At 73.2% G+C, this 55,764-nt stretch carries 51 protein-coding genes and 1 tRNA gene; 31 read left to right on the top strand and 21 right to left on the bottom strand.

Features of this window, described 5'->3' with window-relative positions:
- Positions 1–333: 333 nt before the first annotated feature.
- Complete coding sequence (locus tag ACFC1T_RS13705; protein ID WP_375887667.1) at positions 334–711, bottom strand: nuclear transport factor 2 family protein; 378 nt, start codon at positions 709–711, stop codon at positions 334–336.
- Positions 712–889: 178 nt separating this feature from the next.
- On the opposite strand from ACFC1T_RS13705, the gene ACFC1T_RS13700 reads away from it, so the two are divergent.
- The gene (locus ACFC1T_RS13700; RefSeq protein WP_375887665.1) at positions 890–3,703 is read left to right on the top strand and encodes an AAA family ATPase; all 2,814 of its coding nucleotides are present in this window, start codon (positions 890–892) and stop codon (positions 3,701–3,703) included.
- 463 nt (positions 3,704–4,166) lie between these two features.
- Here the strand turns inward: ACFC1T_RS13700 and ACFC1T_RS13695 are convergent, their stop codons facing one another.
- Entirely contained in the window at positions 4,167–4,784 is a 618-nt protein-coding gene (locus ACFC1T_RS13695) for a HEPN domain-containing protein (protein ID WP_375887662.1), read from the bottom strand.
- Between the two features lie 9 nt (positions 4,785–4,793).
- Positions 4,794–6,005, bottom strand: coding sequence for a DUF262 domain-containing protein (locus tag ACFC1T_RS13690; protein ID WP_375887660.1), 1,212 nt, complete (start codon positions 6,003–6,005; stop codon positions 4,794–4,796).
- Between the two features lie 101 nt (positions 6,006–6,106).
- Between ACFC1T_RS13690 and ACFC1T_RS13685 the strand changes: the two genes are divergently transcribed.
- Together ACFC1T_RS13685 and xerC are read left to right on the top strand one after the other, a co-directional pair.
- Positions 6,107–6,745 (top strand): replication initiator, encoded by a 639-nt coding sequence (locus tag ACFC1T_RS13685; protein WP_375887657.1) that lies wholly within the window; start codon positions 6,107–6,109, stop codon positions 6,743–6,745.
- Between the two features lie 200 nt (positions 6,746–6,945).
- Positions 6,946–8,004 carry a tyrosine recombinase XerC gene (gene xerC, locus ACFC1T_RS13680; protein WP_375887707.1) on the top strand — a complete coding sequence of 353 codons (1,059 nt, stop codon included), beginning with the start codon at positions 6,946–6,948 and terminating at the stop codon, positions 8,002–8,004.
- 78 nt (positions 8,005–8,082) lie between these two features.
- On the opposite strand, the gene ACFC1T_RS13675 is transcribed toward xerC, so the two are convergent.
- The 3 genes from ACFC1T_RS13675 to ACFC1T_RS13665 form a co-directional block, all read right to left on the bottom strand.
- Positions 8,083–8,156 (bottom strand) — tRNA-Pro (locus ACFC1T_RS13675).
- 100 nt (positions 8,157–8,256) lie between these two features.
- On the bottom strand, positions 8,257–9,201 hold the full coding sequence (locus ACFC1T_RS13670; protein ID WP_375887655.1) for a metallophosphoesterase: 945 nt from the start codon (positions 9,199–9,201) through the stop codon (positions 8,257–8,259).
- Positions 9,202–9,225: 24 nt separating this feature from the next.
- On the bottom strand, positions 9,226–9,942 hold the full coding sequence (locus ACFC1T_RS13665; RefSeq protein ID WP_375887654.1) for a CGNR zinc finger domain-containing protein: 717 nt from the start codon (positions 9,940–9,942) through the stop codon (positions 9,226–9,228).
- Positions 9,943–10,096: 154 nt separating this feature from the next.
- Here ACFC1T_RS13665 and ACFC1T_RS13660 point away from each other — a divergent pair, with 154 nt between their 5' ends.
- Positions 10,097–10,549, top strand: a complete 453-nt coding sequence (locus ACFC1T_RS13660; protein WP_375887651.1) for a GatB/YqeY domain-containing protein — start codon at positions 10,097–10,099, stop codon at positions 10,547–10,549.
- 144 nt (positions 10,550–10,693) lie between these two features.
- Here ACFC1T_RS13660 and ACFC1T_RS13655 read toward each other — a convergent pair whose 3' ends face one another.
- Entirely contained in the window at positions 10,694–12,949 is a 2,256-nt protein-coding gene (locus tag ACFC1T_RS13655) for a transglycosylase domain-containing protein (protein WP_375887649.1), read from the bottom strand.
- A 504-nt stretch (positions 12,950–13,453) separates the two neighbouring features.
- On the opposite strand from ACFC1T_RS13655, the gene ACFC1T_RS13650 reads away from it, so the two are divergent.
- Positions 13,454–13,777, top strand: a complete 324-nt coding sequence (locus ACFC1T_RS13650) for a WhiB family transcriptional regulator (RefSeq protein WP_033333275.1) — start codon at positions 13,454–13,456, stop codon at positions 13,775–13,777.
- Between the two features lie 174 nt (positions 13,778–13,951).
- Here the strand turns inward: ACFC1T_RS13650 and ACFC1T_RS13645 are convergent, their stop codons facing one another.
- Positions 13,952–15,079 (bottom strand): ArsA family ATPase, encoded by a 1,128-nt coding sequence (locus tag ACFC1T_RS13645; RefSeq protein WP_375887704.1) that lies wholly within the window; start codon positions 15,077–15,079, stop codon positions 13,952–13,954.
- A gap of 113 nt (positions 15,080–15,192) precedes the next feature.
- Positions 15,193–16,266 carry an ArsA-related P-loop ATPase gene (locus ACFC1T_RS13640; protein ID WP_375887644.1) on the bottom strand — a complete coding sequence of 358 codons (1,074 nt, stop codon included), beginning with the start codon at positions 16,264–16,266 and terminating at the stop codon, positions 15,193–15,195.
- 349 nt (positions 16,267–16,615) lie between these two features.
- Between ACFC1T_RS13640 and ACFC1T_RS13635 the strand changes: the two genes are divergently transcribed.
- The 5 genes from ACFC1T_RS13635 (at position 16,616) to ACFC1T_RS13615 (ending at position 19,377) form a co-directional block, all read left to right on the top strand.
- Positions 16,616–16,774 carry a DUF4177 domain-containing protein gene (locus tag ACFC1T_RS13635; RefSeq protein ID WP_094743074.1) on the top strand — a complete coding sequence of 53 codons (159 nt, stop codon included), beginning with the start codon at positions 16,616–16,618 and terminating at the stop codon, positions 16,772–16,774.
- Positions 16,771–17,238 (top strand): RidA family protein, encoded by a 468-nt coding sequence (locus ACFC1T_RS13630; protein ID WP_375887641.1) that lies wholly within the window; start codon positions 16,771–16,773, stop codon positions 17,236–17,238. Before ACFC1T_RS13635 ends, ACFC1T_RS13630 begins: the two co-directional genes overlap by 4 nt.
- Positions 17,239–17,307: 69 nt before the next feature.
- Positions 17,308–18,177 (top strand): NUDIX hydrolase, encoded by an 870-nt coding sequence (locus ACFC1T_RS13625; protein ID WP_375887638.1) that lies wholly within the window; start codon positions 17,308–17,310, stop codon positions 18,175–18,177.
- Between the two features lie 143 nt (positions 18,178–18,320).
- Positions 18,321–18,494, top strand: a complete 174-nt coding sequence (locus tag ACFC1T_RS13620) for a hypothetical protein (RefSeq protein WP_375887636.1) — start codon at positions 18,321–18,323, stop codon at positions 18,492–18,494.
- A 49-nt stretch (positions 18,495–18,543) separates the two neighbouring features.
- On the top strand, positions 18,544–19,377 hold the full coding sequence (locus ACFC1T_RS13615; protein WP_375887634.1) for an MBL fold metallo-hydrolase: 834 nt from the start codon (positions 18,544–18,546) through the stop codon (positions 19,375–19,377).
- A gap of 80 nt (positions 19,378–19,457) precedes the next feature.
- On the opposite strand, the gene ACFC1T_RS13610 is transcribed toward ACFC1T_RS13615, so the two are convergent.
- Together ACFC1T_RS13610 and ACFC1T_RS13605 are read right to left on the bottom strand one after the other, a co-directional pair.
- On the bottom strand, positions 19,458–20,132 hold the full coding sequence (locus ACFC1T_RS13610; protein WP_030288117.1) for a Crp/Fnr family transcriptional regulator: 675 nt from the start codon (positions 20,130–20,132) through the stop codon (positions 19,458–19,460).
- A gap of 152 nt (positions 20,133–20,284) precedes the next feature.
- The gene (locus ACFC1T_RS13605) at positions 20,285–21,322 is read right to left on the bottom strand and encodes a DUF5937 family protein (protein ID WP_375887632.1); all 1,038 of its coding nucleotides are present in this window, start codon (positions 21,320–21,322) and stop codon (positions 20,285–20,287) included.
- Positions 21,323–21,434: 112 nt separating this feature from the next.
- Here ACFC1T_RS13605 and ACFC1T_RS13600 point away from each other — a divergent pair, with 112 nt between their 5' ends.
- Positions 21,435–22,253 (top strand): isocitrate lyase/phosphoenolpyruvate mutase family protein, encoded by an 819-nt coding sequence (locus ACFC1T_RS13600; protein WP_375887629.1) that lies wholly within the window; start codon positions 21,435–21,437, stop codon positions 22,251–22,253.
- A 69-nt stretch (positions 22,254–22,322) separates the two neighbouring features.
- Here the strand turns inward: ACFC1T_RS13600 and ACFC1T_RS13595 are convergent, their stop codons facing one another.
- Positions 22,323–22,949, bottom strand: coding sequence for an RraA family protein (locus tag ACFC1T_RS13595; protein WP_375887626.1), 627 nt, complete (start codon positions 22,947–22,949; stop codon positions 22,323–22,325).
- A gap of 210 nt (positions 22,950–23,159) precedes the next feature.
- Here ACFC1T_RS13595 and nth point away from each other — a divergent pair, with 210 nt between their 5' ends.
- The 4 genes from nth to ACFC1T_RS13575 all read left to right on the top strand — a co-directional run bounded on the left by nth (position 23,160) and on the right by ACFC1T_RS13575 (position 26,881).
- Positions 23,160–24,074 (top strand): endonuclease III, encoded by a 915-nt coding sequence (nth, locus tag ACFC1T_RS13590; protein WP_375887624.1) that lies wholly within the window; start codon positions 23,160–23,162, stop codon positions 24,072–24,074.
- A complete protein-coding gene (locus ACFC1T_RS13585; RefSeq protein ID WP_375887621.1) occupies positions 24,071–24,805 on the top strand; it encodes an NUDIX hydrolase in 735 nt (244 codons plus the stop codon). Before nth ends, ACFC1T_RS13585 begins: the two co-directional genes overlap by 4 nt.
- A gap of 46 nt (positions 24,806–24,851) precedes the next feature.
- Positions 24,852–26,036, top strand: coding sequence for a MarP family serine protease (locus tag ACFC1T_RS13580; RefSeq protein ID WP_375887619.1), 1,185 nt, complete (start codon positions 24,852–24,854; stop codon positions 26,034–26,036).
- Positions 26,037–26,179: 143 nt separating this feature from the next.
- Positions 26,180–26,881, top strand: a complete 702-nt coding sequence (locus ACFC1T_RS13575; RefSeq protein WP_375887618.1) for a metal-dependent hydrolase — start codon at positions 26,180–26,182, stop codon at positions 26,879–26,881.
- 80 nt (positions 26,882–26,961) lie between these two features.
- Here the strand turns inward: ACFC1T_RS13575 and ACFC1T_RS13570 are convergent, their stop codons facing one another.
- The 4 genes from ACFC1T_RS13570 to nhaA form a co-directional block, all read right to left on the bottom strand.
- On the bottom strand, positions 26,962–27,162 hold the full coding sequence (locus ACFC1T_RS13570; protein WP_375887616.1) for a hypothetical protein: 201 nt from the start codon (positions 27,160–27,162) through the stop codon (positions 26,962–26,964).
- A 152-nt stretch (positions 27,163–27,314) separates the two neighbouring features.
- Positions 27,315–28,358 (bottom strand): alpha/beta fold hydrolase, encoded by a 1,044-nt coding sequence (locus ACFC1T_RS13565; protein WP_375887614.1) that lies wholly within the window; start codon positions 28,356–28,358, stop codon positions 27,315–27,317.
- Positions 28,359–28,441: 83 nt separating this feature from the next.
- The gene (locus ACFC1T_RS13560) at positions 28,442–28,918 is read right to left on the bottom strand and encodes a phage holin family protein (protein WP_375887612.1); all 477 of its coding nucleotides are present in this window, start codon (positions 28,916–28,918) and stop codon (positions 28,442–28,444) included.
- Between the two features lie 282 nt (positions 28,919–29,200).
- On the bottom strand, positions 29,201–30,595 hold the full coding sequence (gene nhaA, locus ACFC1T_RS13555; RefSeq protein ID WP_375887609.1) for a Na+/H+ antiporter NhaA: 1,395 nt from the start codon (positions 30,593–30,595) through the stop codon (positions 29,201–29,203).
- 377 nt (positions 30,596–30,972) lie between these two features.
- Between nhaA and ACFC1T_RS13550 the strand changes: the two genes are divergently transcribed.
- Positions 30,973–32,415 (top strand): serine hydrolase domain-containing protein, encoded by a 1,443-nt coding sequence (locus ACFC1T_RS13550; RefSeq protein WP_375887606.1) that lies wholly within the window; start codon positions 30,973–30,975, stop codon positions 32,413–32,415.
- Between the two features lie 111 nt (positions 32,416–32,526).
- Here ACFC1T_RS13550 and acs read toward each other — a convergent pair whose 3' ends face one another.
- From acs to ACFC1T_RS13535, 3 genes are all read right to left on the bottom strand, one after another.
- The gene (acs, locus tag ACFC1T_RS13545) at positions 32,527–34,494 is read right to left on the bottom strand and encodes an acetate--CoA ligase (protein WP_375887603.1); all 1,968 of its coding nucleotides are present in this window, start codon (positions 34,492–34,494) and stop codon (positions 32,527–32,529) included.
- 471 nt (positions 34,495–34,965) lie between these two features.
- Positions 34,966–37,329 (bottom strand): SulP family inorganic anion transporter, encoded by a 2,364-nt coding sequence (locus ACFC1T_RS13540; protein WP_375887601.1) that lies wholly within the window; start codon positions 37,327–37,329, stop codon positions 34,966–34,968.
- Positions 37,330–37,855: 526 nt separating this feature from the next.
- Positions 37,856–38,863, bottom strand: coding sequence for an ATP-binding protein (locus ACFC1T_RS13535; protein ID WP_375887599.1), 1,008 nt, complete (start codon positions 38,861–38,863; stop codon positions 37,856–37,858).
- Between the two features lie 218 nt (positions 38,864–39,081).
- Between ACFC1T_RS13535 and ACFC1T_RS13530 the strand changes: the two genes are divergently transcribed.
- A complete protein-coding gene (locus tag ACFC1T_RS13530; RefSeq protein ID WP_375887596.1) occupies positions 39,082–39,972 on the top strand; it encodes an oxidoreductase in 891 nt (296 codons plus the stop codon).
- Between the two features lie 406 nt (positions 39,973–40,378).
- On the opposite strand, the gene ACFC1T_RS13525 is transcribed toward ACFC1T_RS13530, so the two are convergent.
- Complete coding sequence (locus ACFC1T_RS13525) at positions 40,379–41,176, bottom strand: HAD family hydrolase (RefSeq protein ID WP_375887701.1); 798 nt, start codon at positions 41,174–41,176, stop codon at positions 40,379–40,381.
- A gap of 874 nt (positions 41,177–42,050) precedes the next feature.
- Here ACFC1T_RS13525 and ssd point away from each other — a divergent pair.
- The 8 genes from ssd (at position 42,051) to ACFC1T_RS13485 (ending at position 48,089) form a co-directional block, all read left to right on the top strand.
- Entirely contained in the window at positions 42,051–43,175 is a 1,125-nt protein-coding gene (gene ssd / locus ACFC1T_RS13520) for a septum site-determining protein Ssd (protein WP_375887594.1), read from the top strand.
- Positions 43,175–44,512 (top strand): TadA family conjugal transfer-associated ATPase, encoded by a 1,338-nt coding sequence (locus tag ACFC1T_RS13515; protein ID WP_375887592.1) that lies wholly within the window; start codon positions 43,175–43,177, stop codon positions 44,510–44,512. Before ssd ends, ACFC1T_RS13515 begins: the two co-directional genes overlap by 1 nt.
- Positions 44,509–44,730, top strand: a complete 222-nt coding sequence (locus ACFC1T_RS13510; RefSeq protein WP_375887589.1) for a hypothetical protein — start codon at positions 44,509–44,511, stop codon at positions 44,728–44,730. The genes ACFC1T_RS13515 and ACFC1T_RS13510 overlap by 4 nt, the downstream gene beginning before the upstream one ends.
- A gap of 1 nt (position 44,731) precedes the next feature.
- Positions 44,732–45,754 (top strand): type II secretion system F family protein, encoded by a 1,023-nt coding sequence (locus ACFC1T_RS13505; protein ID WP_375887587.1) that lies wholly within the window; start codon positions 44,732–44,734, stop codon positions 45,752–45,754.
- A 251-nt stretch (positions 45,755–46,005) separates the two neighbouring features.
- Positions 46,006–46,575 (top strand): type II secretion system F family protein, encoded by a 570-nt coding sequence (locus tag ACFC1T_RS13500; protein WP_375887586.1) that lies wholly within the window; start codon positions 46,006–46,008, stop codon positions 46,573–46,575.
- 74 nt (positions 46,576–46,649) lie between these two features.
- On the top strand, positions 46,650–46,922 hold the full coding sequence (locus ACFC1T_RS13495; RefSeq protein WP_375887585.1) for a DUF4244 domain-containing protein: 273 nt from the start codon (positions 46,650–46,652) through the stop codon (positions 46,920–46,922).
- Positions 46,912–47,415 (top strand): TadE family type IV pilus minor pilin, encoded by a 504-nt coding sequence (locus ACFC1T_RS13490; protein ID WP_375887583.1) that lies wholly within the window; start codon positions 46,912–46,914, stop codon positions 47,413–47,415. The genes ACFC1T_RS13495 and ACFC1T_RS13490 overlap by 11 nt, the downstream gene beginning before the upstream one ends.
- 86 nt (positions 47,416–47,501) lie before the next feature.
- Complete coding sequence (locus tag ACFC1T_RS13485; protein WP_375887581.1) at positions 47,502–48,089, top strand: Rv3654c family TadE-like protein; 588 nt, start codon at positions 47,502–47,504, stop codon at positions 48,087–48,089.
- Here ACFC1T_RS13485 and ACFC1T_RS13480 read toward each other — a convergent pair.
- Positions 48,084–50,507 (bottom strand): DEAD/DEAH box helicase, encoded by a 2,424-nt coding sequence (locus ACFC1T_RS13480; protein ID WP_375887579.1) that lies wholly within the window; start codon positions 50,505–50,507, stop codon positions 48,084–48,086. The genes ACFC1T_RS13485 and ACFC1T_RS13480 overlap by 6 nt on opposite strands.
- 230 nt (positions 50,508–50,737) lie before the next feature.
- Between ACFC1T_RS13480 and bldG the strand changes: the two genes are divergently transcribed.
- The 6 genes from bldG (at position 50,738) to ACFC1T_RS13450 (ending at position 55,568) form a co-directional block, all read left to right on the top strand.
- A complete protein-coding gene (bldG, locus tag ACFC1T_RS13475) occupies positions 50,738–51,079 on the top strand; it encodes an anti-sigma factor antagonist BldG (protein WP_188305076.1) in 342 nt (113 codons plus the stop codon).
- Between the two features lie 156 nt (positions 51,080–51,235).
- Positions 51,236–51,655 (top strand): ATP-binding protein, encoded by a 420-nt coding sequence (locus ACFC1T_RS13470; RefSeq protein WP_375887576.1) that lies wholly within the window; start codon positions 51,236–51,238, stop codon positions 51,653–51,655.
- A 162-nt stretch (positions 51,656–51,817) separates the two neighbouring features.
- Positions 51,818–52,186, top strand: a complete 369-nt coding sequence (locus ACFC1T_RS13465; protein WP_375887574.1) for a cyclophilin-like fold protein — start codon at positions 51,818–51,820, stop codon at positions 52,184–52,186.
- Between the two features lie 165 nt (positions 52,187–52,351).
- Entirely contained in the window at positions 52,352–53,128 is a 777-nt protein-coding gene (locus tag ACFC1T_RS13460; protein ID WP_375887571.1) for a hypothetical protein, read from the top strand.
- A gap of 184 nt (positions 53,129–53,312) precedes the next feature.
- A complete protein-coding gene (locus ACFC1T_RS13455) occupies positions 53,313–54,845 on the top strand; it encodes a methyltransferase (protein WP_375887568.1) in 1,533 nt (510 codons plus the stop codon).
- A gap of 246 nt (positions 54,846–55,091) precedes the next feature.
- The gene (locus ACFC1T_RS13450; RefSeq protein ID WP_375887567.1) at positions 55,092–55,568 is read left to right on the top strand and encodes a DUF3592 domain-containing protein; all 477 of its coding nucleotides are present in this window, start codon (positions 55,092–55,094) and stop codon (positions 55,566–55,568) included.
- Positions 55,569–55,764 lie beyond the last annotated feature (196 nt).

Here is a 55,764-nt window from a genome sequence, read left to right as displayed (position 1 = left end):
CTGTGTTTTCCTCCCGCGGGGGGGGCGGCGGGGGGGGGGGCGGGGGGGGGGGTTTCCGGGGGGGGCCCCCCCGGGGCCCCCCCGCCCGGGGCCCCCCCCCCCGCGGGGGGGGGGCCGCCGCCGTGGGGTGCGGCGCCCCTGGAACCGGCCTGTCCAGTGTTCGGACGGGCGTCTGGCACGGACGTACGTATGGATTGGACGTCCGTTTGGCTCGCACGTCCGTCTTGCTGAGACATCCGCTTGGCTTGGACGATCGTCTTGCTCGTACGTCCGTCTTGCTCGTACGTCCGTCTTCCCGGTTACGTCCGCCTGGTTCGGACGTCCGTCCCGGACTCAGGCGCCCGGCACGCGGTCCAGGAACCCGTGCACGGTGCCGATCCGGCCTGCCGGCGTGGCCGCCAGCACGTCGAAGCCGATCACCACCGGTTCGGCGCCGGCCGGGCCGAGGTTCCAGGTGAACCGGGCGATGTCGTGGTGGGCGTCCACCGGGCCGAGGGTGAACTCCAGGCCCGGGAACTGGGCCTGGGCCGCGCCGATCAGCGCGTCGATCGCGTCCCGGCCGGCCACGGCGGCCAGCGGGTCGGTGTAGCGGCCGTCCTCGGCCCACACCTCGTCGATCAGCTTGCGGCGGGCGGCCGGGTCGGTCTCGTTCCAGACCGCCAGGTAGCGCTCGGCGAGCTGCTGGAGGGCGGCGGTGGTGATCTCGGTCATGGTTCGTCTCCCGTGTTCCGGTGGGCTGTTGGCGGGTCGTTCCCGCTGCTCACAAAGGTAGGGACGGGCCTCCGCGGGCGAATCGGTCACGGATAGGCATGGGGGTACGTAGGTATTCGCACCCGCCTACGTAGCCGTTGCGCCGGAGCGCCGGCGGCTGGCTCGGTAGGGTCGGGGCATGCTGTACGGGAGGGAACACGAACAGGTCGCGGTGGACGGCCTGTTGGCGCGGGCGCGGGACGGTGGCGCCGGGGCGCTGCTGCTCCGCGGCGAGGCGGGCATCGGCAAGACCGCCCTGCTGGACGACGCCGTGGCCCGGGCCGGGACGGCCTTCCGGGTGATCAGGGCGGCCGGCGTCGAGTACGAGGCGGAACTGCCCTTCGCCGGGCTGAGCCTGCTGCTGGCCCCCGGCCTGGACCGGCTGGACGTCCTGCCGGGGCCGCAACGGCGCGCCCTGGAGGCGGCGTTCGGGCTCGGCGAGGCGCCCGAGGATCCGGCAGCGGCACCATCTGCCGCACCCGCCTCCGCACCCGCCTCCGCACCCGCACCCGCCGACCGGCTGCTGGTCGGCCTCGCCACCCTCGGACTGCTCGCCGAACTCGCCGCCGACCAGCCGCTGCTGTGCGTGCTGGACGACGTCCAGTGGCTGGACCGGGCCTCCCTGGACGCCCTGCTGCTCGCCGCCCGTCGCCTCCAGGCCGAAGGGGTGGCCCTGCTGCTCGCCGCCCGCAGCGAGCCCGGCGCCTCCGTCGAGCGCCAACTCGGCCTGCCCGAGGTGCGGGTGACCGGCCTCGCCGAGGCCGATGCCACCCGGCTGCTGACCGAGCGGGCCGGCCCCGACCTGCCCGCCGCCGTCCGCGACCGCCTGCTCGCCGAAGCCGCCGGTAACCCGCTCGCCCTCACCGAACTCCCCGTCGCCACCGGCCCGCAGGCGCACACCGCGGGCGGGCTCCCGCTCACCAGCCGCCTGCTGATCGCCTTCCACGGCCAGGTCACCGGCCTGCCCCCGGCCACCCAGACCCTGCTGCTGGTCGCCGCCGCCGAGGAGAGCGGCGAGCTGGACGTCCTGCTGCCCGCCGCGGCCGCGCTCGGCGTCGGCGCCGAACACCTCGCCCCCGCCGAGGAATCCGGCCTGGTCACCGTCACCCCCGACCGCCGGATCGCCTTCCGCCACCCGCTGCTGCGCTCCGCGATCCTGCAACGCGCCCCGCACCACCAGCGGCTGACCGTCCACCGCGCCGTCGCCGGGGCGCTCCCGGACGGCGACCGCCGCACCTGGCACCTCGCCCTCGCCGCCACCGCCCCCGACGCAGCCCTCGCCGACGCGCTGGAACGCACCGCCGTCCGCACCGGCCGCCGCGGCGGGCACGGCGGCGCGGCCGCGTACGAACGCGCCGCCCGGCTCACCCCCGACCGCGACGAGGCCACCCGCCGACTCGTGCTGGCCGCCGAAGCCGCCACCGAGGAAGGCGAGTTGGCGCGCGCCGAGGCCCTCGCCGACGAGGCCGCCGCCCGCACCGACAGCGTCCTCGCGCACGCCCTGCTGGACCACGTCCGGGCCACCGCGCACTTCTGGCGCGGTTCCTACCCGACCGCGTACCGGCTGCTGCTGGACGCCGCCCTCGCGCTCGCCACCTCCTCCGACGCCCCCGACGTCGTCGAACCCGCCCACGCCGCCCGGATGCTGTTCCAGGCCTTCCACGCCGCCTGGTACGCGGGGGAGGAGCCGGTGGCCGAGGCGCTCGACCGGCTCGCCGCCCTCCCGCTCGCCGAAGACGACCCCGTCGCCCCGCTCGCCCGCTACCTCCCCGCCGCCGTCCTCCCGGCCCTCGGCCGACCCGCCGCCGCACCGGCACGCGCCGCCCTGCCCCCGGCCCGGGAAGCCGTCGAAGCCGCCCGCCGGGCCGGCGCCGAGAGCCCCGCCGACCTGGTCCAACTCTGCGGCGCCACCCTCGTCCTGGGCCGCGACGAGGAGACCGTCGACCTCGGCGGCGAACTCGTCGCCGAGGCCCGCGCCAAGGGCACCCTCGGCGTGATGCCCACCCTGCAGTTCTTCCTCGCCGAGGCCGAGCTCTTCCACGGCCGCCACGCCGACGCCGAACTCACCGCCACCGAGGCCCTCGACCTCGCCCGGGACACCGGCCAGCACCAGTGGGTCAGCCAACTCAGCGCCCTGCTCGCCTACCTGGCCGCCCTCGACGGCCGCACCGAACGCTGCACCGAACTGGCCACCACCGCGCTCGCCACCACCGGCCCGCAGACCGCCGCCTCCGCCGCCGGCCGCCCCTGGGCACACTGGGCCCTCGCCCTGCTCGACCTCGGCCAGGGCCGCGCCGCGGGCGCCGCCGACCGCCTCCACGCCCTCACCACCGGCCCGCACCGGCACCACGTCAGCGCCACCCGAGCCGTCCCGGACCTGGTCGAAGCCGCCGTCCGCCTCGGCACCCCGGACCGTGCCGCCGAGGCCTACGAACGCTTCGCCCGCTGGACCACCGCCGCCGACCGCCCCTGGGCCGAGGCACTACGCCTGCGCTGCCAGGCCCTGCTCGGCCCGGACGAACTCGCCGAACCCGCCTACCGCGCCGCCCTCGACCTCCACGCCACCACCCACCGCCCCTTCGAACAGGCCCGCACCGCCCTGCTCTACGGCGAATGGCTCCGCCGCACCCGCCGCCGCACCGACGCCCGCCCCCACCTCACGGCCGCCCTCGAAGTCTTCGACCGCCTCGCCGCCCACCCCTGGTCCACCCGCGCCCGCACCGAACTCTCCGCCACCGGCACCCCGGCCCCCACACCCCAGCCCTCCCAGGCCCTCCCGAACCCCCTGACCCCCCAGGAACTCCAGATCGCCCGCCTGGCCGCCCAGGGCCTCACCAACCGCGACATCGCCGCCCAACTCTTCCTCAGCCCCCGCACCGTCGCCCACCACCTCTACAAGGCCTACCCCAAACTCGGCATCACCTCCCGCACCGCCCTCCCCACCACGCTCTGACGCGGGGAGAGGCAGCAGCCATCGCGGACCGACCCGTACGGGCACCCGGCGGGCATGCAGAGCGGAGCCGCCCTGTCCGGGCCTCGGCACCCCGGCCGCACCCCGCCCCCGACGGGCCCCGGATGTACACGGGCAGCGGACGGGGTTCCGGAGCTCCTCCGGATACAACGTCAGAGGGCCCATCGGATCTCTCCGATGGGCCCTCTGTACTGGGTCGGGGTGGCGGGATCTGAACCCACGGCCTCTTCGTCCCGAAGCAACAAAGGCACTTCTCAGAGCTGAGGTCAGAGTGCTGTTGACCTGGGCACACCGTCTCTGAGCGTCCGTGGTCGTCCGCCGGCGTACGGGATCGTTGTAGCGCAGTTAGACACTCAGTCGCGGGGCTGGAGTCAGTTCTCGATCACCCCAGAACCTTGCGGTAGGTAACGCTGCTCCTTCTAGTGGCTATAGGTACGATCGGCAGTTACTTAAGATCCATCTGGGAGTCGATTTCTCGGAATCCCTGCAGGACCTCATTGACTGTTTTTAGCTCCTTCTGCGGGTCGATCTGCACTTGCATCTTGGCGCCCTTGTGAGCGGCATCTCCCCGTGTCGTTGCCCACGCCTCAGTGACTGCCAGCCAGTCCGGGTTAATCTCGTCATCAGAGAATCCGATGGGAAGAAGCATGCGAAGCAAGTTCTTTTCCTTTATCCCATGATTCTGATTTCTCACGTATCGATTAATATCATTCCGCGCCGCCTGGACCCTGGCTTTCAGGGTGGGGAACTTCTCTCGTTTGGTGGCGGCCTCATTGAGAGAGGCTGGTATCAAGGGCGCCAACTCCCTGTAGGCGACAGCGGCCAGCAGGGCCTGTGAGATCTTGCCCTGTTTTTCCCAGCGAGCGACCGCCCCATCTACAACCTCTATGACACGGTCTTCAATGAAGGACTCAAACTCTGCGTGGGCGAGCACCTTAAATGCGCGGGCTTGCTCATAGATAATCTCATCGTATAGGCCGATGGGATCGAAGCTCTTGGGTAGGAAGTACTCCGTGAGCTCGCCGATCCTCTTCTCAAGTTCCTGGAAACGCGAGGATGTCAATCTAGACCCCTATCGCACCAGGCGGTTTTCGCGCAGCTCGGGAGTGTCCAGTTTCATACCGATCGCTTCGCCGAGAGCCTCGCCCCAGAGAGAGAGTCGGCGATGGGTTGCAACGGGCGTCTTTGTTGTCGTCTGAATTGACTCAACAAACCGCTGGCTAGTGTCACAGAGGTTTCGAAAGGCCATCTCTACGGCCTTCTTGTCCGCCGCAGCCTTGGTTCGAACTGCCTCTTCGGAGAAGTAGTAGGTCATGGCGTCGAAGACGGCTCGATTGAAGCGCCCTTCATACTTGCCGGAAGCCCAGCGGTAGAAGGCGTTTTCCCCAAATACGTCGAATGTTGCCTCAATGGCACTGTTGCAGCTTTCGCCAACCTGTCGAATTCGAGACTCTTCGCTTTCCCAGGCTGAGTTTAGGAGGCTCACGGTGTCATCAAGGAATTTCTTGAGATTTCCAGAGTACTCATCGAGGGCGAACTCGAATCCGAAGTACCTGAGGAGGATTTCGACATCCCGCATGCGAAAGTCTGGCTTATCGATCCGCAGGGCAGCTCGGAGCCATTCGCTTTCAGAGGCCCAGTCGTCCAAAAAGTCGGTAAACGGGCCAGGGTGAAGTGCTTGGCGAAGCTCCTGGGGGGATAGCTTGACGCTCCCTGTGTTCAGGCGCAGGAAAACTAGATTGAGGAAGTCTTCGTTTGGCCATCGGCGAACAACGACAGTCCGAATCGTCTCATTCAGGAGAGCATTGAGATCATCGTCATATTTGCCATCATTCTCCATCTTTTTGAGGGTGGCTAGCCTCAGGTCCTCGCGCACTTCGAGTCCCGTGAGAGAGAAGCCCTTGAAGTCTTCCTCTTCTTCCGAGACTGCGAAAGAAGACCCGGCTGCAAACTGCCGGAGGGCAAGTAGGCGCTGCTTTCCATCGAGGACAATAAACTTCCCTCGACGATTCTTGTCTTCAGCAAGGACGATTTGTGGAATCGGGAGGCCGAGGATCAAGGACTCGATGAATCGACTCTTTCTCGGCTTATTCCATGCGTCCCGCCGCTGAAATCGAGGATTTAGCTGAATATTGCCTCGACGGAGCTGGCTGAGGATCGTCTCTGTGGTCCAGTCGGTATCAGTGACGACTGCGCGCGTTACCTCTTCTGAGGTAACTGCAGCTGCTGTGTCGTCCTCCTCGCCGTCTGCGTCGTCCCATTCTGCGTCGCTGTAGCTCTGCACTTCTCCTCCAAGCCTGCGCCGGCGGCAGGTAGCCCTAGTCCGCATTGTGACCATCAGTCTGGCAGATTTGCCCTTTGCGGGGGATGAGTATGCGGGTCCACATGCTCGCAGCGGTAGGACGGGGCGCCCTTGACACCGACCCCGCCGCCGAGCCCCTGCACGTGCTCCGCTTCGGGCCCCAACTCGACGCCCAAGGTGTGCTCGTCGGTTCCCCGCAGGCCGCCCGCTGCGTCCGGTACCTGACCAAGTACCTCACCAAGTCCGTCGCCGAGTGCCACACCCCGGCCGGCGAATCCGAGACCGACCACGTCGACCGCCTCGCCGCCGAGCTCCGCTACGAACCCTGCTCGCCGACCTGCGCCAACTGGCTCCTCTACGGCCTCCAGCCCCAAAACGCCCACCCCGGCCTACGCCCCGGCGCCTGCCGCTCCCGCGCCCACAAGCGCGAACACCTCGGCTACGGCGGCCGCCGCGTCCTGGTCTCCCGCAAGTGGTCCGTCAAGACCCTCACCGACCACCGCGCCGAACGCCGCACCTGGGTCCTGGAAGTCCTCGGCGACACCGCCAGCCGGGTCGAACCCAACCGCTACGTCTGGGAACCCGTCCGCCCCGGCGACCCCGACATGTCGCCCCTCGCCACCCGCCTCCTGCGCGCCGTCGCCGAACGGGTCCGCTGGCGCCAGGCCCTGGACGAAGCCCTAGCCCGATCGGAAGGAGTGCCATGTCTGACGACGACCTGATGACCGTCCGCGAGGTGATGGCCCGGCTGAAGCTCAGGCGCTCGGCGGTCTACGACCTGATCCGTTCCAAGCGGCTCGGCTCGATCACGATCGGGCGCGCCCGCCGCGGTAGGGGAGACGGGGGCCTCCACTGGGACGAGAAGCGCCAGCGCTGGATCGCCACTGCCGGCCTCGGCTTCGACCCGAGCGGCAAGCGCTTCATGAAGCGCGGCAGCGGCAAGACCAAGACCGAGGCGAAGAACAAGCTGAAGGAAGTCCTGCGGGATCACGAAGACGGCTTGGCAATCGCGCCCACCAACTACACCGTGGCGAACGCGGTGGACGACTGGCTGACGTACGGCCTGGCGGGCCGGGACGAAGAGACCGTGAAGACCCTGACCATTCTCAGCCGGACGCACGTGATCCCAAGTCTCGGCGCCCGTAAGCTGCGCGACCTGAGCGCGGAGGACGTCGACCGGTGGTTGGCCGACAAGTCCAAGTCCCTGAGCACGCGGACCTTGCAGGGCCTCCACTCCTGCCTGAACCGGGCAGTCAAGCGCGCCATGGCCCGGGACAAGGTCAAGCGCAACGTGGTCCAGCTGTGCTCCATCCCCACCGGTCAGCCCGGCCGGCCGTCGAAGGCGCTGACATTCGCTCAGGCCGAGGCGGTCCTCACGGCGGCCGAGAAGACCTCCATGTACGCCTACGTCGTGGTCTCCCTGCTCACGGGTGCTCGAACGGAGGAACTCCGGGCGCTGACCTGGGACCGCGTCTTCCTGAAGGGCCAGCCCGAGACGACTCCACCGGTCCCGCCGCACATCGCCGTATGGCGGTCGGTTCGGGCCGGCGGCGACACCAAGACCCGCAAGTCCCGAAGGACGCTCGCGCTCCCTGCCCGGTGTGTCGAAGCGCTCTGGGATCACTGGGTCGATCAGGGCTGGGATCGCCTCGCCGCTGGCGACAAGTGGGAGGAGAACAACCTGGTCTTCCACTCCGCGGTCGGCACCGAGCTGGACCCGTCCCACGTCCGCCGGGCTTTCCGCTCAGCTATCGCCAAGGCCGACGGCGTGAACGCCGCCGAGTGGACGCCGCGTGAGCTGCGCCACAGCTTCGTGTCCCTGCTCTCGGACAGCGGGGTGTCCCTGGAGGAGATCTCCCGATTGGTCGGGCACTCCAGTACGTCGGTCACGGAGGAGGTCTACCGGGAGCAGATCCGCCCGGTGATCCAGACCGGTGCGACGGTCATGGACGACATCTTCAAGCGAGGCGCTGAGGCTTAGTCACTCAGTTAGTAGCAGCAGAACGAGGAAGGGCCCTACCGGATTTCTCCGGCAGGGCCCTTACCTGCAACTACTGGGTCGGGGTGGCGGGATTTGAACCCACGGCCTCTTCGTCCCGAACGAAGCGCGCTACCAAGCTGCGCCACACCCCGGTCATTCTGTTTGTCGCTCCGTCTCCTTCGCGACGAGTAGAACTCTACCGGACGCTCGCCGAGACACGAAATCCGGTTTCGGGCGGGCGTCCGGTCGGGGTCAGCGGGGGGCCGGGGTGAGGGTGAGGAGGGTGGCTTCCGGGGGGCAGGCGAAGCGGATCGGGGTGTAGCGGTTGGTGCCGCAGCCGGCGGAGACGTGGAGGTAGGAGCGGTGGCCGCCGGCCTTGTGGGTGGAGAGGCCCTTGACCCGGCGGGTGTCGAGGTCGCAGTTGGTGACCAGGGCGCCGTAGAAGGGGATGCAGAGCTGGCCGCCGTGGGTGTGGCCGGCCAGGATCAGCGGGTAGCGGTCGGCGGTGAAGGCGTCGAGGACGCGCAGGTAGGGGGCGTGCACGACGGCGAGGGAGAGGTCGGCGTCGGCGGAGGGGCCGCCGGCGACGGCGGCGTAGCGGTCGCGGCGGATGTGCGGGTCGTCGAGGCCGGTGAACTCGAGGTCGAGGCCGTTGACGGTGAGGCGGCCGCGGGTGTTGGTCAGGTCGAGCCAGCCGGCCGCGTCGAAGCCGTCGCGGAGCTTCTCCCAGGGGTTGTGCACGGCGCCGCTGATGCCGCGGTTGCCGGTGCCGTCGGGGTTGTTCATGCCGTGGACGCCGCTGCGCATGGCCTGGAGGTAGCGGGCGGGGTTCTTGCGGGCCGGCCCGTAGTAGTCGTTGGAGCCGAAGACGTAGACGCCGGGGAAGTCCATCAGCGGTCCGAGGGCGTCGAGGGTGGCGGGGACGCCGAGCGGGTCGGAGAGGTTGTCGCCGGTGTTGACCACGAGGTCGGGGCGCAGGCCGGCGAGGCTCTGCAGCCAGCGCTGCTTCTTGCCCTGCCCGGCCACCATGTGGATGTCGGACACCTGGAGGACCCGGAGGGGCTTGGCACCGTGGGGCAGGACGGGGACCTCGACGCGGCGGAGCCGGAAGGCACGTACCTCGTACCCGACGGAGTAGGCGAGGCAGGCGGCGCCGGCAGCGGCGACACCGAGGGGGACGGAGTACAGCGGTCGCATCAGCCCATGCTCTCAGACGGTGGATCAGCTGGTGAACGTCCGGTGGCGCGGTGCGGACACGGCCACCGCGACCTGCACCGGGTCGACCGGGGCAACCGGGGCAACCGGGTCGACCGGGGCGGTGGGGTCGGTGTCCCGGCGGGCGCGCAGGGCCCGGACCTTGTTGCGGTTGCCGCAGCGCTCCATCGAGCACCAGCGCCGCCGCCCGGGCCGCGAGGTGTCGACGAAGAGCAGCCGGCAGTCGTGCGCCCGGCATTCCCGGATCCGGTCGGCGTGCGGGCCGGTGAGCAGGGCGATGGCGTCCCGGGCGAGGGTGGAGACGAGCTGGGCGCCGTCGGCGGGCAGCGGGGCGGCCGCGGTGCCGTCCGGGGCGATCCGGGGGACGAGCGGGGGGTGGGCGGCGGCCCGGTTGAGGGCGGTGCGGTCCGCGGGGTCGCCGGGGCGGCCGTGGGCGCGGTCGGCGGCCAGGCGCCAGAGGGCGTCGCGCAGGGTGCGGGCGGCGCCGAGCTGGCCTTCGGTGATCCGTACGGTGCCGGCGGGCAGCCGCAGCCGGGAGCGCGTGAGCCAGTCGGTGAGGTCGGACGGGCGGTGCAGCACTTCGAACCGGGCGTAGGGGCCGGGGCCGCCGGTGGTGAGCAGTTCCAGGCAGAGGGCGCCGGGGTCGAAGTGGAAGCGGGCGCCGGCGGCTGTGGTGAGGACCAGGCCGGTCGGGTGTTCCGCTGCGCCGTCTCCGTCGGTCATGTAACCAGGGTAGGTGGTTACGGACCCGGCGGTCGCGGCCGACCGTTGACGGCGGTGCTTGACGGCAGCCATTGACGGCAGCCATTGACGGCAGCCGTTGACGGCAGTCGTTAATGGCAAGCGACGGAACGCCCCAGGTGGGAGACTCGGGCCCATGACGACGCTCAAGGCGCAGCTGCAGGAGGACCTCACGGCTGCCATCAAGGACCGGGACGAGCTGCACTCGTCCACCATCCGGCTCACGCTTTCCGCCGTCACCAGCGAGGAGGTGGCGGGCAAGGAGAAGCGCGAGCTGTCCGACGCCGAGGTGCTGAAGGTGATCACCCGCGAGGCGAAGAAGCGCCGCGAGGCGGCCGAGGCCTTCGACCAGGCCGGCCGGGTGGAGCAGGCCGCGCGCGAGCGCGCCGAGGGCGAGGTGCTGGCGGGTTACCTGCCGAAGCAGCTCTCGGACGAGGAGCTGGCCGCGATCGTGGCCGCCGCCGTGGCCGAGAGCGGGGCGAGCGGTCCGCAGGCGATGGGCGCCGTGATGAAGCTGGTGAAGCCGAAGGTGGACGGTCTGGCCGAGGGCGGCCGGGTGGCCGCCGCGGTGAAGGCCGCGCTGCTCTGAGCTGCACGTCACCGCAGCCGTCACCGCCGCCGCGGTCGCCGCCGGCGCCGCAGTGACGGCCGTACCGCCGACACGGCGAAGGGGCGCCCTCCGGAAGATCCGGAGGGCGCCCCTTCGCCGTCGTACCGGGCGGTGCCGGGTCGGTCAGTGCCTGCCGCCGTTGCCGTTCCCGTTGCCATTGCCGTTACCGCCCCCGCCGATCATGCCCGGCGGGAGGGTGAACCCTCCCCCTATCACCCCACCGGGGTTACCGGGGTTCCCACCGCCCGGTGCGGGCGGCGGCGGGTTCTGGGCGCCCGGCTGCTGGGCGTTCGGGTCGGTCGTCGGGCTGGCGCCCGCCGGCGGGGTGGCCGGCTGGGGGTCCGGGATGTTGGTGGTCTGGATGGACTCCAGCGGCGAGCCCTTGAGCGCCTGGTTCATGGCCATCTGCCAGATCGGGCCGGGGCCGTCGGCGCCGAACACCTCGTCGAAGTGCTTGCCGCCGATGTTGATGTTCTTCATCTTGACGCCGCCGGCGGGGCCACCGAGCCAGACCGCGGTGGCCAGCGACGGGGTGTAGCCGTCGAACCAGGCGGCCTTCTTCTCGTCGGTGGTACCGGTCTTGCCGGCGATCTTGCGGCCGTCGTCGAGGCCGAGGGCGGCCGCGGTGCCCTTCTCGGTCACGTTGAGTAGGACGGTGTTGAGCGAGTCCGCGGTCGACTCGGAGAAGGCCTGGCTGCACTGGGACTGCGGGACCTTGAGGTCCTTGCCGTCCACCGTGGTGATCTTGTTGATCGCGATCGGGGTGCAGTACTTGCCGCGGGCGGCGAAGGTCGCGTAGACGTTCGCCATGGTCAGCGGGGAGAGCTCCAGGGTGCCGAGGACCATCGAGGGCACCTCCTGGAACTGGTCGCCCTTCGCCGACTGGGTGATGCCCAGCTTGTTGGCCATCTGCTTCATCGCGCAGAGGCCGACCTGCTGCTCCATCTGCACGAAGTACGTGTTGACCGAGAGCGCCATGGCCTGCTTGAGCTCGTACGGGCCGACCTCGCCGGTCGACTCGTTCTTCACCGTGGCCTTGGGCTTGTCGGTGTTCTTCCAGGTGCTGTTGCAGGTCGACATCTGGGGGTAGTCGATCTTGTTCTCGGACGGGAACGACTGGGTGTTCGACATCCCCGCCTCCAGCGCCGCCGCGGCGAGGATCGGCTTGAAGGTCGAACCGGTCTGGAAGCCGTTGCCGCCGCCCATCGAGGCGTCGACGTTGAGGTTGACGACGGTCTGGTTCTTGTTCGGGTCCAGGCCGTACGGGCGGGTCTGGGCCATCGCCAGGATCTTGCCGGAGCCGGGCTCCATCATGGTCGCCGCGGCCGACACCTGGTCGGTCACGTTGACCTTCTTGGTGACGGCGTTCTGGGCGGCGGCCTGCTTGTCCGGGTCCAGCGTGGTGTAGATGTTCAGGCCGCCGGTGTCCCACAGCTTCTTGCGGTCGTCGGCGTTCTTGCCGAAGGCCGGGTCCTGCTTGACCACGTGGCGTACGTAGTCGCAGAAGAAGCCCATGCCCGCCTGGGCGGTGATGCAGCCGTTCTGCGGGTCCTTGTACTTGAGACCCAGCGGGGCGGCCTTCGCCTCGGCCGCCTGCTGGGGGGTGATGTGCTTGTTCTCCAGCATCTTGTCGATGACGACGTTGCGGCGCTTCACCGTGTTGTCGGGGTAGCGCACCGGGTCGTACTGCGACGGGTTCTGGACCACGCCGGCGAGGGTGGCGGCCTCGGCGACGGTCAGGTCCTTGTTGCTCTTGCTGAAGTAGCGCTGGGACGCGGCCTCGACCCCGTAGGCCTGGTGGCCGTAGAAGGTGATGTTGAGGTAGTTGGTGAGGATCTGATCCTTGGTCAGGTCCTCCTCCAGCTTGATCGCGACCTTGAGCTCCTGGATCTTGCGGCCCAGGGTCTTGCGCTGCGCCTCCAGGACGGCCGCCTGGTCATCGCCGGCCTTCTCCACGTTGACGTTCTTGACGTACTGCTGGGTCAGCGTGGAGGCGCCCTGGGAGGCGGTGCCGCTCTCCGCGTTCTTGCCGACGGCGCGCAGGACGCCCTTGAGGTCGACGGCGCCGTGCTCGTAGAAGCGGGCGTCCTCGATGTCCACCTGGGCGTGCCGCATGAAGGGCGACATCTGGTCGGCGGTGAGGACGGTGCGGTCGCGCTCGTAGACCTTGGCGATCAGGCCGCCCTTGGCGTCGAAGATCTGGGTCGCCTGGGTGAGCGGCGGGGTCTTGAAGTCGTCGGGGATGTTCTGGAAGCTCTCCGCCGTGTCCTTGGCGGTCAGGCCCATGGCACCGACGGCAGGCAGGGCGAGGCCTGCCAGCAGGACTCCGGAGAGCACGCTGACGCCCAGGAACTTCACGCCGTTGCCGACGTGGTCCATCGGTGATCCGCCGCTCTTGCGTCGCGGAGCTCCGGGATTGCCTGGGGGCTGGGGTGCCGATGGGCGCTTCGGTGCCATGGGGAGAACCCTACGTCCCCGATTCCCGTACATCGGGGCAGGTGTTCGCCTAGGCTTGTCACAAGCTTGCGACAGCTTCGGTGCGTCAACATCGCTCACTCTTGTGAGTGCGGAGACTTGCCCGAATTGCTCACCCTTGTCCGGGTTTTGAGGCAGCTGTGGCCTGTTGTGTTCGAGTGAACGGTTGCGCTGCGTGACGGCGCCTGTGGCGAGAGTGGGGGCCTCGCGGCTCGCAAGTGCCGCGACCTGCGATCACTCCAACGAGTGAGATGACAGATACCCATAGTCCGATCGGGTCATTCGAGATTGAGCCCGAAGGGGCTGTTGCAAGCAGTCCATCTTCCGTAACGTCCTCAACTGGCAACGGTGAATATGCCGTTGCCGCCGTGGGGGAGCCTCGAATCATCGGGAGAGGACGGCGCCGGCATGGGCTGGGTTGACGACTGGAGTGCGCAGGCCGCCTGCCGCACGAGTGATCCGGACGAACTGTTCGTCCAGGGGGCGGCACAGAACCGGGCGAAGGCGGTGTGCAGTGGGTGCCCCGTCCGGACGGAGTGCCTCGCGGACGCGCTGGACAACCGGGTGGAGTTCGGGGTGTGGGGCGGGATGACGGAACGCGAGCGCCGGGCGCTGCTGCGCCGCCGCCCGACGGTCATGTCGTGGCGGAGGCTGCTGGAGACCGCCCGCACCGAGTACGAGGAGTCCCTCGCGACCGGCGTGATACTGACGGACTACGCCCAGGCGGGCTGACCCGGGCCGCACCTCGCGGTCCGGGGCTCCCCCCGTTCCGGCCCGGACCACCCGGCCGGAGTGCCCGGACCACTCGGACCGACCCCTACCCGGCCCGGCCCCCACCCGGCCCGGACTACGCCGCGCCCGGACTGCGTCGCGCCACCAGCCGGCCCCCACCGGCCACGGCCCGGACTACGCCGCGCCGCTGAGCCGGCCCCCGATGGCCCGCAGCCCGTCCAGGTCGTGGACGTCACCCGGCAGCGCGGCCACCTCCACGATCGGCACGTCCGGGTACACCGAGACGAACCGGTCCCGGGTCCGCCGCTCGCGCCCCATGATCTGCATCCGCTCGGCGTGCAGCCGCAGCAGTCCGGCCGCCAGCAGCTCCGCCTCCGGCGAGGCGTGCTCCGAGCCGTTCTCCTCCAGGGCCTCGGCCGCCGCCAGCGCCCGCTCCGCGGTGAGCTGCGGCGCGCCCGTGCTGTGCACCCGGTTGAGCACCAGTCCGGCCAGCGGCATCCGGTCCGCGGCGAGCCGGTCCACGAAGTACGCCGCCTCGCGCAGCGCGTCCCGCTCCGGCGCCGCCACCACCAGGAACGCCGTGCCCGGCGCCTTCAACAGCTGGTAGGTGCGGTCGGCGCGCTCGCGGAAGCCGCCGAACATCGAGTCCATCGCGCTGACGAAGGTCTGTACGTCGGTGAGCAGCTGGGCGCCGAAGATCTTGCCCAGGGTGCCGGTGAGCAGGCCCATCCCGGCGTTGAGGAAGCGCATCGCGCTGCGGCCGCCGACCTTGGCGGGCGCGGTCAGGATCCGGATCACCCGGCCGTCCAGGAAGGACCCGAGCCGGTTGGGGGCGTCCAGGAAGTCCAGTGCCGAGCGGGACGGCGGGGTGTCCACGACGATGAGGTCCCACTCCTCGGCGGCGCGCAGCTGCCCGAGCTTCTCCATCGCCATGTACTCCTGCGTGCCCGCGAAACCGGCCGACAGGGACTGGTAGAACGGGTTCTCCATGATCGCCTTGGCCCGTTCGGGCTCGGCGTGGGCCAGCACGACCTCGTCGAAGGTCCGCTTCATGTCGAGCATCATGGCGTGGAGCCGGCCGTCCCCGGCCACCCCCTTGACCACCCGGGGGGTGTTGTCCAGCTCGGTCAGACCCATGGACTGGGCCAGCCGCCGGGCCGGGTCGATGGTCAGCACCACGACCTTGCGGCCGCGTTCGGCGGCCCGCAGGCCGATCGCCGCGGCGGTGGTGGTCTTGCCGACGCCGCCGGAGCCGCAGCAGACGATGATCCGGGTCTTCGGGTCGTCGATCAGCTCGTCCACCGCGAGCCGGTTGCCGCTGCCGCCACCCCGGCCGACGCCACCACCACCCCGGCCCTCGCCGCCGCCAACGCCACTGCCGCCGCCAACGCTGCCGCTGCTGCCGTTCGCCGGAGTCACGCCGCCCCCTGCCGCTTGAGTTCGCCCGCCAGCCGGTACAGCCCGCCGAGGTCCACGCCCTCGCCCAGCAAGGGGAGTTCGTACGTCGGGAGCCGCAGCTGCTGCAGGTCGGCCCGTTGCGCCCGCTCCAGTTCGACCCGTTCGGCGTGCTCCCTGGCCTGCTCCAGCAGCGGGTCGATCAGCGGCTCGACCGCCGCCCGGACCGTCTCCGCCTTGCGCGAGCGCCCGCCCAGCCCGGCCTCGCCGAGCGCCAGCGCGACCTCCTCGCGGTGGTCCCCGTCCACCGCGGCCACCGCGGCCGCGTCCAGCAGTGGGGGCCGGACCATGTTGACCATCACCCCGCCCACCGGGAGCTTCGCCTCGCGCAGTTCCGCGAAGCCGTCGACCGTCTCCTGCACCGGCATCTCCTCCAGCAGGGTGACCAGGTGCACCGCCGTCTCCGGGGACCGCAGCACCCGCATCACGGCCTGCGCCTGGGTGTGTATCGGGCCGATCCGGGCCAGCCCGGCGACCTCGGAGTTGACGTTCAGGAACCGGGTGATCCGCCCGGTCGGCGGGGCGTCCATCACCACCGCGTCGTAGCGCCGCCGCCCGTCCGGGCCCTTGCGGCGGGCCGCCTCGCAGGCCTTGCCGGTGAGCAGCACGTCCCGTACGCCGGGGGCGACGGTGGTGGCGAAGTCGACGAAGCCGACCTTCTGCAGCGCCTTGCCGGCCCGGCCGAGCTTGTAGAACATCTCCAGGTACTCGAGCAGCGCCAGCTCGGTGTCGATCGCCAGTGCGAGCACCTCGCCGGGCCCGCCCTCGCCGGCCGGCAGCCCCAGTTGGGGGCGGGAGACCGAGGCGATCCGGCGCTCCTCGTAGGGGAGGGCGGCGATCCCGAACAGCTCGGCGATGCCCTGCCGCCCCTCGACCTCGATCAGCAGCACCCGACCGCCGTCGGCGGCCAGGGCCAGCGCCAGCGCGGCGGCCAGCGTGGTCTTCCCGGTGCCGCCCTTGCCGCTGACCACGTGCAGTCGGACCCCCTCCCAGTCGGGGTCGCGCCGGGTCGCCTGGCCGGGGGTGCGTGCCACGCTGCGTCTCCGTCCGTCTCCGTCCCTGCGGGCGCCCCTCCTGCGGGGTGCCCCTGCCGAGGGGGCCGCTCGCGGACGAGGGCGCCCCTCCACGAGGGTGCCGCTCCGTACGGACGCCCCTCCCTGCGGGTGCCCCCTCGCGAGGACGCCCTCTCGCGAGGGTAACCAGGGAGCGCTCCCGATGCCCGGAGCACCTGGGGTGCCAGGACTGAATCATGCCCCCTTTGTGCTCCACCTCACACGCCGGTCGGCGAGGGCCCGTACGGCGGCCCGTACGGCGGCTGCGCGGCGGCCCGTACGGCGGCCCGGGCGGCGGCGATCGCCGGGACACCTCGTCTAGAGTCTGGCCATGACCAAGTGGGAATACATGACGGCGCCCCTGCTGGTGCACGCCACCAAGCAGATCCTGGACAACTTCGGCGAGGACGGCTGGGAGCTGGTCCAGGTCGTGCCCGGCCCGAACCCGGAGCAGCTGGTGGCCTACTTCAAGCGGGAGAAGAACGCATGAGCAAGGTCGAGTCGAAGCTCGCCGAGCTGGGCCTGACCCTGCCGCCGGTGGCCGCCCCGGTCGCCGCCTACGTGCCGGCCGTCCGGGCCGGTGAGTTCGTGTTCACCTCCGGCCAGCTGCCGGTCGTCGGCGGCAAGCTGGTGAGCACCGGCAAGGTCGGTGCCGAGGTGTCCCCGGAGGAGGCCAAGGAGCTCGCGCAGACCTGCGCGCTGAACGCCCTGGCCGCCGTGAAGTCGGTGATCGGCGACCTGGACCTGATCGAGCAGGTCGTGAAGGTGGTCGGCTTCGTCGCCTCCGCCCCCGACTTCATCGGCCAGCCCGCCGTGATCAACGGTGCCAGCGAGCTGCTCGGTACCGTGCTGGGCGAGGCCGGTGTGCACGCCCGCAGCGCCGTCGGCGTCGCGGTGCTGCCGCTGGACGCCCCGGTCGAGGTCGAGCTCCAGGTGCGCGTCAAGAGCGCCTGACCCCGAGCGTGATCACGAAGGCGGGGTCGGGCCTGTCCAACCCCGCCTTCGTGCGCTTAGCATCCGGGCATGGACCATCGAGCAACGACGCTCCCGATGCCGCCCGGCTGGCCTGCCCGGATCCGGGCGGTCGACTCCGGCCTGCTCACCCCGGCGGTGGCCAGACCCGCCGCGACGGTCGTGCTGCTGCGCGACGCCGCCGACGGGCCGGAGGCCTACCTGCTGCGCCGCCGCACCTCGATGGCCTTCGCGGCCGGGATGTACGCCTACCCGGGCGGCGGGGTGGACCCGCGGGACGCCGAGGTCGAGACCGGCTGGGCCGGGCCCTCGCCCGAGGAGTGGGCGCAGCGGCTCGGGGTGGACGCCCGGACGGCGCGGGCGGTGGTCTGCGCGGCGGTGCGCGAGACCTTCGAGGAGGCCGGCGTGCTGTTGGCCGGACCGGACCCGGAGAGCGTCGCCGCGCCGCGCGACTGGTCCGCGGAGCGGGCCGCGCTGGAGGCGCACGAGCTGTCCTTCGCCGAGTTCCTGCGGGACCACGGCCTGGTGCTGCGCAGTGACCTGCTGGGCGGCTGGGCCCGCTGGATCACCCCGGAGTTCGAGGAGCGGCGCTACGACACCTGGTTCTTCGTCGCCGCCCTGCCGGCCGGGCAGCGCGCGGCGCTGGAGGTCGGCGAGGCCGACCGGGTCGCCTGGCTGACGCCCGCCGAGGCGGTCCGGGGGCACCGGGAGGGCCGGTTCGGCATGCTGCCGCCGACGGTCACGGTGCTGCGGGAGCTGTCGTCGGTGCGGACCACCGCCGAGGCACTGGACGCGGCCGCCGACCGGGTGCTGGAGCCGGTGCTGGGCCGGGCCGAGGTCCGCGGCGACCGGATGACGGTCCGCTGGCCCGGGTACGACGAACTGACCATCGACGGGGAGTTCCCCGCCGAGGAATCCTGACCCCCTCCGTACGAGGACCCCTCCGTACGGACCCCCTCGTACCAACCGCTGTACGAACCCCTCGTACGACCCTCGTACGACCCCTGGTACGAACCGTTGCACGACGACTTCGAGAGACGCCGACCGGAAAGGACCGACGACCGATGGACCACGACGATGTGGCTCGCCGGACGGCCCCCGAGCTGCCCGCCCGCCGAGTGATCCCCCGTTCCGCGGCCTGTGACGGTCCGGTCCCGTTCGTCGAGGTCGCCCAGCGCGCCCTCGTCCGGGCCCTGCCGCTGCGGGCCCTGCACCGCGGCCTGGAGGGCAACCGGTGAGCGGGCGGAGCGGACGGAGCGGGCGGATCGTCGAGGGGCGCGTGGCGGCATGAGCGGAGTCCTGCCGGGCGACCCCGCCGCGGTGGTGGGCGGGGAGGCCACCGCCCGGGCGCTGTGCGTGCTGGCGCCGAACCCGTCGCCGATGACCCTGGACGGCACCAACACCTGGCTGCTCTCCGAGCCCGGCTCGGACCTCGCGGTGGTGATCGACCCCGGCCCGCTGCACGAGGGCCACCTGCGCCGGGTGCTCGACCTCGCCGAGGAGCGCGGCAAGCGGATCGCGCTCACCCTGCTGACCCACGGCCACGCCGACCACTCCGAGGGCGCGGCCCGGTTCGCCGAGCTGACCGGCACCGAGGTGCGGGCCCTGGACCCGGCGCACCGGCTGGGCTCCGAGGGCCTGGTCGGCGGCCAGCGGCTGGACGTCGGCGGCCTCGACCTGCGGGTGGTCGCCACCCCCGGCCACACCTCGGACTCGCTGACCTTCCACCTGCCGGACGACGGCGCGGTCCTCACCGGGGACACCGTGCTCGGCCGCGGCACCACGATGGTCGCCCACCCGGACGGCCGGCTCGGGGACTACCTGGACTCGCTGCGCCACCTGCACACGATGGCCTCCGCGCACGGCGTGCGGACGGTGCTGCCCGGCCACGGTCCGGTGCTCGCGGACGCGCTGGGCGCGGTCGACTACTACCTGGCGCACCGGGCCACCCGGCTCGCCCAGGTGGAGACCGCGGTCGAGGCGGGCTGCCGGACGGCCGCCGAGGTGGTCGCCCGGGTCTACGCGGACGTGGACCGGGCGCTCTGGCCGGCCGCCGAGCTGTCGGTGCGGGCCCAGCTGGAGTACCTGGAGGACCACGGGCTGATCCCGGACCAGGGCTGACCCCGGACCGGCCCCGGACCGGTCCGGGAACGCCGAAGGGCCCGTCCGGCTCGGACGGGCCCTTCGCAGTGCTCGGAGCGTCAGCGCGAGCGGCGCGACAGCCGCTCGACGTCCAGCAGGACCACCGCGCGTGCCTCCAGCTTCAACCAGCCGCGGCCGGCGAAGTCGGCGAGCGCCTTGTTGACCGTCTCGCGGGAGGCGCCGACCAGCTGGGCCAGCTCCTCCTGGGTGAGGTCGTGGGCGACGTGGATGCCCTCCTCGGACTGCACGCCGAAGCGGCGGGAGAGGTCCAGCAGGGCCTTGGCGACACGCCCGGGCACGTCGGAGAAGACCAGGTCGGACATCACGTCGTTGGTCCGGCGCAGTCGGCGGGCGATGGCCCGCAGCAGCGCGATGGAGACCTCGGGGCGGGCGTGCAGCCAGGGCTGCAGGTCACCGTGGCCGAGGCCGAGCAGCTTGACCTCGGTCAGCGCGCTGGCGGTGGCGGTGCGCGGGCCCGGGTCGAACAGCGACAGCTCGCCGATCATCTCGCTGGGGCCGAGCACGGCCAGCATGTTCTCGCGGCCGTCCGGCGAGGCACGGTGCAGCTTGACCTTGCCCTCGGCGACGACGTACAGCCGGTCGCCCGGGTCGCCCTCGTGGAACAGCGACTCACCACGGGCGAGGGTGACCTCGGTCATGGAAGCGCGCAGCTCGCCGGCCTGTTCGTCGTCGAGTGCCGCGAAGAGTGCGGCGCGCCGCAGAACGTCGTCCACGTGCTTCCTCCTTCTCGGCCGTCCGGCGGGTGGGCCGTCCGGCGCAAGTTCCGTTCAGTGTTCTGCATCACCAAGCATGGCGCATGTCGCTCCGATCATATGAGGAGGGGGTGTGTCCGGGTGTGCCGTGCGGGGCCATTCGTACCGGCGGGTCACGGGGCGGGGCGCCCGGCGGCGGCCGTCCGGTCGCCTTCCCGCCCGTCCTGATCGAAGAGGGAGTCGCCCACGGCGGTGCGGGCGGAGAGGACGGCGTGCCCGGCCCGGTGGGCGCTGGTCAGGCCGGCCGTACGCAGGGCGGTGAGGTGCTGGGAGACGGCGGCCGGGGACAGTCCGGTCCGGCGGGCCAGCTCGGTGGTCGAGGCCGGGGAGTCCAGTTCGGCCAGCAGCCGGGCCCGGGAGCGGCCGAGGACGGCGGCCAGCGCGTCGGTGCGCGCGGCCGAGCCCGGGCGCTCCTCCCAGAGCGCGGCCGTGCCGCGCGCCGGGTAGACCAGCTGCGGCGGGTCCGGCGGCAGCACCCGGGTGAGCACCCGCGGCCAGGCGAAGGCCGAGGGGACCAGCAGCAGTCCGGCCGCGGCGTTCAGCCGGTTCACCGCGCAGTGGCGGTCCTCCAGCCGCAGTGCGGTGCCGTCCCAGCGGACCGTCCCGTGCAGGTCGTCCAGCATCCGCGCGCTGCCGTGCTCGGCGGCCTGCCGGGAGCGGTGGAAGACGTCCGCGGCCAGCAGCGCGCTGATCCGGGCCCAGTACGGGGCGAGCGCCAGCTCCCAGTACGCCTCGATCTCGGCGGCCAGCCGGGGCAGCTGGCCCGCCGGGTCGCGGTGCAGCGGTTCCAGGCCGGCGGGCAGCCGGCCGCCGGCCTCGGCGGCCAGGATGTCGAGGTCGGCGCGGACCTGCCCGGCGCCGGTCGCGGTGATCGCGGCCAGCTCCTCGGCGAGGGTGGTCGAGCAACCCGCCGGGGCGGGGTTGAGGAAGTCGGGCAGGTGGCCCTCGGGCGGGACCATCGCGGCCAGTCGTCCCCGGTCCAGTCCGGCGGCGGCCAGCCGTCCGCGCACCTGGCCGGCCCAGCGGCGGTGCAGCGCGGGGACGGGGGAGCGGGCCAAGGCGCGCAGGCTGGTCACCACCTCCTGCATCGGGCTGACCGCGAACCGGGTCAGCGCCAAGTCCTGGGTGGAGAAGTGGAGTTCCGTCCGCACGCCGCAGCCCCCTTCGGAAGATTCGGCCCCAGCTTAATCACTGGTGGCGGGCCCGGAGCGGGGCGCAGGATGCCTGCGTTCCCACCGATCCGTACGAAAGCCGGTGACCACCATGTCCACCACCCCCGAGGCCCGCGAGCGGGCGCTGCGGCTGCGCGAACTCCTCGCGGAGGGCGTGCTCGTCCTGCCCAACGCCTGGGACGCGGGCAGCGCCGCGGTGATCGCCTCGGCCGGCGCCCGGGCCATCGCCACCACCAGCGGCGGCGTCTCCTGGTCGCTCGGACACGGCGACGGCCAGCGGATGGACCGGGCGGCAGCGGTCGCGGCGGCCCGCCGGGTCGTCGCCGCGGTGGACCTGCCGGTCACCGTCGACGCCGAGGGCGGCTACGGGCCGCTGCCCGCCGACGTGGCCGCGACCGTCACCGAACTGGTCGGCGCCGGCGCGGCCGGGGTCAACCTGGAGGACTCGACGGCCGTCGGCGGGCCGCTGTTTCCGGTGGCCGAGCAGGCCGAGCGGCTGCGCGCGGCCCGGACGGCGGCCGCGGCGGCCGGACTGCCCGAGCTGCTGGTCAACGCCCGGACCGACGTCTTCCTGTTCGGACTGGGCGGGCTCGACGACGTCCTGGCCCGGGCCGAGGCCTACGCGCAGGCGGGCGCCGACGGCCTGTTCGTCCCCGGGCTGCTGGACCTCGGCACCCTCACCGAGCTGTGCCGGCGCTCCCCGCTGCCGGTGAACGCGATGGCCGGGCCGGGCGGGCCGACCGTCGCCGAGCTGGCCGCCACCGGGGTACGGCGGATCAGCGTCGGCACCGGCCTCGCCCAGGCCGCGTACACGGTGGCCCACCGGGCCGCCGTCGAGCTGCTCGGCGCCGGGACGCTGACGGAGCTCGACGGGGCGCTCGGCTTCGGGGAGCTGAACGTGCTCTACTGACCCGCTACCGGTCGGTACGGGCCGTACGGGCCGTACAGCCCGGTAGCGGCCTGCAGGCTCTGTGAGAGCTCAGCCCGTGAAGCCCAGCCCGGCCAGGCTCTGCTCGATCCGGGCACGGTGGGCGGCCTCCCAGTCGTCCAGGGTCTCGGCGGCCTCCTTGGCCAGCTTGGCCCGGGCCGCCTCCAGGACCGCCGTCCGCTCGGCGGCGGGCACCGCCACGACGCCCTCCTCGTCGGCCACCACGATGTCGCCGGGGGCCACCAGCACGCCGCCGCAGCGCACCGGGACGCCGTGGGCGCCCAGCTGCTTCTTGGCGCCGGGGATCGGGATGACGCCCCGGGCGACCACCGGGAAGCCCAGGTCGCGGACCTCGGCGAGATCCCGGATCAGGCCGTCGGCCACGAAGGCGGCGACGCCCCGGCGCTGGGCCACCGCGCAGACGTTGCCGCCGGCCAGCGCGTAGTCCAGGTCGCCGGACTCCACCACGATCACCGCGCCGGGCTCGGCCCGGTAGATCGCGGCGTGCAGCATCAGGTTGTCGCCGGGCGGGCACTGCACGGTGAAGGCCGGTCCGGCCACCCGGGGCATGCCCGCCCACAGCGGGCGCAGTCCGATGTCCATGACCCGGGCGCGGCCCAGGACGTCGGCCAGGGCGGTGGTGGGAATGTCCGCAAAGTCCTTGAAGTCCCCGTCCATGCTTCCTCTTTCCTCGATCGTTCCCTCGATGGTCGGACGATCGGAAGACTAGAACGGGCCGGTCGACGGAGCACCGGAACCCTGGCGCCCGTTCGGCCCGTACGCGCCGGCACCCCGCCCGCCACGTCCTCGGCCGACCCGGAGCACGGCCGTCCGCTCTTCCTCCTTGATCCGCCCCAAGCGGTCCGCCGCTCGGCGTAGCCTTCGTGCATGGCAGAGAGCAAGGCCCGGAAGACCGCGACCAAGCCGGCCGCGGAGCCCGCTGCGAAGACGGCCGCGAAGAAGACGGCGGCCGCGAAGACGGCGGTGAAGCCGAGGAAGCCCGAGTCGCACCTGGCGATGGTGCGGCGGGCCCGGCGGATCAACCGCGAGCTGGCGGAGCTGTACCCGTACGCCCACCCGGAGCTGGACTTCGAGAACCCGTTCCAGCTGCTGGTGGCCACCGTGCTGTCGGCGCAGACCACCGACCTGCGGGTGAACCAGACCACCCCGGCGCTGTTCGCGAAGTACCCGACGCCCGAGGACATGGCGGCGGCGAACCCGGAGGAGCTGGAGGAGATCATCCGCCCGACCGGTTTCTTCCGGAACAAGGCGAAGTCGCTGATCGGCCTCTCGACCGCGCTGCGCGACGAGTTCGGCGGTGAGGTCCCGGGTCGGCTGGCCGACCTGGTGACCCTGCCCGGGGTCGGTCGCAAGACCGCCAACGTGGTGCTCGGCAACGCCTTCGGAGTCCCCGGGATCACCGTGGACACCCACTTCGGGCGGCTGGCCCGCCGGTTCGGCTGGACCACCGAGGACGACCCGGTGAAGGTCGAGCTGGCCGTCGCCGAGATCTTCCCGAAGTCGGAGTGGACGATGCTGTCGCACCGCGTGGTCTTCCACGGCCGGCGGATCTGCCACTCCCAGAAGCCCGCCTGCGGGGCCTGCCCGATCGCGCCGCTCTGCCCCGCATACGGGGAGGGCGAGCTGGATCCGGAGAAGGCCCGCAAGCTGCTCAAGTACGAGATGGGCGGCCAGCCCGGCCAGCGGCTCAGGCCGCCGTCGGACTTCCCCGGCGAGGCTGCCGCCCGCGCCGACGCGACCGCCCACCAGGGGCGGGTCGCGGACCAGGGGGTGGAAGCGTGACCGAGGGTGTTGTCGAGCGGAACGACCTGCCGGGCTGGCTGGAGCCGGTCCGGGACGCGGCCGAGCGGGTGCTGCCGGAGCAGCTGAGCCGCTTCCTGCCGCCGAGCGAGGGCGGTCGGGCGGCGGCGGTGCTGATGCTGTTCGGCGAGGGCCCGGACGGGCCGGACCTGCTGCTGATCGAGCGGGCCCGCTCGCTGCGCTCGCACGCCGGCCAGCCGTCCTTCCCGGGCGGCGCGCTGGACCCGGAGGACGGCGACCCGGACGGCTCCGGCCCGATCGCGGCGGCGCTGCGCGAGGCCTGGGAGGAGACCGGCCTGGACCCGGCCGGGGTGCAGGTCTTCGCCGCGCTGCCCCGGCTGTACATCCCGGTGAGCCGCTTCGTGGTCACCCCGGTGCTGGGCTGGTGGCGCGAGGAGTCGCCGGTGCGGCCGGTGGACCGGGGCGAGACCGGCGCGGTGTTCCGGGTGACGATCGCCGACCTCGCCGACCCGGCGAACCGGGTCCGGCTGCGGCACCCGTCCGGGCACGTCGGGCCGGCCTTCGCGGTGGCCGGGCGGCTGGTCTGGGGGTTCACCGCCGGGGTGATCGACCGGGTGCTGCACCACAGCGGGCTGGAGCGGCCGTGGGACCCGTCCCGGGTCGTCGACCTCTCGGACGACGCCCTGGCGCTCGTCCAGGGCGACCTCGAGCACTCCCGGGTCCTGCCGGGCGGCGGCGCCGACGGCTCGTGACGGACCGTCGGCGCGGCACGGTCGCGAAGCGTGGGAGGGTGTCGGAGTGAACGTGCTGGATGTGCTGCTGGTCCTCGCCGCCGTCGGATTCGCCATTTCGGGCTACCGGCAGGGCTTCGTGGTGGGCGTCCTGTCGCTGGTCGGCTTCCTCGGCGGCGGCCTGCTGGCCGTCCAGCTGCTGCCGCTGCTGCTCGACCACCTCAGCCCCGGCACCACGGCCTCGGTGGTGGCCGTGGTGGTGGTGATCGTCTGCGCCGCGATCGGCCAGGCGGTCACCGCGCACTACGGCTGGAAGCTGCGCGGCCACATCGACCGCCGTCCGGCCCGGGTGCTGGACGCGTCCGGCGGCGCGGTGGTCAACGTGATCTCGATGCTGCTGGTCGCCTGGCTGATCGGCTCCGCGCTGGCCGGCACGTCCCTGCCGACGGTCTCCAAGCAGGTCCGCTCCTCGGCGATCCTCAGCGGCGTCCAGGAGGCGCTGCCGGGTGACGCGCCGAACTGGTTCTCCGACTTCTCCAAGGTGCTCGCCCGCAACGGCTTCCCGCAGGTCTTCAACCCCTTCGAGCACGAGCCGATCACCCAGGTCGACACCCCGGACCCGGCGCTGGCCAACAGCCCGGCGGTGGCCCGGGCGCGGCAGAGCCTGGTCAAGGTGGTCGGCACCGCGACCTCCTGCGGCAAGACCCTGGAGGGCAGCGGCTTCGTCTTCGCCCCGCACCGGGTGATGACCAACGCCCACGTGGTGGGCGGCGTCGACGAGCCGACCGTGCAGATCGGCGGCGTCGGCCAGCTGTACGACGCCACGGTGGTCCGCTACGACTGGCAGCGCGACATCGCCGTCCTGGACGTGCCCAAGCTCAACGCGCCCGCACTGACCTTCGCGGGCGAGGCGAGGACCAACGACAGCGCGATCGTCGCGGGCTTCCCCGAGAACGGCGCCTTCAACGTCCAGCCCGCCCGCATCCGCGGCCGGATCCAGGCCAACGGCCCGGACATCTACCACCGCGGCCAGGTGGTGCGCGACGTCTACTCGGTGCGCTCGCTGGTCCGCCAGGGCAACAGCGGCGGCCCGCTGCTCACCCCGGACGGCCAGGTGTACGGCGTGGTCTTCGCCAAGTCCCTGGACAGCGCCGACACCGGGTACGTGCTGACCTCGGCCGAGGTGCGCGAGGACGCGACGGCGGGCAGCACCGCGAGCGGCCGGGTGGACACCCAGGGCTGCGCGCTCTGAGACCGCGCCCCGAAACCGCGGGGCCCGCCGGTGCGGGATCCGTCGTACCGTCAGGCCGCCCTGGTAGCCTCGGCGGCGCTCACCCGTTCGGCTCAACCGGGTTGCCGTCCCGGAGTGAGTCAACGGGAGGTCGTGGTAGTCCGATGATGGGTCATTCGCACGCGGTGAGCGGGGCGATGCTGTACGCGGCCTCGGCCCCGTTCCTGCCCCCGCTGCTGCTGCACACCACGCTGCAGCCGGCGGACATACTGATGGGCACGGTGCTGTGCGCGGGCGCGGCACTGCTGCCGGACCTCGACCACCACGACGGTTCGATCGCCAACTTCCTCGGCCCGCTCTCCAAGGCGCTCTGCCGCTTCGTGGCCTGGGCCTCCGGCGGGCACCGGCACGCCACCCACTCGCTGCTGTTCGTCGCGCTGATGGGCGGCGGCACCTGGGCCGGCGTCACCTTCCTGGGCCGCTACTTCACCCTCACGGTGACGTTCTTCCTGCTGGCACTGGCGGTCAAGGCGCTGCGGCTCTGCCCGCCGAGCAACGGCCCGGAGGCGTGGATCACCGTCATCGGCCTGGCCGCGCTCGGCACCTTCGGGATGAACACCTGGATGCCCAACGCGCCCGGCTGGCTGCCGTACGCGGTCGGGCTGGGCACGCTGGCGCACCTGCTGGGCGACTGCCTGACCAAGAAGGGCGCGCCGCTGCTGTGGCCGCACAAGGAGCGCTACGAGATCGTGCTGATCAAGCGCAGCGGCAACAACGTCGAGACCAAGGTGCTGGTGCCGATCATGTCGGTGGCGACCTTCGTGCTGCTCTGGTTCACGGCGCTGTCACCGCAGATCGTGAACTAGGCGCAGAACGTGAACTAGCCGCAGAACGTGAATCAGCCGCAGAGCGTGAACTGAACGGCGGCCGGAAGCGGCGCGGGGCCTCAGGTCTCGCGCCGCAGCCGTGCGCCCACCCACCGGGCGCGCCGGCCGAGGATGCGCGGGATGCCCAGCTGCCGCTGCGCCCCGCGCTGGCGGCGGTCGAGGCCCTCGAAGCCGAGGTCCTCCGCCCGGTCCGGGAGGTGTGCGGGGCGCTGGGGACTGTTGTGGCGTCGGCCGCGCGGGGCGTCGTCGCGATCGGGCATCCAGGTCATACCGGAATGGATGCCCCTGGGCCGGAGGGAGTAACCGCCCGGGTGCGCCGAAACTGGCCCATGCGCATGTCATATGAGCGCAACATCAAGGGAGTTGGGACTTCCGACCCCTTCCGGGAGCCCTGGGGAGGGCCCTCCGGTCGTCACTCCTTGTGGCGACCGACCCAGTCCAGCAGCTCCGCCGTGAACTCCTCCGGAGCCTCCTCGTGCGGGAAGTGCCCGACCCCCGGCAGCAGTCGCCAGCGGTACGGCGCCGCCACGTACTCGCCGCCGCCCAGCGCGGTGTGCGACAGCAGCACCGGGTCCGCGGCGCCCTGGACGTGCAGGGTCGGTGCGGTGATCGGCTTCTTCATCCGGCGGGCGAACTGGATGCCGTCCGGCCGGGCCATCGAGCGCAGCAGCCAGCGGTACGGCTCGATCGAGCAGTGCGCGGTGCTGGGGATCTGGATCGCCTGCCGGTACGCGTGCACCGCCGCCCCGTCCAGCTTGTTCGGCCCGGCCCACTCGTCCAGGTAGCGGCCCACCAGCGCCGCGTCGTCGGCGACCAGGCGGCGTTCCGGTATCCACGGCCGCTGGAAGCCCAGGACGTGGTCGAAGGCGGCGATCTGCTTGCGGTCCGTCAGCAGCGCCCGGCGCAGGTCCCGGGGGTGCGCCGCGGAGACCGCGGTGAGGCTCTGGATCACCGAGGGGCGCATCACCGCCGCCACCCAGGCCAGGGTGCCGCCGGAGGCGTGCCCCACCAGGTGCGCGCGGCGCTCGCCGAGCGAGCGGATCACCCCGGTGATGTCCAGGGCGAGGTTGCCCGGGTCGTAGCCGCGCGGGGTGCGGTCGCTGCCGCCGATGCCGCGCAGGTCGAGCGCCACGGCGCGGTAGCCGGCCTCGGCCAGCGCGGTCAGCTGGTGGCGCCAGGCCCACCAGTACTCGGGCCAGCCGTGCACCAGCAGCACCAGTGGGCCGGAGCCCAGCTCGGTGATGTGGAAACGGGCGCCGTTGGCCGCCAGGTCGCGGTGCTTCCACGGACCGGACTGCCGGATGCTCCACGCCTCGGCAGCGGCGTCCTCGGACCGCCCGGGGGCGGCGGCGCCCTCGGCGGCCTCCGGGCCGGTCTCCGGGCCGCCCTCGGGCCCCGAGGCGGGGCCGGAGACGGCGGACGGCTGCGCGGGAGCGGGCTTCTGGTCGAGCGGCATACCGAGAGCGTGTCACATCCGTGCGAAGGACACGTGCCCGGCACTCGCTGCGGGCGGGTCCGGGCACGTACGGGCGGGGGCGGTTACGGGATGCGGCCCAGGCCCCGGTCGATCTCCTCCTGGGTGGCCGGGCGCGGCCGGGCGTTCCTCAGCACCTCGGCGGTCTTCTGGGCGCCCTCGATGGTGCGCTCCGGCTTCTGGATCTTCTTGAAGAAGCGCCCCGCCAGCAGGAAGAGGACGGCGGCGAGCACCCAGTAGGCGGCTGCCACGATGAGGAAGGACCAGCCGAGCGACAGGCCCAGCGCGTGGATGCCGAAGGCGAACGCGGCGCTCAGCATCGGAACGGAGAACAGCAGCACCACGGCGGCGACGGCGCCCGAGACACCGCCGGCGACGCCGCGCTTGACGTCCGCCTTGATCTCGGACTTGGCGAGCGCGATCTCGTCGTGGACGAGTGCGCTCAGGTCGGCGGTGGCCGCCGCGAACAGCTGCCCCACCGAACGCTCGCCCTCGTAGGGCGCCCGGCCGTTGCTGGACGGGTCTGCGGCTCCTGTGGGCATCAGCGGTTCTCCTCTGCGGCTGTTGCGGCGTGACGCCGTCGCGGGGCGCGGTTTCCGGGGCCGGTGGGGGATCCGGAGGCGTCAGTGGTGTGTCGACAGCTCAGAATCATGCCCCTACCGGTCAGTCGGACACCACTCCGGGGCCCCGCCGGAGGGACGTGTCCTGGCTTCGGAAGGCGGCCGCGGGGTGCGGCGCGGGGTGCGGTGCGGGGTGGAGTGCGGTGCGGTGCGACGCGCGGTGCGACGCGGGGTGCAGCGCGGTGCGGGGCCCCTCGGTGGGGCTCAGCGGTCGCTGCCGGGACCTTCGCCCGGCCGGGGCCGGGGTGCCTCGGCGAGCGCCGCCCGGTCGGCGGTCCGGGCCCGCCAGGCCGGATCGTCCTGCTGGTAGACGTCCGGGATGCCGTCGCCGTCCTCGTCCCGGTCCTCCTCCTCGCACAGGGCGCGGTAGTGCCGGTTGCGCAGCTTGAGCAGCACGGTGGCGACCACCGCGCAGAGCAGCGAGCCGACCAGGACGGCCGTCTTGGAGCGGTCGGCCAGCGCCAGGTCGTCCGGGAACGCCAGTTCGCTGATCAGCAGCGAGACGGTGAAGCCGATCCCGGCGAGCACCGAGACGGCGAACAGGTCGGCCCACTTGAGCTGGGGGTTCAGCTCGGCCCGGGTGAACCGGGCGGCCAGCCAGGTGCCGCCGAATATGCCCACCGTCTTGCCGACCAGCAGGCCGATCACGATGCCGAGCGGCGCGGCCTGGGTGAACACCTCGCGCAGGGCCGGGCCGGAGATCGTCACCCCGGCCGCGAACAGCGCGAACACCGGGACGGCCAGTCCGGCCGAGAGCGGGCGGACCAGGTGCTCGATGTGCTCGCCGGGGGAGTGCTGCTCGTCGCCCTCCCGGTGGCAGCGCAGCATCAGGCCCATCGCGACACCGGCGACGGTGGCGTGGACGCCGCTCTCGTGCATCAGCGCCCAGACCACGAGGGCCAGCGGCACGAACAGGTACCAGCCCTTCACCCCGCGCCGGTGCAGGAACCAGAACAGCACCAGACCGGCGAAGGCCAGGCCGAGCGCCCAGAACTTGATCCCGGAGCTGTAGAAGACCGCGATGATCAGGATCGCGATCAGGTCGTCGACCACGGCCAGGGTCAGCAGGAAGGCGCGCAGCGCGGAGGGCAGGTGACTGCCGACCACGGCCAGCACCCCGAGGGCGAAGGCGATGTCGGTGGCGGTCGGGATGGCCCAGCCGCCGGGGTGGCCGCCGCTGCCGGAGTTGACCAGGGCGAACAGGATCGCGGGCAGGGCGACGCCGCAGACGGCGGCGATCACCGGCAGCAGCGCGGCGCTCGGGGTGCGCAGCTCGCCCGCGACGAACTCGCGCTTGAGCTCGATGCCGGCCACGAAGAAGAAGACCGTCAGCAGGCCGTCCTTGGCCCAGTTGGCCAGGGTGAGGTCGAGGTGGAGCGGAGCGGAGGGGCCGATCCGGTGGTCGAGCACGCTCTCGTACGCGTTCGGCCAGACGTTGGCCCAGATCAGCGCGACCACGGCGGCGGCCAGCAGCAGCATCCCGCCGACCGTCTCGGTGCGCAGGGCGTTGGTGACGAAGGTGCGCTCGGGCAGCGACAGCCGGCCGAGGAACTGCCGGCGGCGGGTCGTCGGCTCGTGGGCGGGCGGCTGGTCGGTCACGGGGACCTCCTGGGGCTGGGAGCGGCAAACGGATGCACGGGTGGTGCAGTTGCCGACCAGACTTCCCGGCGCGCCCTGTGACGCCCGCGGATCCTGTCAAGGGCCTTGATGCGTCCTTAACAGTCTAGCGGGACGTTCGGGTGACATCCGGATTGTCCTAGTAAATGACTTAAGCCCTGGGGGCCGCTACTGCACTCCCGAGGAGCAGCGGACCGGTACCCGAACGGCCCAGGCCGAGTGCAGTCGGGTGAATGGCTCCCTAAGGTCGATCGCAGGCGCCCGCCCGATCCGGGCCGGTGCGCAGCCCTTCGGTTCCCGCTGTTCTAGCTGTTCCCGCTGTTCCTGCTGTTCCCGCTGTTTCTGCTGGAGGCACGACCATGTCCGGTGGTGGCACCACCCTGCCCCAACCGCCCCTCTTACCCGGTGAGCCCGCCGACGCCGACCGGCATCCCGGCCGGGTGCTCCACCCGGACCCTCGTCCGGAGTTCGCCCCGGAGTTCGCCCCGGAGTTCGGCCCGGAGTTCGGCCCGGAGTTCGGCCCGAAGTGCCGTGCGGAGGCCGCCGAGGACGTCCCGGCGGACCTCGACCGGCTGCTCCGTCCGCTGTTCCGCTCCGCCGGACCGGACGGCGGCGTCGCCGTCGTGGTGATCCGCGGCAACGAGCGGACGGTCGCCTGCCGGGGGCACTCCGACCGCTCCGGCCGCCACCCGGTCCGGGCCGACACCCGCTTCGAGCTCGGGTCCGTGACCAAGACCTTCACCGGACTGCTGCTCGCCGAGATGGCCGCCCGCGGTGAGGTCCGCTACGACGACCCGATCGACCGCTACCTCCCCGCGAACGCCGTCCCCGGCTACCCGCACGAGCGGCCGATCACCCTGCTCCACCTGGCCACCCACACCTCCGGCCTGCCCCGACTGCCGGTCGGCCTGCTGCCGGCCGCGGCACCCCGGTGGTTCACCCGCCCGTACGCCACGTTCGGGCCGACCCACCTGCTCGACGCACTGTCACGGACCCCCGTCCGGGGCACCCCGGGCACCCAGGTGCGGTACTCCAACCTCGGCTCCGGGCTGCTCGGACTGCTGCTGGCCAACGCGGCCGGACAGCGCTACGACGACCTGCTGGCCACCCGGGTCTGCGGGCCGCTCGGCCTGCTGGACACCTCCAGCGGCCCCGGCCGGGAGGACGTCAGCGGGTACCGGCGCGGCCGACGGGTGCCGTCCTTCCGGCTGCCCGCCCTGCCGGGCGCCTCGGCACTGCGCTCCACCGCGGACGACATGCTCCGCTACCTCCAGGCCCACCTGTCGCTGGACGCTGTCCCGCTGCCCGAGCGGGCCGACGCGGCGGCGCTGCGCACGGCGCTCGGCGAGGTCCGTCGGCCGAGGGTGGGGCGGCGCCGGGGCGGTACCCGGCTCTGCGTGGGCTGGAACCAGTGGGGTCCGGGCGGTGTGCCGAGTGGTGTGCTGGGTGGGGGCGGCGCGGACGGCGCCGGCGGCGAGGCCGGTGCGATCGGCTCGGTCGGCTCGGTCGGCGAACTGGCCGCGGTCGACGCGGTGGGGGTGCCGACCGCGGGGGAGGGCGCCGAGGAGCTGGTGTTCCAGGTCGGGTCGACCCGGGGGTTCAGCACCTTCGTCGGGTTCAGTCCGCGGGCCCAGGTCGGGCTGGCGGTGCTGGCCGGAGCATGGACGGGAGTGCGGGTCCTGCGCGGCCGGGGCATCGTCCAGGGCGCCTACGAGACCCTGCGCACCCTGGCCGCCCAGCGCGGCACGGCGATCGGTACCGCAGTGGTGGAGGGGCGAGCCCCGTACGACGTGACGACGTGACGCTGTGACGGCCTGATGCTGTGACGACGTGACGGCGGGGCCCCGGGTGGTGGTCACGCACCGCCCGGGGCCCCGCTCCGTATGGCTGCTGAAAGGCTTCTGACGCCTCGGTCAGCCGTTGTTGCTGTTGCCGTCGCCGTGCGGCGGCAGCTGGGCCTGGATCTGGCTCATCACCGTGCTGTCGGCGAGGGTGGTGGTGTCACCGACCTCGCGGCCCTCGGCGATGTCGCGCAGCAGACGGCGCATGATCTTGCCGGAACGGGTCTTCGGCAGCTCGCCGACGACCTTGATCTGCTTCGGCTTGGCGATCGGGCCGAGCGTGCGGCCGACGTGGGCGCGCAGCTCCTCGACCAGCTCGGGGGTCTCGGTGACGCCGCCGCGCAGGATCACGAACGCGACGATGGCCTGGCCGGTGGTCGGGTCGGCGGCGCCCACCACGGCGGACTCCGCCACGGTCGGGTGGCCGACCAGGGCCGACTCGACCTCGGTGGTGGAGATGTTGTGGCCCGAGACCAGCATGACGTCGTCGACCCGGCCGAGCAGCCAGATGTCGCCGTCCTCGTCCTTCTTGGCGCCGTCACCGGCGAAGTAGCGGCCCTCGAAGCGCGACCAGTAGGTGTCGATGTAGCGCTGGTCGTCGCCCCAGATGGTGCGGAGCATGGACGGCCACGGCTCGGTGAGCACCAGGTAGCCGCCGGAGCCGTTCGGGACCTCCCTGGCCTCGTCGTCCACCACGGTGGCCGCGATGCCCGGCAGGGCGCGCTGGGCCGAGCCCGGCTTGGTCTCGGTGACGCCAGGCAGCGGGCTGATCATCATGGCGCCGGTCTCGGTCTGCCACCAGGTGTCGACGATGGGGGCCTTGCCGCCGCCGATGTGCTCGCGGTACCAGACCCACGCCTCGGGGTTGATCGGCTCGCCGACGCTGCCCAGCACCCGCAGCGAGGACAGGTCGAACTTCGCGGGGATGTCGTCGCCCCACTTCATGAACGTGCGGATCGCGGTCGGCGCGGTGTAGAGGATCGTCACGCCGTACTTCTGGACGATCTCCCAGAACCGGCCCTGGTGCGGGGTGTCCGGGGTGCCCTCGTAGATGACCTGGGTGGCGCCGTTGGAGAGCGGGCCGTAGACGATGTACGAGTGGCCGGTGACCCAGCCGATGTCGGCGGTGCACCAGTAGACGTCGGTCTCCGGCTTGAGGTCGAAGACCGCGTGGTGGGTGTAGCTGGCCTGGGTGAGGTAACCGCCCGAGGTGTGCAGGATGCCCTTGGGCTTACCGGTGGTGCCCGAGGTGTAGAGGATGAACAGCGGGTGCTCGGCCTCGTGCGCCTCGGGGGCGTGCTCGGTGGACTGACGCGCCGTGATCTCGTGCCACCAGACGTCGCGGCCCTCGGTCCAGGCGATCTCCTGCTCGGTGCGGCGGATCACCAGGACGTGCTCGACACCGTCGACCTTGGTGAGCGCCTCGTCGATGGCCGGCTTGAGCGCGGAGGGCTTGCCGCGGCGGTAGCCGCCGTCGGCGGTGATGACGAGCTTGGCCTGGGCGTCCTGGATGCGGGAGGCGACGGCGTCGGCGGAGAAGCCGCCGAAGACCACCGAGTGGGTGGCGCCGATCCGGGCGCAGGCGAGCATCGCGACGACCGCCTCGGCGATCATCGGGAGGTACACGGCGACCCGGTCGCCCTTGCGGACGCCGAGCTCCAGCAGCGCGTTGGCGGCCTGCGAGACCTCGTCCTTGAGCTGCGCGTAGGTGATCGAGCGGCTGTCGCCGGGCTCGCCCTCGAAGTGGATGGCGACCCGGTCGCCGAGGCCGTTCTCGACGTGGCGGTCGACGCAGTTGTAGGCCACGTTGAGCTTGCCGTCGGCGAACCACTTGGCGAAGGGCGGGTTGGACCAGTCGAGCGTCTCGGTCGGCTCGACGGCCCAGCTCAGGCGACGGGCCTGCTCGGCCCAGAAGCCCAGACGGTCCTCGGAGGCCTGGGCGTACGCGGCCGCGGTGACGTTGGCCGCTGCGGCGAGCTCTGCCGGCGGGGCGAAACGCCGCTCCTCCTTGAGCAGGTTGGCCAGGCTCTCGTTGCTCAACGCGCACTCCTCATCGAGTCATGATCTGGGGCGATCCCGTGCGTGGGGATTGTCCCGTGTGTCCCAGCGCACAGCTCACCAGGCGAACGGGCCAGTTGACAAGAGGCTCCTTGCAATTGGTGTAGACCTTTGACCGATCGTCGAACGGTCGATCGCCGGATCCGCCGTACGGTGGGCCGATCCTGGTACGACGATCCCATGACTGTGGTGCCGGTCACGACGGTGATCATGATGCCCGTCGCGACGGTGGTGACGGTCATGGTGGTGGCCTCGGCGGCGATCCCGGCTCGATGTCGGTTCGACCGCAGCCCGATCACGGCTCGACCGCAGCCCGACCGCAGCCCGGCCGCGGCACGACTCGGCACGACTGCGGCACGACCGCCGTACGGCCCGCTGCCCGGAGGCGGCAGGCCGTACGGCGGTCGGAGGGCCCGTGTCCCGGCCCGCCCGGCGGAGACACGGACCCGGCTCTCAGGCAGCCAGCTGGGGCCCCTCCTCACTGCCGGCGGCCGGAATCCGGGCGTCGTTTCTCACCCGTTCGGCCGAATCGCCCTCCGGCCGGGCCTCGACCGGGCTGAACGTCCCGGCGGCGCGGTCCAGGACGTAGGCCTGAGCGGTGGCGAAGTCGAAGTACATGCCGACCAGGCGCAGGGTGCCCTCCTCGACCCGGCGCTCCACCGCGGGGTTCGCCATCAGCTGGTCCAACTGCTGCACCACGTTGGTGATGCAGAGCTGCTCCGCGAGGTCCACCACCGGCCGGTCGGCGAACTCGGCCGGGGCCCGGCGGAGCCGGTCCAGCGAGCCGCGACCGTTGCGCAGCCAGCGGGTCAGCGGGGTGGGCGACCCGGGGCGCTCGTGCACTCCGTCCAGCAGGGCCTTCATCGCGCCGCAGCCGGAGTGGCCGCAGATCGTGATCGAGCGCACCTCCAGCGCCTCGACCGCGTACTGCACCGCGGCGGCCACCGAGTCGTCGGCCGCACCGGGCTCGAACGGGGCCGGCACCAGGTTGCCGACGTTCCGGACGGTGAAGAGGTCGCCCGGCCCGCTGTTGGTGATCATGCTGGTCACCATCCGGGAGTCCGCGCAGGTCAGGAAGAGCTGGGACGGCGTCTGCCCCTCCCGGGCCAGCCGGGCGAGTTCGGGCCTGACCAGCGGGGCGGTGTGCTGCTGGAACACCCGGACGCCGTCCAGCAGCCGGCCGTGCGGGTCCTCCTGCTGCTCGATGCAGTGGTGGCCGCCCCACGGCGTCCAGGCCCGGCAGCGGTGCGGGCCCGGCGAACTGCCCGCGCGGACGGTGCCGTCGGGGTCGAGCACCTCGTCGTCCTGGCGCCGTGTCACCAGCGAGACCTGACCGCCCGCGGCCTGGTACCCCGTCCGCCAGTCGTGCAGCGTCTCGTAGGCGGCGTGGTCCAGGAAGGAACCGTCGTGCACGACGGTGACCTCGGCGCCCCTGGGGATCCCGGCCAGCGCCCGGCTCAGCCGGGGGACGGCGGTGAAGGTGAGCGGGCCGTGGGTCTGGACGGTGACCGAGCCGTCGGGGCCGGTCGCGACGTCCACGTGGGCCCGGGTGAGCCGGTAGAGCGCGAGCAGCACGGCGGTGGCCGCGCCGAGGCCGACGCCCCACAGCACGCCGAAGGCCACCACGGCGAGCAGGGTGGTCAGGTAGACCGGGAACTCGCGGTGCCGGTGCACGTTGCGGATGTGCGCGAAGCTCACCATCTGCAGCCCGACCACCAGCACCAGTGCGGCCAGTGCGGCCAGCGGGATCCGGCGCAGCCCACCGGTCAGCGCCAGGGCGGCGGTGAGCACCCAGACCCCGTGCATGACCGAGGCCCACCGGCTCTGCCCGCCGGCCCGGACGTTGGCCGTGCTGCGGACGGCGCCGCCGGCGATCGGCAGTCCGCCGACCAGCCCGCTGACCAGGTTGGCGAGGCCCTGCCCGCGCAGCTCGCGGTCGAGGTCGCCGGTGCGCTGGGACATCCGGTCCACCGCCACGGCGGACAGCAGCGACTCCACGCTCGCGACGGCGGTGACGGTGAGGACGGCGGCGAGCACCCCGGCGAGCGAACCGTGCGGCAGCGCGGGCACCAGTGAGTGCGGCTGCCAGGCGGGCAGTTCGATGTGGGCGAGCTGCAGGTCCAGGGCGAGGGCGAGCGCGGTGGCGACGGCCACGGCGGCCAGCGGGCCGGGCACCTTGGTGAGGCGGGCACCGAACTCGCCCGCGCGGCCCGGGAGTCGGCCGAGCCTGGGCCAGCCCAGCAGCACGGCCACGGTCACCGAGCCGGCCAGCAGGGCGGGTGGGTGCGGACCGGCCAACTGCCCCGGCATCGCCAGCAGGTTGGCGATCGCCGAGCTCTGCGGGGAGCCGCCGAGGACGACGTGCAACTGGGCGATGGCGATGGTCAGCCCGACCCCGGCCAGCATGCCGTGCACGATCGCGGGCGAGACGGCGAGCGCCGTCCGGGCCACCCGGCGTGCACCGAGCAGGAGTTGGAGCAGTCCGGCGGCGAGGGTGATGGCACAGGTGGCCCGCCAGCCGTACTGGGCGATCAGTCCGGCGGTGATCACGGTCAGCGCGGCTGAGGGGCCGCTGACCATGAGCGGGGTGCCGCCGCACAGCCCGACCACGATGCCGCCCACGGCCGCTGCTGCCAGCCCGGCGGTGAGCGGGGCGCCGGTGGCGAGCGCGATGCCGAGGGAGAACGGCACGGCGATCAGGAAGACCACCACGGAGGCGGAGAGGTCCTGGGCCCACCGGGCCCGGGAGCCGGGGCCGGGTGGCGCGTGGTCGGTGGTGTCGGAGGCGATGGGTGCGCTGGAGATGTCGAGGGTCATGGTCTTCCCGTCTGTCCGGGGGAACGAACGCAGTCAGGTCCGGTGGTGAGTCCGGGGTGGGGCTCCGGGGCGGATCGGCTGTCGTGGGTCGCGACGGTGTGGCGGGATGGCGTGGGCGCGGCGGGGAATGCGGGTGTCACCGGCCGGCGTCGACCATCTGGGCCCGCCAGGGGCCAGGGCGAGGAGCGGGATGTCTCGCCGAGGGCCGTCGGAACGGGCCATCAAGACTCGGTAAACCGAGGGTAATGAAAGCTTTGCACAGCGTTGTTCTCGGAGGGAAGCGGAAAATCGCCGGTTCACCCCATTGGGTGGTGTTCGAACGGACGGGAATCTGCTGGTGGGAGGCTCGGGCCGGTCCCTGGGCGCTCCTTGGGCGGCCCTGGGACGTCGGCCGGGGGCGTCGGCCGGGGGTGGGGCCAGGGGTGGGGCCGGGACGGCGAACGGGCCGCGGCGTCCCCCGGGGTGAGGGGGAGGCCGCGGCCCGTCCGGTCGGTGGCGGTGCCGTGCTCGGGACCGCGTGGTGATGTCAGACGGGGGCTCCGGCCGGGAGTCCGCTCGGACGGCCGCTCGGGATTCCGCCGAGGACGAAGTCCTCGTCCACCTGGGTCGCCAGGTCGATGCCGACCTTGGCGTTGGCCCAACTCTCCGCGTTGCGCCGGTGGAAGAGCACCGCCTGCGCGGTGTAGCGGTGCTCGTCGCGCAGCCCGTACGCCGCTTCGGCCTCGACCCGCAGCTGCTCCAGCACGGCCCGGTTGGCCGGCTCCAGCGACCTCAAGGGCGGCTCGGCGCCCTGCTCCAGTCGGCGTACCCAGTCCGACTGCCCGAAGGTGGTGAGCAGGTCGTCGCCTACCTCGCGGCGCAGGAACGCCAGGTCGTCCGGGCCCTGCACCTTGTTGCCGATCACCCGCAGCTGCACGCCGAAGTCCCGGGCGTAGTCCTTGTACTGCCGGTAGACCGAGACGCCCTTGCGGGTGGGCTCGGCGACCAGGAAGGTGAGGTCGAAGCGGGTGAACAGCCCGGAGGCGAAGGAGTCCGAGCCGGCCGTCATGTCGGTGACCAGGTACTCGTCCGGGCCGTCCAGCAGGTGGTTGAGCAGCAGTTCCACCGCGCCGACCTTGGAGTGGTAGCAGGCCACCCCGAGGTCCTCCTCGGTGAAGGCGCCGGTCGCCAGCAGCCGGACCGAGCCCTCGTCCAGCGCGATCGGGCGGGCGCAGGCGGCGTAGACCGGGTTCTCCTCGACGATCCGCAGCAGGCGCGAACCGTGCCCGGGCGGCGTGGTTTTGATCATCTCGTCGGCCGAACGGATCAGCGGGTTGCTGCCCCGGAGGTACTCCTTGATCTCCGGCAGGTGCGCGCCGAGGGAGGGCAGGGCGGCCGCATGAGCGTCCGTCAGGCCGAGTGCGGGGCCGAGGTGCTGGTTGATGTCGGCGTCGACGGCGATCACCGGTCGGCCGATGGCGGCCAGGTGGCGGATGAACAGTGCGGACAGCGTGGTCTTCCCGCTGCCGCCCTTGCCGACGAAGGCGATCTTCATCTGGGGCTCCGGCTCTCGCTCTGGGCCCTGGGGGCGGGCCGCGTGCTCAGGGGCGCGCGTGTGGGGGCGCCCCTAACTGGAAATCGTTATCGTCTCCGATAGTGGCCATGCTAGCCGGGGTTTGGGGTCCGCCGGGGGAGGGAAGTGAGGATTGCCTCTAACGGGTGATGCGGGGTTGCTGTTCCGGGAGGGGCCGCCCGTTCATTACTCTCGGGTAGGTGAGCACTGGAACAGATCCCCTCGCCCCGTTGGCCCAGCTCCCCGGGGTGACCGACGCCGTGGCCGAGGTGCGCAAGGCCGTCGACCGGCTCTACGGCCACCGGGTGATGCGCCGCCGCGCGGCCGAGGTCACCTCCGAGTCCGCGCTGCGCGGCGCCCGCGCGTCGGCGGCCGTGGCCGGGGCCGACTGGCCCCTGGAGGAGGTCCGCCGGCGGACCGATTTCAGCGCGGACGCCGAGGCCCGTACGGTCGGCGCGGCCCTGCGGATCACGGCCGAGGCGGGTCAGCTGCTCAGCGTCTGGCGGCACTCGCCGCTCCAGGTGCTGGCCCGGCTGCACCTGCTCGCGGTCGGCGACACCGACCCGGCCGCCGGCCGGCCGCGCCGGGCGGGGGAGGGGGCCGAGGAGCTCTTCCCGCTGGAGCTCGAACCGGTGGAGAGCGTCGAGGTCGAGGCCGCGGTCGGGCCGACGCCCGTGCTGCCGCCCGCGCCGGGCGCGGAGGAGGTCGCGGCCCGGCTGGACCAGCTCTCCCGGCTGCTGGTGGCCCGCGCGGAGGGGCATGGCGTGGGGACGCCGGCCCTGGTGGTCGCGTCGGTGGTGCACGGCGAACTGCTCGCCCTGCGGCCGTTCGGCAGCCACAACGGGATGATCGCGCGGGCCGCCCAGCGGATCGTGCTGATCGCCGAGGGCCTCGACCCGAAGTCGATCTGCCCCACCGAGGTCGGCCTGGCCGAGCTGGGCACCGACGCCTACCGGCGCGCCTTCGCGGGCTACCTGGCGGGCACGTCCGAGGGTATGGCGGCCTGGATCGCCCACTGCGGGCGGGCGCTGCGACTGGGGGTGCGGGAGAGCACGGCGGTCTGCGAGGCGATGCAGCGCGGCATGGCCTGAACCCGGGCGGAGAGTCCGCGCGACGCGAACCCCGCGGGCACGAAGATGCGGCGGCACCTGATCCTGCTGGGTGCCGCCGCTGGTGCAGACAGCCGGGTGACCAAGCATGCACCGGAAGTGCCGATCAGACGGGGATCCTGCCCGTTCGTCTGGTCCGGCGGCCCGACAGCGGGTCGGCTGCATGTGGGTGCTCGGATGTCTGTACGTGCGGTCCGTGGGGCCTGAACTGCGTTGTCGGTTTGACCTCTTCGGTCCTGACCGGGTCTCGCGGGCCGTGCTTCCTTTGTATCGCGTTTCGGCCGAAAGGGGAACCCGAAACGGGAAGTCTGTGCTGATCTGCCCGTTTCGAGACTTTCCCGCTGGATCACACCGGATTGCGGTGGATCAAGGTCTTCCGGTGGGCGCTTCAGGCGGCCGGGCGGCGTCGGCGGGCCAGGTACCAGATCACCCCGGCGGTCACCGCGGCCGTCCCGACCGCCACGGCCGTCAGCACCGAACCGCTCGGCGCGGAGAACTCCGGCACCCGCCGTCGCAGTTGCACCGGCCGGTCGAAGACCAGCACCGGCCACTCCCGGGCCTGCGCCTCCTTGCGCAGCGCGCGGTCGGGGTTGACGGCGGAGGGGTGGCCGACCGCCTCCAGCAGCGGCAGGTCGGTCGAGGAGTCGCTGTAGGCGTACGACGCGGCGAGGTCATAGCCCTCCGTCCCGGCCAACTCCCGGATCGCCGCGGCCTTGTTCTCCGCGTAGGCGTAGTACTCGATCTCGCCGGTGTAGCAGCCGTCCTCGACCTTCAACCGGGTCGCGATCACGTGGTCCGCGCCCAGCAGTTCGCCGATCGGCTCGACCACCTCGGAGCCGGAGCTGCTGACGATCACCACGTCCCGGCCGGCCGCGTGATGCTGTTCGATCAGTGAGGCGGCCTCGTCGTAGATGATCGGGTCGATCAGGGTGTGCAGGGTCTCGGCGACGATCTCGCGGACCTGCTGGACGTTCCAGCCCCGGGTGAGCGCGGAGAGGTACTCGCGCATCTTCTCCATCTGGTCGTGGTCCGCGCCGCCCGCCAGGAAGACGAACTGGGCGTACGCACTGCGCAGTACGGCCCGACGGTTGATCAGGCCGCCCTGGTAGAAAGGCCGGCTGAACGCCAGCGCGCTCGACTTGGCGATGATGGTCTTGTCGAGGTCGAAGAAGGCGGCGGTCCGCAGGCCGGTCGGCTGGGGGCGGGCAGGTGCGCTCGGCTCCTCGGGCCCGGTGGGGTCGCCCTGGGACTCGTCGGCGTGGTCGTCGGCGTTCTCGGTGGTGTCCACGGGAACCGAGGATAGAGGGAGCCGCAAAACACCCCGCCATTCGGTGTACTCGTGGGCGTGCGGGTTTGTGTTTCTGGCCGCTCGGGTACACCATGGAAGTCACGGATCGTTCGCGACCGTGCTAACCCGGTCCGGCTCCTCCCCCCCGAGTCGGGCTGTGGATAGACGACCCCCGCTCTCCCCCCCGGCGGGGGTCGTCGCACGTCCGGGGCCATTTTCAGGGCTTGAAGGCCCTTCGCGCAGGCTTCCGCGCGGTCCTTCCCGAGGTGTACAGGTGGTGTCGACGGCTCGATCCGTCCACCACCTTTCGTCACTCTGCGTTGCCGTTTGCTCATGACGCGCAGGATGCCCACGGCTGGTTCCGATCGGCTCCCCGGGGTCGTTCCGGCGGGGGTGAGCGGGACTGTCCTGGCGGGGCGCGCGGGGCCGTCCTGATGGGGCGCGCAGGGCCGCTGGGGCGGGGGTGGGGAGGGCGGTCGGCTGGGGGACGATGGACGGCCGGGCCGTCCCCGCGACCCCCTTTCGTCAATTCTTCGACGAATAGCCCCCCGTCCGGGTGAACGTTTTCATCCACAACCCCCGAGTTATCCACAGGCAATCGGAACGTGGATGACGGAATCCGGATCTCCCCCCACCGTGATGGTCGGCGGCGGTCGCCGGGCAGGGCCTCACCCCTTCCTCTCCCAGAGGTCTGCCTGGCGGCCGTCCGTCGGAACCGTCCGACGCGTGCCGCGGCCGCCCCTGGTGGCTGCGGCACAGAGGGGAGAACACCATGTCGACGCCGATCACCTCCCAGGTCACCGCCGATGGCCCCGCGGCCACCGGGCCGCTCGTGGTCACCGGGGACGAGGACCTGGCCGAGCACCTGCTGCGGGTCTGCGCGGCAGCGGGCACCGAGCCCCGGCTGATCAGGGGCGCGCCGCCGCCGCGCGAGTTGTGGGAGGCCGCCCCGCTGGTCCTGGTCGGGGACGACCGGGCGGAGCACTGCGCGGGGCTGAGCCGGCGCAGCGGGGTCCTGCTGCTCGGGCTGGACCTCGACGACCCCGGCGTGTGGGTCAGAGCCGTCCAACTCGGCGCCGAGCACGTGCTGTTCCTGCCCGACGCCGAGGCCTGGCTGCTGGACCGGATCGCGGACGCGGCCGAGGGCGTCGGCTCCCCGGCCGTCACCGTCGCGGTGCTCGGCGGCCGGGGCGGGGCCGGGGCCTCGACCCTGGCCTGCGCCCTCGCGGTCACGGCCGCGCGGACCGGGCGGCGGACCATGCTCCTCGACGGCGATCCACTGGGCGGGGGCCTGGACATCCTGCTCGGCGGCGAGACGGCCCGCGGGCTGCGCTGGCCCGACCTGGCCGGTTCGCGCGGGCGGGTCAGCGGGGCCGAACTCGCCAGGGCGCTGCCGGCCCTCAAACGGCTCTCCGGGCTGTCCTGCCTGTCCTGGGACCGCGGCGACACCCTGACGGTGCCGCCGGCCGCCATGCGCAGCGTGCTGGCCGCCTCCCGACGGCGCGGCGGGCTGGTGGTGGTCGACGTGCCGCGCCACCTGGACGCGGCCGCCGGGCAGGCGCTGGAGCAGTCCGACCTGGCACTGCTGGTCGTCCCGGCCGAGCTGCGTGCGGTGGCGGCCGCCGACCGGGTCGCGGCGGCGGCCCGGATGCGGCTCGGGGACGTCCGGGCCGTGGTGCGGCCGGTGCGGGCCGGCGGGCTCCCGGCCCACCGGATCGCCCGCGGGCTGCGGCTGGAGCTGGCGGGGGAGTTGGAACCGGAGCCGGGGCTGACCGAGGACGTCGAGAAGGGCGTCCCGCCCGGCACACGGGAGGGCGGTCCGCTCGCGCGCTTCTGCGCGAGCTTCCTGAACGAGGTGCTGCCGCCGGTGTCGGCGGTCGGAGGAGGTGCGTACTGATGGTCCGTCTGCGCAGGACAGGAACGCGGGGCGGTGCCCCGGCCCCGGGCGACGGTGCGCGGGAGCACCGGCCGCTCCGGAGCGTGCCGCCGCCCGGCGGGCCGGGCCCGGCCGGACACGGGCCCTGCCCGTACGGTCGGACGGCCAGCGAGGAGCGGTCGGCCGAGCTGGTGGACGCGGTCCGGTTGCGGCTGGCCGAGTCCGGGGCCGCCCCGACGGCGGGCTCGGTGGCAGCCGTGCTGCGGGCCACCCGGCCACCGCTCGGCGGGGACGAAGTGCTGGACACCGTGCGCTCGCTGCGCGCCGAACTGGTGGGTGCGGGCCCGCTGGAGCGGCTGCTGGCGGCGCCCGACGTCACGGACGTGCTGGTGAACGGTCCGGACGAGGTGTGGGTCGACCGTGGCGGCGGTCTGCACCGGGCCACCGGGGTCCGGTTCGCCGACGCCGAGGCGGTGCGGCGGTTGGCCCACCGGCTGGCCACCGCGGCCGGGCGGCGCCTGGACGACGCCCGGCCCTGGGTGGACGCCCGACTGCCGGACGGCACCAGGCTGCACGCGGTGCTGCCGCCGATCGCGGCCGGCTGCACGCACATCTCGCTACGGGTGTGGCGGCCCCGGCCTTTCACGCTGGACGAGTTGGTGGCGGGCGGCGCGCTGCCACCGGAGGGCGCGGAGCTGTTGGCCGGCATCGTGCGGGCGCGGCTGTCGCTCCTGGTCTCGGGCGGGACGGGATCGGGCAAGACGACCCTGCTCGCTGCCCTGCTCGGCCTGGTCGGTCCGGACGAACGGATCGTCGTCGCCGAGGACTCCGCCGAACTGCGGCCGGCCCACCCGCACGTGGTCCGACTGCAGAGCCGACCGCCGAACCAGGAGGGGCTGGGCGAGTTCACCCTGCGGGACCTCGTCCGGCAGGCACTGCGGATGCGGCCGGACCGGCTGGTGATCGGCGAGGTGCGCGGGGCCGAGGTGTCGGACCTGCTGGCCGCGCTCAACACCGGCCACGAGGGCGGTTCCGGGACCGTCCACGCCAACACGGCGGCGGACGTGCCGGTCCGGCTGGAGGCGCTCGGCTCGCTCGCCGGGCTCGACCGCCCGGCCCTGCACAGCCAACTGCGGGCCGCGCTGGACGTGGTGGTGCACCTGGTCCGGGACTCGGACTCGGGGCGGCGCCGGGTGGCGGAGATCCACACACTGGCCGGGGACGGCAACGGGCTGGCGGTGACCACCCCGGCGGTGCGGTTCCCGGCCGCGGGCGGCCTGGTGCCGGGGGCGGGCTGGGAACGGCTGGTCGGGCTGCTGGCCGCTCGCGGGGTGGCGATCGGGGCGGTGACGCCATGAGGGCCGTGGTGGCGGCGGTCTCGACCGCGGTGCCGGTGTGGGTGCCGGCCCCGGTGTCGGTGGCAGCGGCGGTGGCGCTGACGGGGGCGGGCCGGGCCGAGCGGGAGCTGCGGCTGGCGGAGATCGGGTTCGTGCTGTTCCTGGTCGCGTGTGCGGCGGGCGCCCTGGTGCTGCTCGGGGCAGCGGGCCGGAAGGGTCGAGGGCAGGGAGGTGGGTGACATGACGCAGGTCCAACCGGCGCTCTGCTGGGTGACGTTGCTGTGCCTGCTGGCCGCCGTCGGGTGGCGGGCGGTCCAGGAGCAGCTACCCGGTGGGCGGCGCTCCAGGCTGGTGCCGGCGGGCAGCGGGCCCCCGGTGTACGGGCCCCCGGTCCACGGGCCGCAGCCGGAGGAGGTGGGCCGGGTGCGGGGTCGGCTGCTTGGGCTGCTGGCACCCGAACTACTGGCGCTGCCGGTGGGCTTGGTCGTCGGCCAGGCGACCGCCTCGCCCGTGCCGGTGCTCGCGGGAGTGCTGGCCGTCCTCCCCCTGAGGAGGTGGCGGCTGCGGCGGCGACGGGAGGCCGAGGCCGGGCGGCGGGCCGCCGCGGTGGTGGAGCTGTGTGCCGCGCTGGCCGGGGAGTTGCGCAGCGGTGCGACCCCGGAGCAGGCCCTGCACCTGGTCACGGCCCGGCTGGCCGCGGACCCGGACGGGCTGCGCCGGCTCGGCGCGGAGCCGGTGGCCCGGCTGGCGGCGGGGCGCTACGGCGGGGACGTCCCCGCTGCGCTCCAGCTGCTCGCCGAACTGCCCGGCGGCAGCGGGGCGGCAGCGATCGCGGCCTGCTGGCGGGTGGCCTCCGACGGCGGGTCGGGGCTGGCCGCCGCGCTGGACCGGGTCGCGGAGGCGCTGCGCGGTGAGCGGGCGTTGACCGAGGAGATCGCGGGGGAGCTGGCCGGACCGCGCGCGACGATCGCGGTCCTGGCCGCCCTGCCGGGCGCGGGGCTGCTCCTGGGCGGAGCGCTGGGGGCCCGTCCGGTGGAGGTCCTGCTGCACACCCCGGCCGGACTCGGCTGTCTGGGGGCGGGGGCGGTACTGGAGGGCCTGGGGGTGCTCTGGACGGCCCGGATCGTCCGGGCGGCGGCCCAGGGCGCGTTGGAGGCCCCCTGGGGTGTGGGGAGCCGTCCTGGGGTGACGGGCCTGCCTCGGCGTGGCGGTGGGCGGCGAGAGGGCCTGTGGGCGCTCGATGTCGGAGCGGGGGCGGGGTGATGCGACTGGGCGGGTGGGTGCCGGCCGGGCTTTCGGTGACGGCCGTGGCGCTATCGGCGGCTGCGGCCGGGGTGGCCCGGCACGGGGCGGGGCGCAGCGCCGGACGGAGGGCGTTCGCCTGGCAGCGGGAACGAGAGGAGGCGCGGAGTCGAACCTGGCCCGGGCGCACCGATCTTGGGCGCACCGGTGTTGGGCGCAGCGGGGTTGGACCCCGGCGGCGACTGGCGACGGCGGTCGTCGCGGGGCTGGCGGTGGCGGCGCTGGTCGGCGGTGGCCCCGGTGCGGTGGCCGGGGCGCTGGCAGCGGTGGGCGTGCACCGGTGGTCGGCCCGGGCCAGGTCGCCGACGGATCGCCGGGCGATGCTGGAGGAGCAGTTGCTGCTCAGGCAACTTCCCTTGGGCGCCGACCTGTTGGCGGCCTGCCTCGGAGCGGCGGCGCTGCCCTCGGCGGCGGTGGCGGCGGTGGGGCGGAGCGTGGGCGCACCGCTGGGGCCGAGGCTGGTCGCGATCGGGGCCGAACTGGTCCTGGGCGCACCGCCGGAGCTCTGCTGGACCAGGTTGGGCGCACGGCACCCGGCGCTGGCGCCGCTGGCGCGGTGCCTGGTCCGGACGAGCCTCGGTGGAGCTCCCGCGACCGGCCCGTTGGTCGAACTGGCCCGGGAGCAGCGGACCGCCGCCGCCCGGGCGGCCCACGTCAGGGTCCGCCGGGCCGCGGTGCTCGCCACCGCGCCGCTCGGGCTCTGCTTCCTGCCGGCCTTCGTCCTGATCGGAGTGGTGCCGGTGGTGATCGGCCTGACCAGCCGTTTCGGGTGGGCGATGTGAGTGGGTGTCGGGTCCGGGCCCATCGGGCCGGGACTCGCGAGAGGAACCGGTAAGTATCCAGACAGGAGAGATCGATGACTGCAGTTTTCGCGACCAGGCCCAGCATCGGGCGTCCGTTCCAGCACCTGCCGGGAGCGTGGCGGCGGAAGAGCCGCGGGGTCGCCGGCCGGGTGCGCAGGGTGGCGCGGTACCGGGGGCGTTCGGACGCCGGGATGACCACGGCTGAGTACGCCGTCGGCACGCTGGGTGCGTGCGCCCTCGCGGCCGGGCTGTACAAGGTGGTCACCAGCGCGGCCATCACCGGGGCGCTGACCGAGACGCTGGAACGGGCGCTCCGTGCGACGTAGCGCCCGACCGCGACCCGGCCGGTCGAACCGGGCCGGACGGGCCGTACGGAGGCCGTGGCAGGGGTCGTGGCGGGGGCGGCGCGGGGACGCCGGCTTCGTCACGGCGGAGACGGCGGTGCTGCTGCCCGCGCTCGTCCTGCTCGCGGCGATGCTGATCTGGGGCGTGCTCGCGGCCGCGGCGCAGATCACCTGCGTGGACGCGGCCAGGATCGGCGCCAGGGCGGCCGCCCGGGGCGAGTCGGACGCCGCCGGACTCGCCCGTGCGGCGGCTCCGCCGGGGGCCCGGGTCCGGGTGGCGGTCGCGGCGGACACGGTACGGGTCGACGTGGACGCCCCGTGCGCGGCGCCGGGGAGGCTGGCCGGGCTGCTCGCCGTCCGGGTCGGTGCGATGGCGGTGGCCGCCCGGGAGGACGTGCTGGGCGGCACCGCGGAAGGAACGGAAGGAGCGGAAGGGACCGTGGAGGGAGGAGGTGGAGGTGGATGGCCCGCCTGACGGCTCGACAGGTGGCTCGGAGGACTGCCAGCTCGGCCGACTGCCGTCCGGTTGGCCGTCGGTGGGCGGTGGAGTGGCCGGCGCGGTTGGGACGGTTCGGGCGGGTCCGTAGCGCTCGGGCGGCGGTACCGGGCAGGGGCGGGTACGGGGCGGACACGGGCTCGGCGACGGTCTGGCTGCTCGCCCTGGCGATGCTGGGCACGACGGTCTTCGCGGCGACGGTCGCGGTCGGCACGGTGGTGGCCGCCCGGCACCGGGCCGAGTCGGCAGCCGACCTGGCGGCCCTCGCGGCCGCGGACCGGCTGCTGCTGGACCCGGACGGTGGCTGCGCCCGGGCCGTCGGGATCGCGGCGGCGCAGGGGGCCGCGCTGGTGTCCTGCGCGGTGGACCGCTCCGCGGACGCCGTCGAGGTGGTGGCCGAGGTGCCGGTCGGTGGGCTTCCGCGGCGGCTGCCGGTCGGTCCGGCGCGGGCGAGGTCGCGGGCCGGACCGGTGCGGGCCCCGGCCACCGCGGCCGAGGACGGCCTCGGCGAGGCGCTGGGCGGCCCTGGAGGTCCTGGCGGCCCCAGCGGCCCCGGTACCCCTGGCGGGACCCCGAGCGCCGCGCCCACGGCCCCCGGCCCGTTGCCGGCCCCCGGTGCGCCCACGGCCCCGGGCGGGGCGGTGGCCTCATGAAGCGGCCGGTGCTCCGCCCTCCGGGTCCGCTGCGGGGCCCACCGCGGGTCCTACCGCTGGCCCTACCGCCGGGCCTGCGGCGGGGGCCGCCGCCGCAGCCGCCCCGGGCGCTCCGGCCAGCAGGACGTCCAGCAGTCGGACGGCGGCCGTCTTGTCCAGCGGGTCGTTCCCGTTGCCGCACTTGGGCGACTGGACGCAGGACGGGCAGCCGCGCTCGCACTCGCAGGAGGCGATCGCCGCGCGGGTGGCGGTGAGCCACTCGACGGCGCGCTGGAAGCCGCGTTCGGCGAAGCCGGCGCCGCCCGGGTGGCCGTCGTAGACGAACACCGTGGGCAGCCCGGTGTCGGGGTGCAGCGGGACGGAGACGCCGCCGATGTCCCACCGGTCGCAGGTGGCGAACAGCGGCAGCAGCCCGATCGAGGCGTGCTCGGCGGCGTGGGCGGCGCCGGGCAGCCGGTCGAGCGGCAGGTCCGCGTCGAGCAGTTGGTCCTCGGTGACGGACCACCAGACGGCGCGGGTGCGCAGGGTGCGGGGCGGGAGGTCGAGCTTGCTCTCGCCCATGATCTCCCCGGTGGAGATCCGCTTCCGGAGGTAGCCGACCACCTGGTTGACCACCTCCACCGAGCCGAAGCTGAGCCGGCCCTCGCCCCAGTGGACGGTGGTGTCGGTGTCGAGGACGGAGATGGAGGTGATGTCACGGGCGGCCGTGGTGTACGGCGGGTCGGCCGGTTCGACCAGGGCGACCGAGTCCTCCAGGTCGAGCTCCCGGACCAGGTAGGTACGGCCCTGGTGGAGGTGGACGGCCCCGGTGTGGACGGTGGTGTGGGCGGCCGCGGCGTCCACGGTGCCGAGCAGCCGGCCGGTGTCGGCCTCGACGATCTGCACCGGGCTGCCGCCGCTGCCCCGTAGGTCGACGGCGTCGGCGGCGCGCTCCCGGCGGGTCCAGTACCAGGAGCCGTCGGTGCGCCGGCGCAGCAGGCCGCGCCGTTCCAGTACCGGCAGCAGCGGTGCGGTGGAGGGCCCGAACAGCTCCAGGTCGGCGTCGGTGAGCGGGAGTTCGGCGGCGGCCGCGCACAGGTGCGGGGCGAGTACGTGCGGGTTGTCGGGGTCGAGCACGGTGGCCTCGACGGGTGTCGCGAACAGCGCCTCCGGGTGGTGCACCAGGTAGGTGTCCAGCGGGTCGTCGCGGGCGATCAGGATGGCCAGCGCGCCCTGGGCCTCCCGGCCCGCCCGGCCGGCCTGCTGCCAGAGCGAGGCCCGGGTGCCGGGGTAACCGGCCATCAGGACGGCGTCGAGGCCGGAGATGTCGACGCCGAGTTCGAGGGCGGAGGTGGAGGCGAGTCCGAGCAGTCGGCCGGAGTGGAGGTCGCGCTCCAGGGCCCGGCGTTCGTCGGCGAGGTAGCCGCCGCGGTAGGCGGCCACCCGCTCGGCGAGCGGTCGGCCGAGCTGGTCCTGGGTCTGCAGGGCGACGAGTTCGGCGGCGCGCCGGGAGCGGACGAACACGACCGTCCGGGTCTGCCGTTCGACCAGGTCGGTCAGCAGGTACGCGGCCTCGGCGGTGGCGGTGCGGCGCACCGGGGCGCCGTGCTCCCCGACGTTCTCGGTCAGCGGCGGCTCCCAGAGGCCGAAGACCATCGGGCCACGCGGCGAGGCGTCCTCGGTGACGGCCGCCGCGGGCAGACCGGTCAGTCGCCGGGCGGTGATGGCCGGGTCGGCGGTGGTGGCGGAGGCGAGCAGGAAGGTGGGTGACGAACCGTAACGGGTGCAGAGGCGGCGCAGCCGCCGCAGCACCTGGGCGACGTGCGAGCCGAACACGCCCCGGTAGCTGTGGCACTCGTCGACGACCACGTAGCGCAGCACCTTGAGGAAGGAGGCCCAGCGGGCGTGCGCGGGGAGGATGCCCCGGTGCAGCATGTCCGGGTTGGTGAGCACGTAGGAGGCGTACTGGCGGACCCACTCGCGCTCCTCGGGGGGCGTGTCGCCGTCGTACAGGGCGGCCCGGACCCGGGGCGGGGCGAGTTCGGCGGCGCGGCGGCGCTGGTCGGCGGCGAGCGCCTTGGTCGGGGCCAGGTAGAGCGCGGTGGCGCCGCGGCCGTTGCGGGCCTCGGTGCCCTCCAGCAGGTCGCTGAGGACCGGTGCCAGGTAGCCCAGCGACTTGCCCGAGGCGGTGCCTGTGGCGATCACCACAGTCTGGCCGCTTTTGGCCAGGTTCATCGCTTCTGCCTGGTGCGCCCAGGGCTGTTCCACCCCGACGTCCGCCGCGGCGGCGACGATCTCCGGTCGGATCGAGTCGGGCCACGGTGAATAACGCGCAGGCCGGGCGGGAAGGTGCTCCGTATGGGTGAGCCGGTCGGCCCGCCCCCGACTGGTGGACAGGGTCGTGAGCAGTGCCTCGGGCAGGCTGTGTCGGGGCGGCATGAGGACCCAGTGTGTCACCGGCGTGACGGAGAATCGTCGTAAGCCATCGTGCGGTCATGGTCGCAGGTGGTTGAATGTGGCCGTGACGGCCGTATGGCCGTGGGTCGCAGCGCTGAGGCTCGCCACGCGTTGGCTTGTTGGCTTGGCGCGCCCGGGCTCGCGACCATGCGGTGGCGGCCGTCCGGCCGAGGATCGCACATGACGTAGCAAGGCAAGGTGCTGGAGGTTCCGTGGACCTGTCCCTGTCGACCCGTGCAGTCGGCGATCGTACGGTCGTCGAGGTTGGCGGCGAGATCGATGTGTACACCGCCCCGAAGCTGCGGGAGCAGCTGGTCGAGCTCGTCAACGACGGCAAGTACCACCTCGTCGTCGACATGGAGGGCGTCGACTTCCTCGACTCGACCGGCCTCGGCGTGCTCGTGGGCGGTCTGAAGCGGGTGCGTGCCCACGAGGGCTCGCTGCGCCTGGTGTGCAACCAGGAGCGCATTCTCAAGATCTTCCGGATCACCGGTCTGACGAAGGTCTTCCCGATCCACACTTCGGTGGACGACGCGGTCGCCGCGACCGACTGACGCGTCCGGGCCGGCCCCCGCGGTCGGCCCGCCCGTTCCACGCGTTCGGGGCGCGGGGGCCTGTGCGGCCCCCGTTCCCCGGGCGTCTCAGGGCCGGTCCAGCCGGTCCGCGGGGCCGCGCTGTCGGCCCCGGTCGGAGTACCCCGAGGGGGAGAGATGGCAACCGTCGAACTTCGATTCAGCGCGCTTCCCGAGCACGTGCGGACGGCCAGGCTGGTCGCCGCGGCCGTCGCCAGACGGGCCGGGGTCGACGAGTCGGTGCTCGACGAGGTACGGCTCGCGGTCGGTGAGGCGTGCTCCCGTGCGGTCGGTCTGCACCAGCGTGGTGGGATCGGCGGCACGGTGCGGGTCGCTTTGACCGACCAGGAGAAGCGTTTCCTCATCGAGGTCGAGGACGAGGCGGGCCCCGCCGCGGTCCCGGCCGCCGGTGCCGCCGAGGGCGGCGACCCGGACGAGGACACCCTGGGACTCGCCGTGATCACCGGCCTGGTCGAGGACCTGGAGGTCACCAACGGCGCCGACGGCGGCGTGATCCGGATGAGCTGGCCGGTGTCGGTGCCCTCCGTCGCGGTCTGACGTCACCCGGCTGTGCCTGCGGGCGCCCACGTTCCGGACGCCCGTACTCCGGACGCCCACGTTCCGGACGCCCGTTGACAAGGTGTGCGGCCCGGCGGTTCGCTGCTTCCGGCACGACCGGGTCCGGTCATCGACCGGACCTCGTTGCGGAAGAGGAAGCACATGCGGATCCGCATCCTGTGGCCGGCCGGGCAGGCCACCGCCACGCTGGCGGCCACCCCCACCACCGAAGCGCTCTGGGCCGAGCTGCCGATCAGTTCCACGGCCTCCACCTGGGGCGAGGAGGTCTACTTCGGCACGCCCGTGAGCGTGCCGCGCGAGGACGGTGCCCGGCAGGTGGTCGAGCCGGGCACGGTCGCGTACTGGACCGACGGCGACAGCCTCGCGCTGCCGTACGGACCGACCCCGATCTCGCACGACGGCGAGTGCCGACTGGCCGGTCCCTGCAACGTCCTCGGCCTGCTGGACGGCGATGCCCGGGTGCTGAGCACCGTGCGGCCGGGCGATCCGATCCGGGTCGAGCGGGCCTGAGCGTCGGGGAGGAGCCGTGGGCGCCGGGCGGGGGCCGGGCACCGTGCGTGGGGCGGGAGTTCGGGGCCGGGAGGGGCGGGAGCCGGGCAGCCGGGAACCGGACGGGCGGTGACGGCCGTGTAGGTTCGACGACCGAAGACGACCGAAACCGAAAGGCTCCTCCCGGTGAACAAGCGACTGCTGGCCGTACCCGCCCTCGGCGTGCTGCTCGCGTTCGGCGCCGTCGGCTGCGGCGGCGACGACAACAGCAAGCAGCTGGACTCCTGGGCGTCGAACGTCTGCGGCGCGGCCAAGGACCCGATCGCCCAGGCACAGGTCGCGCTCGCCGACACCGCCCAGGTGAAGACCGGTGAGTCCCCGACCGACCTGCGGAAGCGGCTGTCGGCGGACATCGGGCGACTGGGCAAGACCAACCAGGACATCGCGGCCGCGATCGACGCGGCCGGTGCGCCCAAGGTGGACAACGGTGCCGCGCTGCAGAAGGACACCGTCGACGAGTTGAAGAAGGCGGCCGACGGCTACCTGGACGTCCAGAAGAAGCTGGACGCCCTGGCCATCGACGACCAGGCGAAGTTCGCGGACGGGCTGAACAGCGTCGGCGACCAGCTGCGCCGGCTGTCCTCGCTGTCCACCCAGGCGCAGAGCAAGCTGGGCAGCGGCGACCTCGGCAAGGCGATGGCCAAGCAGGAGGGGTGCAAGCCCTCCCAGGCCACCCCGGGTGCCGGGGCGAGCGGCAGTGCCGGTGGCTCCACGGCCACCCCCGGCGCGGGCGGCAGCCCGAGCGCCGGTGCCACCTCCTCGGCGGGTGCCCCCAGCGGCAGCCCCGCGCCGGGTGGGACGGACAGCGCGAGCCCGGCGGCCGCCCCCTCGGCGGGCGCCACCACCCCGGCGGCCCCGGCTTCGTCCTCGGCCCCGGCGACGCCGGCACCCAGCGCGAGCTGAGCCGAGGTCCTGTCCGGCGTCCCGGCTTCCGGAGGCCCTGCCCGACGTCCCGACGTCCCGACGTCCCGGTGCGTCCGGTGGGGCGCTCCGGCCGTCGGCGGGGGCGTGGGGCCGGGCCTGCGCTCCCGGTGGGGTCGGCGGGCCGGTGGGGCCGGGGCGGGGTGAGGCGGGGGACAATGGCGGGGTGATCAGTAGCCCCGTTCTCGACCCGACCCGCCTGGCCAAGCTGCGCGAGGCGCTGCTGGCCGCCTCGTTCACCGCCGATGGGTGCCTGGACCTCCTGGGGCCCACCGGCTACGCGGCGTTGGCCCGCAGTGAGGCCGTCCCGGCGCTGCGCGCGACGCGGGGCGGCAGCCCGCTGGAGACGCTGGTGCGGCTCTTCCTGCTGCAGCAGCCGGTGCCGTACCGGGCGGCCGCCGCCGCGCTGCCGGTGGAGGACTGCCTGGCGGACGGCTGGCTGCGCCCGGACGGGGACCTGGTGCGCGCCACCGTGGACGTCCGGCCGTACGCCAACGAGGTTTCCGGGATGCCCAGTTCGGACGCCTGGGTGGTGTCCGACCTGGGGTGCGCGGTCGGTGGCGCGGGCGGGATCGGCTCCGGTGAGACCGCGCACGGGGTGGCCCGCAAGGACCTGGTGCTGGGGGTCGGCGGGGCGTCCACCACGCTGGCCAACATCACCGTGCGCCGTCCCGTCCGGGCGGCGCTGGACCTCGGTTCGGGCTCCGGCGTGCAGGCGCTGCACGCGGCCCGGCACGCCGGGAGCGTCACCGCCACCGACCTCAACCCGCGTGCCCTGCGGTTCACCGAACTGACCCTGGCGCTGTCCGGGTTCGACGCCACCGAGGTGTTCACCGGCAGTCTCTTCGAGCCGGTCGGGGAGCGGAAGTTCGACCTGATCGTCTCCAACCCGCCGTTCGTGATCTCGCCCGGCGGCCGGTTCACCTACCGTGACGGCGGCATGGCCGGGGACGACCTGTGCCGCAGCCTGGTGCGGTCGGCCGCCGAGCACCTGGAGCCGGGCGGCTACTGCCAGTTGCTCGCCAACTGGCAGCACGTCAGGGGCGAGGACTGGCAGGAGCGGCTGGCCGGCTGGGTGGCGGGCACCGGACTGGACGCCTGGGTGGTCCAGCGCGAGGTCCAGGACGTGGCCCAGTACGCCGAGTTGTGGCTGCGCGACGGCGGTGACCACCGCGGCCCGGGCGGCGACTACCAGGCCCGGTACGGCGAGTGGCTGGACGCCTTCGAGGCGGGCCGGGTCGAGGGCATCGGGATGGGCTGGATCACCCTGCGGGCGGGCGGCGCCGAGCGTCCGACCGTGCGGGTGGAGGAGTGGCCGCACCCGGTGGAGCAGCCGCTCGGTCCGCACATCGACGCGTGGTTCGACCGGCAGGACTTCCTGCGCTCGCACGACGACGCGGGCCTGCTCGCGGCCCGCTACGTGCTGGCCGACGAGGTGGTCCAGGAACAGGTCGGTGCGCCGGGGGCGGAGGACCCGGAGCACGTGGTGCTGCGGCACAACCGGGGCATGCGGCGGGCCACCAAGGTGGACACGGTCGGCGCCGGGTTCGTCGGGGTGTGCGACGGCACGCTGTCGGCCGGCGAGATCGTGGACGCCATCGCGCACCTGCTGGGCGAGGACCGGGTGGTGCTGCGGGACCGGGTGCCGGAGTCGCTCCGGCTGCTGACCGAGCAGGGGTTCATCGACCCGGTGCGGTGAGGTCCGGTGCGCTGAGGTTCGGCGCGGTGCCGTGCGGTGCGGTGCCGTGCGGGGCCGTGCCGTGTGGCGTGGCGCCGTGCCGTACTCCGGTCCCGTTCGGTAGAACGCCGCTCCGGCACCTTCCGGTTCACCCTCCCGTACCCCCTGGTTCGTCCGGTGGTCCCCGTCCGGCTGCCCGCCGTTGGTCGGGTGCTGTGAGGCTCTGTCCACAGGCTGTGGACAGAGTTGGGGAGCCGGGGGCCAGGGGTGGACACGACGACGGCGACCGTCGGCGGGCTGGTGCTCGCCCTCTTCGGTGGCGCGCTGCTGCTCTGGTGCGCCGCCGAAGTGCGCCTTCGCCACCGGGTGCGCCGCTCGGGGGTTCCGGTGGTGGCGACGGTCGTCGCCGAGAGGGACGTGCACGGCCAGCTGGACAGCGCGCCGCTGCTCTCCTTCTCCGTGCCGCCGACGGTCGGCGGGGCCGGGCCGGGCTCCGGCTCCGGTTCCGGCCGGATCGCGGAACTCGTGCTCACCCGGCCGCGCGGGCACACCCCGCTGCGCCGTCCGGAGCGGTTCGCGCCCGGAGCCCCGGTGCGGATCTGCTACGACCCGGACCGCCCCCGCCGGGCGGTGCTGGCGGCCGGGGAGATCGGCCGGGCGGCGGTCGTCGACCTGCTCTGGTGCGCCCTGGGGGTGGCGTGCCTGGGGGCGGGCGCCGGGCTGCTGGCGGCGATCGGCCGCTGAGGGGGCGAGCAGCCCCTCGGTCGGTCGGCCGGACCCGGTGTCAGGGTCCGTCGGCCGGATCCGGCGGTCCGTCGGCTGTCGTCCGGCGGCCGGGTCCGGCGCGATCCGGAGAGCGCCATACCGCATGCGCGCCGATTTTCCGTTGACAGATCTTGAAATCCGTCATTCCATCCTCCGGAACCTGCCGAAGCCCCCC

The organism is Kitasatospora sp. NPDC056076, from assembly GCF_042266305.1.
Lineage (GTDB): Bacteria > Actinomycetota > Actinomycetes > Streptomycetales > Streptomycetaceae > Kitasatospora.
The sequence above is the reverse complement of the archived record's forward strand: the minus strand, read 5'-3'. Positions and strand labels throughout refer to the sequence as shown.

Bases quoted from the DNA above. Each gene is read 5' to 3' on its own strand.
- ACFC1T_RS13705 (WP_375887667.1), bottom strand. From the start codon at position 711: ATGACCGAGATCACCACCGCCGCCCTCCAGCAGCTCGCCGAGCGCTAC.
- ACFC1T_RS13700 (WP_375887665.1), top strand. From the start codon at position 890: ATGCTGTACGGGAGGGAACACGAACAGGTCGCGGTGGACGGCCTGTTG.
- ACFC1T_RS13685 (WP_375887657.1), top strand. From the start codon at position 6,107: ATGCTCGCAGCGGTAGGACGGGGCGCCCTTGACACCGACCCCGCCGCC.
- xerC (WP_375887707.1), top strand. From the start codon at position 6,946: ATGAAGCGCGGCAGCGGCAAGACCAAGACCGAGGCGAAGAACAAGCTG.
- ACFC1T_RS13670 (WP_375887655.1), bottom strand. From the start codon at position 9,201: ATGCGACCGCTGTACTCCGTCCCCCTCGGTGTCGCCGCTGCCGGCGCC.
- ACFC1T_RS13665 (WP_375887654.1), bottom strand. From the start codon at position 9,942: ATGACCGACGGAGACGGCGCAGCGGAACACCCGACCGGCCTGGTCCTC.
- ACFC1T_RS13660 (WP_375887651.1), top strand. From the start codon at position 10,097: ATGACGACGCTCAAGGCGCAGCTGCAGGAGGACCTCACGGCTGCCATC.
- ACFC1T_RS13655 (WP_375887649.1), bottom strand. From the start codon at position 12,949: ATGGACCACGTCGGCAACGGCGTGAAGTTCCTGGGCGTCAGCGTGCTC.
- ACFC1T_RS13650 (WP_033333275.1), top strand. From the start codon at position 13,454: ATGGGCTGGGTTGACGACTGGAGTGCGCAGGCCGCCTGCCGCACGAGT.
- ACFC1T_RS13635 (WP_094743074.1), top strand. From the start codon at position 16,616: ATGACCAAGTGGGAATACATGACGGCGCCCCTGCTGGTGCACGCCACC.
- ACFC1T_RS13630 (WP_375887641.1), top strand. From the start codon at position 16,771: ATGAGCAAGGTCGAGTCGAAGCTCGCCGAGCTGGGCCTGACCCTGCCG.
- ACFC1T_RS13625 (WP_375887638.1), top strand. From the start codon at position 17,308: ATGGACCATCGAGCAACGACGCTCCCGATGCCGCCCGGCTGGCCTGCC.
- ACFC1T_RS13620 (WP_375887636.1), top strand. From the start codon at position 18,321: ATGGACCACGACGATGTGGCTCGCCGGACGGCCCCCGAGCTGCCCGCC.
- ACFC1T_RS13615 (WP_375887634.1), top strand. From the start codon at position 18,544: ATGAGCGGAGTCCTGCCGGGCGACCCCGCCGCGGTGGTGGGCGGGGAG.
- ACFC1T_RS13600 (WP_375887629.1), top strand. From the start codon at position 21,435: ATGTCCACCACCCCCGAGGCCCGCGAGCGGGCGCTGCGGCTGCGCGAA.
- ACFC1T_RS13595 (WP_375887626.1), bottom strand. From the start codon at position 22,949: ATGGACGGGGACTTCAAGGACTTTGCGGACATTCCCACCACCGCCCTG.
- nth (WP_375887624.1), top strand. From the start codon at position 23,160: ATGGCAGAGAGCAAGGCCCGGAAGACCGCGACCAAGCCGGCCGCGGAG.
- ACFC1T_RS13575 (WP_375887618.1), top strand. From the start codon at position 26,180: ATGATGGGTCATTCGCACGCGGTGAGCGGGGCGATGCTGTACGCGGCC.
- ACFC1T_RS13570 (WP_375887616.1), bottom strand. From the start codon at position 27,162: ATGCCCGATCGCGACGACGCCCCGCGCGGCCGACGCCACAACAGTCCC.
- ACFC1T_RS13565 (WP_375887614.1), bottom strand. From the start codon at position 28,358: ATGCCGCTCGACCAGAAGCCCGCTCCCGCGCAGCCGTCCGCCGTCTCC.
- ACFC1T_RS13560 (WP_375887612.1), bottom strand. From the start codon at position 28,918: ATGCCCACAGGAGCCGCAGACCCGTCCAGCAACGGCCGGGCGCCCTAC.
- ACFC1T_RS13550 (WP_375887606.1), top strand. From the start codon at position 30,973: ATGTCCGGTGGTGGCACCACCCTGCCCCAACCGCCCCTCTTACCCGGT.
- ACFC1T_RS13540 (WP_375887601.1), bottom strand. From the start codon at position 37,329: ATGACCCTCGACATCTCCAGCGCACCCATCGCCTCCGACACCACCGAC.
- ACFC1T_RS13535 (WP_375887599.1), bottom strand. From the start codon at position 38,863: ATGAAGATCGCCTTCGTCGGCAAGGGCGGCAGCGGGAAGACCACGCTG.
- ssd (WP_375887594.1), top strand. From the start codon at position 42,051: ATGTCGACGCCGATCACCTCCCAGGTCACCGCCGATGGCCCCGCGGCC.
- ACFC1T_RS13515 (WP_375887592.1), top strand. From the start codon at position 43,175: ATGGTCCGTCTGCGCAGGACAGGAACGCGGGGCGGTGCCCCGGCCCCG.
- ACFC1T_RS13510 (WP_375887589.1), top strand. From the start codon at position 44,509: ATGAGGGCCGTGGTGGCGGCGGTCTCGACCGCGGTGCCGGTGTGGGTG.
- ACFC1T_RS13505 (WP_375887587.1), top strand. From the start codon at position 44,732: ATGACGCAGGTCCAACCGGCGCTCTGCTGGGTGACGTTGCTGTGCCTG.
- ACFC1T_RS13495 (WP_375887585.1), top strand. From the start codon at position 46,650: ATGACTGCAGTTTTCGCGACCAGGCCCAGCATCGGGCGTCCGTTCCAG.
- ACFC1T_RS13480 (WP_375887579.1), bottom strand. From the start codon at position 50,507: ATGCCGCCCCGACACAGCCTGCCCGAGGCACTGCTCACGACCCTGTCC.
- ACFC1T_RS13470 (WP_375887576.1), top strand. From the start codon at position 51,236: ATGGCAACCGTCGAACTTCGATTCAGCGCGCTTCCCGAGCACGTGCGG.
- ACFC1T_RS13465 (WP_375887574.1), top strand. From the start codon at position 51,818: ATGCGGATCCGCATCCTGTGGCCGGCCGGGCAGGCCACCGCCACGCTG.